The sequence below is a fragment of the Streptomyces sp. NPDC048825 genome (assembly GCF_043198355.1).
GTDB classification, from domain to species: domain Bacteria; phylum Actinomycetota; class Actinomycetes; order Streptomycetales; family Streptomycetaceae; genus Streptomyces; species Streptomyces xiangluensis.
Map to the genome: position 1 here is coordinate 228775 of NZ_JBICUR010000004.1, position 57252 is coordinate 286026.

53 protein-coding genes, 1 tRNA gene and 1 pseudogene (2 of these 55 cut by a window edge) are annotated in these 57252 nt (G+C 68.9%); 34 read left to right on the forward strand and 21 right to left on the reverse strand.

Features of this window, described 5'->3' with window-relative positions:
• Together ACGFNK_RS12430 and ACGFNK_RS12435 are read left to right on the forward strand one after the other, a co-directional pair.
• Positions 1 to 1219, forward strand: partial view of a pyridoxal phosphate-dependent decarboxylase family protein gene (locus ACGFNK_RS12430; RefSeq protein ID WP_393414901.1) — the 3' portion only. The gene continues 161 nt to the left of window position 1, outside the view; 1219 of the gene's 1380 nt are visible here — the last part of the coding sequence; the start codon falls outside the window, past its left edge; the stop codon is at positions 1217 to 1219.
• Positions 1216 to 2604, forward strand: a pseudogene (locus tag ACGFNK_RS12435) (lysine N(6)-hydroxylase/L-ornithine N(5)-oxygenase family protein); the annotation flags it as partial. The gene ACGFNK_RS12430 and the pseudogene ACGFNK_RS12435, both read left to right, overlap by 4 nt.
• A 22-nt stretch (positions 2605 to 2626) precedes the next feature.
• On the opposite strand, the gene ACGFNK_RS12440 reads toward ACGFNK_RS12435, so the two are convergent.
• Positions 2627 to 4444 carry a bifunctional metallophosphatase/5'-nucleotidase gene (locus tag ACGFNK_RS12440; RefSeq protein WP_393414904.1) on the reverse strand — a complete coding sequence of 606 codons (1818 nt, stop codon included), beginning with the start codon at positions 4442 to 4444 and terminating at the stop codon, positions 2627 to 2629.
• A 157-nt stretch (positions 4445 to 4601) separates the two neighbouring features.
• Between ACGFNK_RS12440 and ACGFNK_RS12445 the strand changes: the two genes are divergently transcribed.
• Positions 4602 to 5318 carry an SIMPL domain-containing protein gene (locus ACGFNK_RS12445; RefSeq protein ID WP_393414907.1) on the forward strand — a complete coding sequence of 239 codons (717 nt, stop codon included), beginning with the start codon at positions 4602 to 4604 and terminating at the stop codon, positions 5316 to 5318.
• A 133-nt stretch (positions 5319 to 5451) separates the two neighbouring features.
• Positions 5452 to 6888, forward strand: a complete 1437-nt coding sequence (pyk, locus tag ACGFNK_RS12450; RefSeq protein WP_393414910.1) for a pyruvate kinase — start codon at positions 5452 to 5454, stop codon at positions 6886 to 6888.
• A gap of 79 nt (positions 6889 to 6967) precedes the next feature.
• On the opposite strand, the gene ACGFNK_RS12455 is transcribed toward pyk, so the two are convergent.
• Positions 6968 to 7042 (reverse strand) — tRNA-Leu (locus ACGFNK_RS12455).
• 101 nt (positions 7043 to 7143) lie between these two features.
• Here ACGFNK_RS12455 and ACGFNK_RS12460 point away from each other — a divergent pair.
• A complete protein-coding gene (locus ACGFNK_RS12460; protein WP_386345795.1) occupies positions 7144 to 7800 on the forward strand; it encodes an ANTAR domain-containing response regulator in 657 nt (218 codons plus the stop codon).
• Between the two features lie 84 nt (positions 7801 to 7884).
• Here the strand turns inward: ACGFNK_RS12460 and ACGFNK_RS12465 are convergent, their stop codons facing one another.
• The 9 genes from ACGFNK_RS12465 to ACGFNK_RS12505 form a co-directional block, all read right to left on the reverse strand.
• Positions 7885 to 8601, reverse strand: coding sequence for an ABC transporter ATP-binding protein (locus tag ACGFNK_RS12465; RefSeq protein ID WP_393414913.1), 717 nt, complete (start codon positions 8599 to 8601; stop codon positions 7885 to 7887).
• Entirely contained in the window at positions 8598 to 9509 is a 912-nt protein-coding gene (locus ACGFNK_RS12470; protein WP_393414916.1) for an ABC transporter ATP-binding protein, read from the reverse strand. The genes ACGFNK_RS12465 and ACGFNK_RS12470 overlap by 4 nt, the downstream gene beginning before the upstream one ends.
• A gap of 5 nt (positions 9510 to 9514) precedes the next feature.
• Positions 9515 to 11341 (reverse strand): branched-chain amino acid ABC transporter permease, encoded by a 1827-nt coding sequence (locus tag ACGFNK_RS12475; protein WP_393414919.1) that lies wholly within the window; start codon positions 11339 to 11341, stop codon positions 9515 to 9517.
• Positions 11342 to 11346: 5 nt separating this feature from the next.
• Positions 11347 to 12279, reverse strand: a complete 933-nt coding sequence (locus tag ACGFNK_RS12480) for a branched-chain amino acid ABC transporter permease (RefSeq protein ID WP_386345791.1) — start codon at positions 12277 to 12279, stop codon at positions 11347 to 11349.
• Between the two features lie 112 nt (positions 12280 to 12391).
• Positions 12392 to 13624 carry a branched-chain amino acid ABC transporter substrate-binding protein gene (locus ACGFNK_RS12485; RefSeq protein WP_393414922.1) on the reverse strand — a complete coding sequence of 411 codons (1233 nt, stop codon included), beginning with the start codon at positions 13622 to 13624 and terminating at the stop codon, positions 12392 to 12394.
• Positions 13625 to 13901: 277 nt separating this feature from the next.
• Complete coding sequence (locus ACGFNK_RS12490; RefSeq protein WP_393414925.1) at positions 13902 to 14546, reverse strand: Tat pathway signal sequence domain protein; 645 nt, start codon at positions 14544 to 14546, stop codon at positions 13902 to 13904.
• On the reverse strand, positions 14543 to 14959 hold the full coding sequence (locus tag ACGFNK_RS12495; protein ID WP_393414928.1) for a hypothetical protein: 417 nt from the start codon (positions 14957 to 14959) through the stop codon (positions 14543 to 14545). Before ACGFNK_RS12495 ends, ACGFNK_RS12490 begins: the two co-directional genes overlap by 4 nt.
• A gap of 128 nt (positions 14960 to 15087) precedes the next feature.
• Positions 15088 to 15576 carry a PaaI family thioesterase gene (locus ACGFNK_RS12500; RefSeq protein ID WP_393414931.1) on the reverse strand — a complete coding sequence of 163 codons (489 nt, stop codon included), beginning with the start codon at positions 15574 to 15576 and terminating at the stop codon, positions 15088 to 15090.
• A 50-nt stretch (positions 15577 to 15626) separates the two neighbouring features.
• Complete coding sequence (locus ACGFNK_RS12505) at positions 15627 to 17906, reverse strand: FdhF/YdeP family oxidoreductase (protein ID WP_393414934.1); 2280 nt, start codon at positions 17904 to 17906, stop codon at positions 15627 to 15629.
• Positions 17907 to 18029: 123 nt separating this feature from the next.
• Here ACGFNK_RS12505 and polA point away from each other — a divergent pair, with 123 nt between their 5' ends.
• Positions 18030 to 20756 carry a DNA polymerase I gene (gene polA, locus ACGFNK_RS12510; RefSeq protein WP_393414937.1) on the forward strand — a complete coding sequence of 909 codons (2727 nt, stop codon included), beginning with the start codon at positions 18030 to 18032 and terminating at the stop codon, positions 20754 to 20756.
• A 342-nt stretch (positions 20757 to 21098) separates the two neighbouring features.
• The gene (locus tag ACGFNK_RS12515; protein ID WP_393414940.1) at positions 21099 to 21323 is read left to right on the forward strand and encodes a hypothetical protein; all 225 of its coding nucleotides are present in this window, start codon (positions 21099 to 21101) and stop codon (positions 21321 to 21323) included.
• Between the two features lie 5 nt (positions 21324 to 21328).
• Here the strand turns inward: ACGFNK_RS12515 and ACGFNK_RS12520 are convergent, their stop codons facing one another.
• Entirely contained in the window at positions 21329 to 22183 is an 855-nt protein-coding gene (locus ACGFNK_RS12520; protein WP_393414943.1) for a DUF4184 family protein, read from the reverse strand.
• A 272-nt stretch (positions 22184 to 22455) separates the two neighbouring features.
• Between ACGFNK_RS12520 and ACGFNK_RS12525 the strand changes: the two genes are divergently transcribed.
• The 3 genes from ACGFNK_RS12525 to ACGFNK_RS12535 all read left to right on the forward strand — a co-directional run bounded on the left by ACGFNK_RS12525 (position 22456) and on the right by ACGFNK_RS12535 (position 25502).
• A complete protein-coding gene (locus ACGFNK_RS12525; RefSeq protein WP_393414946.1) occupies positions 22456 to 24210 on the forward strand; it encodes a lytic transglycosylase domain-containing protein in 1755 nt (584 codons plus the stop codon).
• 143 nt (positions 24211 to 24353) lie between these two features.
• Complete coding sequence (locus ACGFNK_RS12530) at positions 24354 to 24488, forward strand: SPW_0924 family protein (RefSeq protein ID WP_106972263.1); 135 nt, start codon at positions 24354 to 24356, stop codon at positions 24486 to 24488.
• A gap of 21 nt (positions 24489 to 24509) precedes the next feature.
• Complete coding sequence (locus ACGFNK_RS12535; protein WP_393414949.1) at positions 24510 to 25502, forward strand: DUF3068 domain-containing protein; 993 nt, start codon at positions 24510 to 24512, stop codon at positions 25500 to 25502.
• Here ACGFNK_RS12535 and hrpB read toward each other — a convergent pair.
• Positions 25492 to 28032, reverse strand: a complete 2541-nt coding sequence (gene hrpB / locus ACGFNK_RS12540; protein WP_393414951.1) for an ATP-dependent helicase HrpB — start codon at positions 28030 to 28032, stop codon at positions 25492 to 25494. The genes ACGFNK_RS12535 and hrpB overlap by 11 nt on opposite strands.
• A gap of 111 nt (positions 28033 to 28143) precedes the next feature.
• Positions 28144 to 29037 carry a class I SAM-dependent methyltransferase gene (locus ACGFNK_RS12545; RefSeq protein WP_393414954.1) on the reverse strand — a complete coding sequence of 298 codons (894 nt, stop codon included), beginning with the start codon at positions 29035 to 29037 and terminating at the stop codon, positions 28144 to 28146.
• A gap of 343 nt (positions 29038 to 29380) precedes the next feature.
• Between ACGFNK_RS12545 and rpsA the strand changes: the two genes are divergently transcribed.
• The 4 genes from rpsA (at position 29381) to ACGFNK_RS12565 (ending at position 33135) form a co-directional block, all read left to right on the forward strand.
• A complete protein-coding gene (gene rpsA / locus ACGFNK_RS12550; RefSeq protein WP_344392165.1) occupies positions 29381 to 30895 on the forward strand; it encodes a 30S ribosomal protein S1 in 1515 nt (504 codons plus the stop codon).
• A gap of 178 nt (positions 30896 to 31073) precedes the next feature.
• Positions 31074 to 32012, forward strand: a complete 939-nt coding sequence (locus ACGFNK_RS12555; RefSeq protein WP_386345770.1) for a PAC2 family protein — start codon at positions 31074 to 31076, stop codon at positions 32010 to 32012.
• A gap of 77 nt (positions 32013 to 32089) precedes the next feature.
• Positions 32090 to 32704 carry a dephospho-CoA kinase gene (coaE, locus tag ACGFNK_RS12560; protein WP_393414959.1) on the forward strand — a complete coding sequence of 205 codons (615 nt, stop codon included), beginning with the start codon at positions 32090 to 32092 and terminating at the stop codon, positions 32702 to 32704.
• Positions 32705 to 32754: 50 nt separating this feature from the next.
• Positions 32755 to 33135 (forward strand): tetratricopeptide repeat protein, encoded by a 381-nt coding sequence (locus ACGFNK_RS12565; RefSeq protein ID WP_344392161.1) that lies wholly within the window; start codon positions 32755 to 32757, stop codon positions 33133 to 33135.
• A gap of 84 nt (positions 33136 to 33219) precedes the next feature.
• On the opposite strand, the gene ACGFNK_RS12570 is transcribed toward ACGFNK_RS12565, so the two are convergent.
• On the reverse strand, positions 33220 to 33483 hold the full coding sequence (locus ACGFNK_RS12570) for a DUF6343 family protein (RefSeq protein WP_393414963.1): 264 nt from the start codon (positions 33481 to 33483) through the stop codon (positions 33220 to 33222).
• Positions 33484 to 33645: 162 nt separating this feature from the next.
• Between ACGFNK_RS12570 and ACGFNK_RS12575 the strand changes: the two genes are divergently transcribed.
• The 3 genes from ACGFNK_RS12575 to ACGFNK_RS12585 all read left to right on the forward strand — a co-directional run bounded on the left by ACGFNK_RS12575 (position 33646) and on the right by ACGFNK_RS12585 (position 35932).
• Positions 33646 to 34545: an acyltransferase domain-containing protein gene (locus tag ACGFNK_RS12575; RefSeq protein ID WP_393415556.1), complete on the forward strand. Its 900-nt coding sequence runs from the start codon at positions 33646 to 33648 to the stop codon at positions 34543 to 34545.
• A 62-nt stretch (positions 34546 to 34607) separates the two neighbouring features.
• Positions 34608 to 35303: a class I SAM-dependent methyltransferase gene (locus tag ACGFNK_RS12580; protein WP_393414966.1), complete on the forward strand. Its 696-nt coding sequence runs from the start codon at positions 34608 to 34610 to the stop codon at positions 35301 to 35303.
• A gap of 173 nt (positions 35304 to 35476) precedes the next feature.
• A complete protein-coding gene (locus ACGFNK_RS12585; RefSeq protein ID WP_393414969.1) occupies positions 35477 to 35932 on the forward strand; it encodes a DoxX family protein in 456 nt (151 codons plus the stop codon).
• Positions 35933 to 36106: 174 nt separating this feature from the next.
• Here ACGFNK_RS12585 and ACGFNK_RS12590 read toward each other — a convergent pair whose 3' ends face one another.
• The gene (locus ACGFNK_RS12590) at positions 36107 to 36625 is read right to left on the reverse strand and encodes an RNA-binding S4 domain-containing protein (RefSeq protein ID WP_393414972.1); all 519 of its coding nucleotides are present in this window, start codon (positions 36623 to 36625) and stop codon (positions 36107 to 36109) included.
• A 100-nt stretch (positions 36626 to 36725) separates the two neighbouring features.
• Here ACGFNK_RS12590 and ACGFNK_RS12595 point away from each other — a divergent pair, with 100 nt between their 5' ends.
• Entirely contained in the window at positions 36726 to 37448 is a 723-nt protein-coding gene (locus tag ACGFNK_RS12595; RefSeq protein WP_393414975.1) for a uracil-DNA glycosylase, read from the forward strand.
• A gap of 9 nt (positions 37449 to 37457) precedes the next feature.
• Positions 37458 to 38423 (forward strand): prolyl aminopeptidase, encoded by a 966-nt coding sequence (pip, locus tag ACGFNK_RS12600; RefSeq protein WP_393414978.1) that lies wholly within the window; start codon positions 37458 to 37460, stop codon positions 38421 to 38423.
• A gap of 21 nt (positions 38424 to 38444) precedes the next feature.
• On the opposite strand, the gene ACGFNK_RS12605 is transcribed toward pip, so the two are convergent.
• On the reverse strand, positions 38445 to 39140 hold the full coding sequence (locus ACGFNK_RS12605; protein ID WP_393414981.1) for a GntR family transcriptional regulator: 696 nt from the start codon (positions 39138 to 39140) through the stop codon (positions 38445 to 38447).
• 239 nt (positions 39141 to 39379) lie between these two features.
• On the opposite strand from ACGFNK_RS12605, the gene ACGFNK_RS12610 reads away from it, so the two are divergent.
• Both ACGFNK_RS12610 and ACGFNK_RS12615 read left to right on the forward strand, forming a co-directional pair.
• Positions 39380 to 40861, forward strand: coding sequence for an NCS1 family nucleobase:cation symporter-1 (locus ACGFNK_RS12610; protein WP_386345754.1), 1482 nt, complete (start codon positions 39380 to 39382; stop codon positions 40859 to 40861).
• 2 nt (positions 40862 to 40863) lie between these two features.
• The gene (locus ACGFNK_RS12615) at positions 40864 to 41583 is read left to right on the forward strand and encodes an aspartate/glutamate racemase family protein (protein ID WP_393414985.1); all 720 of its coding nucleotides are present in this window, start codon (positions 40864 to 40866) and stop codon (positions 41581 to 41583) included.
• On the opposite strand, the gene ACGFNK_RS12620 is transcribed toward ACGFNK_RS12615, so the two are convergent.
• Positions 41580 to 42002: a RidA family protein gene (locus ACGFNK_RS12620; protein WP_393414987.1), complete on the reverse strand. Its 423-nt coding sequence runs from the start codon at positions 42000 to 42002 to the stop codon at positions 41580 to 41582. The two genes, ACGFNK_RS12615 and ACGFNK_RS12620, sit on opposite strands and share 4 nt — an antisense overlap.
• Positions 42003 to 42371: 369 nt before the next feature.
• Here ACGFNK_RS12620 and ACGFNK_RS12625 point away from each other — a divergent pair, with 369 nt between their 5' ends.
• The 10 genes from ACGFNK_RS12625 to ACGFNK_RS12670 all read left to right on the forward strand — a co-directional run bounded on the left by ACGFNK_RS12625 (position 42372) and on the right by ACGFNK_RS12670 (position 52494).
• On the forward strand, positions 42372 to 43520 hold the full coding sequence (locus ACGFNK_RS12625; protein WP_393414990.1) for a peptidoglycan recognition family protein: 1149 nt from the start codon (positions 42372 to 42374) through the stop codon (positions 43518 to 43520).
• A gap of 194 nt (positions 43521 to 43714) precedes the next feature.
• Positions 43715 to 44146 (forward strand): hypothetical protein, encoded by a 432-nt coding sequence (locus tag ACGFNK_RS12630; RefSeq protein WP_393414993.1) that lies wholly within the window; start codon positions 43715 to 43717, stop codon positions 44144 to 44146.
• A gap of 35 nt (positions 44147 to 44181) precedes the next feature.
• A complete protein-coding gene (locus tag ACGFNK_RS12635; RefSeq protein ID WP_393414996.1) occupies positions 44182 to 44940 on the forward strand; it encodes a nucleotidyltransferase domain-containing protein in 759 nt (252 codons plus the stop codon).
• 531 nt (positions 44941 to 45471) lie between these two features.
• On the forward strand, positions 45472 to 45714 hold the full coding sequence (locus ACGFNK_RS12640) for a hypothetical protein (RefSeq protein WP_393414999.1): 243 nt from the start codon (positions 45472 to 45474) through the stop codon (positions 45712 to 45714).
• Positions 45715 to 45720: 6 nt separating this feature from the next.
• Positions 45721 to 47058: a putative T7SS-secreted protein gene (locus ACGFNK_RS12645; RefSeq protein ID WP_393415001.1), complete on the forward strand. Its 1338-nt coding sequence runs from the start codon at positions 45721 to 45723 to the stop codon at positions 47056 to 47058.
• Positions 47055 to 47402: a hypothetical protein gene (locus tag ACGFNK_RS12650; RefSeq protein WP_393415004.1), complete on the forward strand. Its 348-nt coding sequence runs from the start codon at positions 47055 to 47057 to the stop codon at positions 47400 to 47402. The genes ACGFNK_RS12645 and ACGFNK_RS12650 overlap by 4 nt, the downstream gene beginning before the upstream one ends.
• Positions 47403 to 47413: 11 nt before the next feature.
• Positions 47414 to 47662, forward strand: coding sequence for a hypothetical protein (locus ACGFNK_RS12655; RefSeq protein WP_393415007.1), 249 nt, complete (start codon positions 47414 to 47416; stop codon positions 47660 to 47662).
• 293 nt (positions 47663 to 47955) lie between these two features.
• Complete coding sequence (locus ACGFNK_RS12660; RefSeq protein WP_393415010.1) at positions 47956 to 49200, forward strand: hypothetical protein; 1245 nt, start codon at positions 47956 to 47958, stop codon at positions 49198 to 49200.
• Between the two features lie 61 nt (positions 49201 to 49261).
• Positions 49262 to 49993 carry a hypothetical protein gene (locus tag ACGFNK_RS12665; RefSeq protein ID WP_386345739.1) on the forward strand — a complete coding sequence of 244 codons (732 nt, stop codon included), beginning with the start codon at positions 49262 to 49264 and terminating at the stop codon, positions 49991 to 49993.
• Positions 49994 to 50583: 590 nt separating this feature from the next.
• Positions 50584 to 52494 (forward strand): FUSC family protein, encoded by a 1911-nt coding sequence (locus ACGFNK_RS12670; RefSeq protein WP_393415013.1) that lies wholly within the window; start codon positions 50584 to 50586, stop codon positions 52492 to 52494.
• 117 nt (positions 52495 to 52611) lie between these two features.
• On the opposite strand, the gene ACGFNK_RS12675 is transcribed toward ACGFNK_RS12670, so the two are convergent.
• A complete protein-coding gene (locus ACGFNK_RS12675) occupies positions 52612 to 53565 on the reverse strand; it encodes an endonuclease/exonuclease/phosphatase family protein (protein ID WP_393415016.1) in 954 nt (317 codons plus the stop codon).
• 162 nt (positions 53566 to 53727) lie between these two features.
• Between ACGFNK_RS12675 and ACGFNK_RS12680 the strand changes: the two genes are divergently transcribed.
• Both ACGFNK_RS12680 and ACGFNK_RS12685 read left to right on the forward strand, forming a co-directional pair.
• Complete coding sequence (locus tag ACGFNK_RS12680) at positions 53728 to 55089, forward strand: amidohydrolase (RefSeq protein ID WP_393415020.1); 1362 nt, start codon at positions 53728 to 53730, stop codon at positions 55087 to 55089.
• A gap of 244 nt (positions 55090 to 55333) precedes the next feature.
• Complete coding sequence (locus ACGFNK_RS12685; RefSeq protein WP_386345732.1) at positions 55334 to 55498, forward strand: hypothetical protein; 165 nt, start codon at positions 55334 to 55336, stop codon at positions 55496 to 55498.
• An 82-nt stretch (positions 55499 to 55580) separates the two neighbouring features.
• On the opposite strand, the gene ACGFNK_RS12690 is transcribed toward ACGFNK_RS12685, so the two are convergent.
• Positions 55581 to 56042 carry a hypothetical protein gene (locus tag ACGFNK_RS12690; protein ID WP_393415023.1) on the reverse strand — a complete coding sequence of 154 codons (462 nt, stop codon included), beginning with the start codon at positions 56040 to 56042 and terminating at the stop codon, positions 55581 to 55583.
• Positions 56043 to 56086: 44 nt separating this feature from the next.
• Positions 56087 to 56692: an ATP-binding protein gene (locus ACGFNK_RS12695; protein WP_393415026.1), complete on the reverse strand. Its 606-nt coding sequence runs from the start codon at positions 56690 to 56692 to the stop codon at positions 56087 to 56089.
• Positions 56693 to 56871: 179 nt separating this feature from the next.
• Here ACGFNK_RS12695 and ACGFNK_RS12700 point away from each other — a divergent pair, with 179 nt between their 5' ends.
• Positions 56872 to 57252, forward strand: the 5' end (the start) of a protein-coding gene (locus ACGFNK_RS12700) for a helix-turn-helix domain-containing protein (RefSeq protein WP_393415028.1). The gene runs 480 nt beyond the window's last position; 381 of the gene's 861 nt are visible here — the first part of the coding sequence; the start codon lies at positions 56872 to 56874; its stop codon lies beyond the right edge, outside the window.

The window sequence follows — 57252 nt, forward strand, 5'->3', positions numbered from 1 at the left end:
ACGCATACGCACCGTCCTGGGCGACCCCCTGCCCCAACACGGCGACCCGGACGCATTCCGCACCCTCGTCCACGCCTTCGCCGCAGGCGCCGCCGACCCCGCCGACCCCCTGTGTACCGCGCACCTCCACTGCCCGCCCCTCGCCGTGGCCACCGCCGCCGACCTCGCCGCCTCGGCCCTCAACCCATCCCTCGACTCCTGGGACCAGGCCCCCGCCGCCTCCGCGCTGGAAGCCCTGGTCACGGCAGCGCTCGCCAAGGAGGTGTACGGCAGACCGGCCGACGCCCTCGTCACCACCGGCGGCACCGAGTCCAACCAGCTCGCCCTCCTCCTCGCCCGTGAACTGGACGGCACCGTCCAACTCGTCTGCGCGGAGAACGCCCACCACTCCCTGCGCCGCGCCACCTGGCTCCTGGGCCTCCCCGAACCCATCACCGTCCCGGCGCCCGGAGGCACGCTCGACCCCACCACCCTCGACGAAACCCTCACCAGGCTGCCGGGTCCACTGATCGTCGCCGCCACCGCCGGCACCACCGACGCCGGACTCATCGACCCGCTGCCCGCCATCGCCGACGTCTGCCACACCCACGCGGCCCGCCTGCACATCGATGCCGCCTACGGCGGGGGCCTCCTCTTCAGCGACCGCCACCGCAGCAGACTCGACGGACTCGCCCGCGCCCACACCGTCGCCCTCGACCTGCACAAACTCGGCTGGCAGCCCATCGCCGCAGGCCTGATCGCCGTCAAGGACCCGGACGACCTCCGCGTACTGGAACACCACGCCGACTACCTCAACGCCGACGACGACACCGAGGCCGGCCTCCCCGACCTCCTCGGCCGCTCCCTGCGTACGACCCGACGCCCCGACGTCCTCAAGATCGCCGTCACCCTCAAATCCCTCGGCCGCGAAGGACTCGGCGCACTCGTCGACCAAGTCTGCGCCCGCGCCCGCGAGTTCGCCCACCTCGTCGCGGCACACCCCGGCTTCGAGCTCTACGCACCGCCCAGCATCAGCACCGTCCTCTTCCGGCCCACCCATTGGTCGGACGACGCCGTCGCCGACGTACGCCGCACCCTCCTCACCCAGGGCCACGCCGTCCTCGGCCGCGCCCGCCCCGACGGCCGCCTCTGGCTCAAGGCCACCCTGCTCAACCCGCACACCACAGCCGGCGACCTTGCCGCACTCCTGAAACTGGTGGAAGGACACACCCCCCGATGATCCCGACGCCCCGCCGCGCACCCCGCGAACCCGAAGCACCCCGCGACCTGGTCGGCATCGGCATCGGCCCCTTCAACCTCTCCCTGGCCGCCCTCGCCCACCCCCTCACGGAACTCGACACCGCCTTCTACGACCAACGCCCCGCCTTCGACTGGCACCCCGGCCTCCTCATCGACGGCGCCACCCTCCAAGTCCCCTTCCTCGCCGACCTGGTCACCCTCGCCGACCCCGTGAGCCCCTGGTCCTTCCTCAACTACCTCCGCAGCCGCGACCGCCTCTTCCCCTTCTACTTCGCCGAGCGTTTCCACATCCACCGCGCCGAATACGCCGCGTACTGCCGCTGGGTCAGCGACCACCTGCCCGGACTCCACTTCGGCCACCAGATCGACGCCGTCCGCTGGAACCCCGGGCGCGATCTCTTCGAAATCGACTTCACCCGACGGCTCGACCCCGACGGCGAAGGCGGCGAAGGCGGGGCAGCACACGGCCGTACGTACGCCAAGAACCTCGTCCTCGGCATCGGCACCGCCCCCCACGTCCCCGAACCGCTCCGCCCCCTCGTCGAAGCCCCCGGCGTCCCCGTCATCCACGCCGCCGACTACCTCGAACACCGCGAGCGGCTCCTCACCGCGGAACACATCACCGTCATCGGCTCAGGACAGTCCGGCGCCGAGGTCTACCTCGACCTCCTCCGCCACCGCCCAGCCGGCCGCGAAAAGATCCACTGGCTCGCCCGAACCGAGGCGTTCGCCCCCATGGAGTACTCCAAACTCGGCCTCGAACACTTCACCCCCGACTACACGCGCTACTTCCACGCCCTGCCCGAACCGGTACGCGACCGGCTCGTCCCCGCCCAATGGCAGCTCCACAAAGGCATCGACTCCGACACCATCGCGGCCATCCACGACGAGCTCTACCAGCGCACCCTCCACGGCGGCTGGCCCGACACCGTCCTCACCCCCGGCGTCCACGTCCGCACCGCAGGGCGTATCGCCAGGACGGCCATCGAGCTCCACCTCGAACACGTCCAGCAGGGCACCCGCACCCGCCTCACCACCGACGCCGTCGTCCTCGCCACCGGCTACCGCGAACGACCCCTCGACCCACTCCTCGCCGGACTCGACCCCTACGTGAGCCGCGACGGCGCCGGACGCCCCCACATCGACGACCAGTACCGCCTCACCCTCGACCCCGCCGTCACGGGCGCCCTCTACGTCCAGAACGCCGAACTCCACACCCACGGCGTCGGCACCCCCGACCTCGGCCTCGCCGCCTGGCGCAGCGCCACCATCCTCAAATCCCTCACCGGCAAGGACCCTTATCCACTGCCGCGGCGCACGGCCTTCACCACCTTCGGCCTCCAAGGCAGGCGTGAAGAGAGGCCTGGCGAGAGGATTGAAGGCGGGATCACGGGAAAACGGGGGCACCGTCCCGCGTCAGCTTCCAGCCCACCGAAGCGAACTCCTTCGGGTCCAGCGTGCCCTTCTGAGTCACCCACTCCGCGATCCGCGTACGGATCTCCGTCGACTCGGACCACACTTCCGTAGCCGCTGCCACATGCGGGAACGCGCCACCGCCGTTGGCCCGGTAGTTGTTCACCGCGAACACGAACTCTTGCGCGTCATCCAGCGCCGCACCCTCGTAGGAGAGGTTCTTGATCCGCGAGCCGGCCGCCTGCGCGACATCGATCTCGTAGGTCAGCCCCGATACGTAGTCGTAGTTGTAGTCCGGGCGGCCACCCGCATTGGTCAGCTTCTCCACATCGGCGGGTGCGCCCGCCGCCGTCTGCACGAAATACTCCGCCGAATACTCCAGATACGCCCGCACCTGCGCACCCGTCATCACCTTCGCGACCAGCGTGTTGTCGTACACATACAGACTCGACAGGCCCCGGATGGTCACATCGCCGGCCGGGATCGCAGAGGTACGGGAGAAGGGCGACGCCTGCGCGATCACCGGCAGCGAGGCGTACTCCGAGCCCGCCAGCGCCGCCTTGACCACGTCCTCCTGGACCTTCGTGATCAAGTCGATGATCGGCGCGTCCTTGTAACGGGCCTCGACCGTCGTCAGCGTCTCGGTCGCCGTCCCGACCACCTGATTCACATACGCCACCACGACGTCATGGTCGTCCTTCAGCAGCCTCGTGATCTCCGGATCGTCGGCGACCGAATTCGAGTTCATCACCGAGGCCGTCACGGACTCGACCACCCATCGCCCCCGCTTGAAGACCAGCTCGAAATCGAAGAGAGACAACCGCTCCGCATACGCCAACGGCTCCGACAGCACCACGGTTTTCCCGGTCTTCTCGTTGGTGACCTTCAGCTCGGGAATCTCCACATGCGCATGCCCCACGAGAATCGCGTCGATACCGGGCACCTGCTGCGCCACCAACGCCGCCGAGTTCTCGACATACGGCAACTGATCACCGTACGAAGACGTCCCCGACGACCCACTGTGCGCCGAAACGACCACCACGTCGGCACCCATCGACCGCAGCTTCGGAACCCACTTCGCCGCCTGCTCTTCAAGACCCGGGAACGTCAGCCTCCCCTGCACATACGCCTTGTCCCAGATCGCGATCCCCGGATTCGTCAGCCCCAGCACCGCCACCTTCACCGGCGGCAGACCCGGCACACGGAACGTCTTGAAGAAGTACGGCGGGAAAGCCGGCCGCAGCGTCTTCGCATCCAGCGCATTCGCACCCAGCAGCGGAAAGTCGCACTGCTCCTCGAACTTCCGCAATGTCTCGATGCCGTAATTGAACTCATGATTGCCGAGCGCCACCGCGTCGTACCCGATCGCGTTCATCGCCTGCGCCATCGGATGCACGGGCCCGCCCTCGGCCGTGATCGGATCGACCTTCGCGTAGTAGTACGTCAGCGGAGTGCCCTGGATCGTGTCGCCCGCGTCCAGAAGCAGGGTGTTGCGGCGGCCCTTCTCCGCACGGATCTGGTTCACCAGGGTCGAAATACGGGCCAGGCCCTGCGCGTTGCCCGCCGAGTCGGTGTACTCCGCGTCCTTGAAGTAGTCCCAGTTGAAGACATGGCCGTGCAGATCCGTCGTGCCCATGACCGTCAACGCATACCGCTTCACCGGCTTCCCGCCCTTCTTCGTCGCCGCAGCCTCCGCAGCCCGTGCGGCCGGAGCCGCGACCGCACCGGTGAGCGCCACCCCCGCCCCGGTCACGGCGGACTTCTTCAGGAACTTCCGGCGGTTCAACGGCATGTCTCGTAACTCCTAGGGGGAACTGGCCACCTGTACGCGTGGTCAACAACGCGCGTAGATTCTGACCCGGTCATGACCAGCAGCAACAGACCCCTCAGGTTTCGATCTGATGACCGGCCAGTCCCAGAACCGGGCCACCGATGACAGAGTGGGACGTATGACCACAGCCGCAGAGGAACCCCGACCCGCAACCCCTTACGGCACACCGGAGGCACCCCGCATCGCCGTCCGAGGCGAAGCCCACCTCGAAGTCGACCCCGAAATCGCCCGCATCGGCGTCACCGTGATGGCCCGCGGCACCGACCGCCGCTCCGCCCTCGACGACCTCACCCGCCGCAACGCCACCGCACTCGACCTGATCAAGACATATGGTCAGGCCGTCGAGCACCTGGAAACCGGCGCCTTCTCCATCAGCCCCGAACTCACCAAACACGGACGCGGGGAACGCATCCGCGCCTACCACGGCCGCGTCCACACCACCGCCGAGCTCACCGACTTCACCGCTCTCGGCGAACTGACAACACGGTTGGCGGACCTGGACCTCACCCGCGTCGACGGGCCCTTCTGGGCGCTGCGCCCCAATTCACCCGCCCACCGCCAGGCCCGTCAGCAAGCGGTACGCGAAGCCGTCCAACGCGCCCGCGAATACGCCGAAGCACTCGGTACGACACTCGCGGCGCTGGTCGAACTCGCCGACATCGGCGCGGAAAACGGCGAGCGTTACGCAACGGTGGCCTCGGGCCGCGCACGCAGCGCCGCCTTCGTCGCAGCCGCCGAAGACTCCACCGCCGCACCCCTCGACCTCGAACCCCAACGCCAACATGTCTACGCCCATGTCAATGCCCGCTTTACGATGGCGCCGCCGGAGCTCTGATAACCGGCTCAAATGCTCATCGGAGCGCCCCGGCGCACAATTCAACACTTGTCAATAGTCCTTCACGCAAAGGTCGTTGAGTAGTCATGCACGGCCAATTCCCTACCCACCGGTAAGCCCTAGGCTCGAAACCATGCGCCGAGCAAAGATCGTCTGCACACTGGGCCCCGCCACAGACTCGTACGACCAGATCAAAGCACTGGTTGAAGCCGGAATGGACGTAGCCCGCTTCAACCTCAGTCACGGCACCTACGCCGACCACGAGGAGCGCTACCAGCGCGTGCGAAAGGCCTCCGACGAGACCGGCCGCAGCGTCGGAATCCTCGCCGACCTTCAAGGCCCGAAGATCCGACTCGGCCGCTTCAGCGAAGGCCCCGTACTCCTTGAACGCGGAGACACCTTCACCATCACCGTCGAAGACGGCGTCCAGGGCGACCGCCAGACCTGCGGCACCACGTACGACGGACTCGCCACCGACGTCACCACCGGCGAACGCATCCTCGTCGACGACGGGAAGGTCTGCCTCGAAGTCACCGCCGTCGACGGTCCCCGCGTCCACACCACCGTCGTCGAAGGCGGCATGGTCTCCGACAACAAGGGGCTGAACCTCCCCGGCGTCGCCGTCTCCGTCCCCGCTCTCTCCAAGAAGGACGAGGCCGACCTCCGCTGGGCCCTGCGCACCGGCTTCGACGTCATCGCCCTGTCCTTCGTCCGCAGCGGACGCGACATCCAGGACGTCCACCGGATCATGGACGAGGAGGGGCGCCGCCTCCCCGTCATCGCCAAGGTCGAAAAGCCCCAAGCCGTCGACAACATTGACGACATCGTCGCCGCCTTCGACGCGATCATGGTCGCCCGAGGCGACCTGGGCGTGGAAATGCCGCTGGAGCAGGTCCCGATCGTCCAGAAGCGCGCGATCAAGCTGGCCAAGCGGAACGCCAAGCCGGTCATCGTCGCCACCCAGATGCTCGACTCGATGATCGACAACTCCCGACCGACCCGCGCGGAGGCTTCCGACGTCGCCAACGCCGTCATCGACGGCACGGACGCGGTGATGCTCTCGGGCGAGACAAGCGTCGGCAAGTACCCGATCGAGACGGTCAGCACGATGTCCCGCATCGTCGAAGCGGCCGAGGAGGACATCCTCGCGAAGGGCCTGCCACCCCTGACCGAACGCAGCAAGCCCCGCACCCAGGGCGGTGCCGTCGCCCGCGCGGCAGCCGAAATGGGCGACTTCCTGGGCGCAAAGTTCCTGGTCGCCTTCACGCAGAGCGGAGACACGGTCCGCCGCTTGTCCCGCTACCGTTCCCCGATCCCCCTCCTGGCCTTCACCCCCGACCCCGCCACCCGCTCCCAGTTGAACCTCACCTGGGGCGTCGAAACCTTCCTCGGCCCCCACGTCGACTCCACCGACGCAATGGTCGACCAGGTCGACGAACAGCTCCTGAAGATCGGCCGCTGCCAGAAGGGCGACATCGTCGTGATCACGGCCGGGTCACCGCCAGGCGTCTCGGGCTCGACGAACCTGGTCCGGGTGCATCACATTGGCGAGGACGACGCGCCCAAGTAGTGGGGTGCAGCAAAAAGCGGATGTTCACGACAACGTGAGCATCCGCTTCATGATTGTGACCTTGGAATCTAAGGAAAAGTGCCCCGGGTCGGACTCGAACCGACACTGTATGGGTTTTGAATCCATTGCCTGCTGCCAATTGGGCTACCGGGGCCCAGTGAATCGAAGGTTTACCCCGACCCGCTGCCCGTCCACCATACCGCAGCTGGGTACCCTCTTGGAAAGCAGTACCTCTGCCCTGAACAAGGAGCCCCCGTGACCGCCCCCGAGTCGCCCCAGCCCGTAGACGCGCCCGACGACGACAAGTCGCACGTGCCTCCGCTGACGACCCGTGTCGTCATCGCTGAGGACGAGGCGCTGATTCGTCTCGACCTCAAGGAGATGCTCGAGGAGGAGGGCTACTCCGTGGTGGGGGAGGCGGGCGATGGCGAGCAGGCCGTCGAGCTGGCGCGCGAGCACCGTCCGGATCTGGTGATCCTCGATGTGAAGATGCCGAAGCTGGATGGGATCTCCGCCGCCGAGAAGATCGCTGAGGAATCCATCGCCCCCGTGCTGATGCTGACCGCCTTCTCGCAGCGCGATCTCGTCGAGCGGGCCCGTGACGCCGGTGCGATGGCGTATCTCGTGAAGCCGTTCAGTAAGAGTGATGTGGTTCCGGCGATTGAGATGGCTGTCTCGCGCTTCACGGAGTTGAAGCAGTTGGAGAAGGAGATCGCCGATCTGACGCAGCGTCTGGAGACGCGTAAGTTGGTGGATCGTGCGAAGTCGGTTTTGCAGACGGAGTATGGGCTGACCGAGCCGGCGGCCTTCCGGTGGATTCAGAAGACGTCGATGGATCGTCGGATGTCGATGCAGCAGGTTGCTGAGGCGGTTATTCAGGACGCGGAGGAGAAGAAGGCCGCGAAGGACTGAGGCTCGCGCACGCATATACGTGCATACGAAGAGGCCCGCGCCCCCTGCGAGGGGGTGCGGGCCTCTTCGTACGAGGTGAGGAGCTCAGTCCTCGCCGAGGTATGCCTTGCGTACGGATTCGTCGTGCAGGAGGTTCTGTCCGGTGCCGGAAAGGACGATGTTGCCGACTTCCATGACGTGTCCGTGGTCAGCCAGTGACAGTGCCGCCTGGGCGTTCTGTTCGACCAGGAGGATGGTCGTGCCCTGGGATTTGAGTTCGGCGATGGTGGCCATGATCTTCTGCATCATGATCGGCGAGAGGCCCATGGAGGGTTCGTCGAGCATGAGGAGTTTGGGCTGTGACATCAGGGCGCGGCCCATGGCGAGCATCTGCTGTTCGCCGCCGGAGAGGGTTCCGGCGGCTTGCTTACGGCGTTCTCCGAGGATGGGGAAGAGGTCGTAGGCGCGCTGGATGTCCTTTTCGACGCCTGCTTTGTCGTCGCGGAGGAAGGCGCCGAGCCGCAGATTGTCCTCGATGGTCATGCGCGGGAAGATGTGCCGCCCCTCGGGGGAGTGGGCGAGTCCCAGCGAGACGATCTGGTGGGCCGGGGTCTTCTTCAGCGATTTGCCGCCGAATTTGATCTGGCCGCTCAGCGGCTTCAGCAGTCCCGACAGGGTGCGCAGTGTCGTGGTCTTGCCGGCTCCGTTGGTGCCGATGAGGGTGACGACTTCGCCGGCTTCGACCTTGAAGGAGATGCCTTTGACGGCTTCGATTTTGCCGTAGGCGACTCGGAGTTCGTCGACTTCGAGGAGGGCGGTCATCGGTCGTTCTCCTTGCGGGGCGCGGCGTCCGTCTGGGTGGCGGCGTTGGCCTCGGCGGCTTCGACTTCCGCTACTTCTTTGGCGCCGGGGGCGTCTTCGAAGGGTTCTCCGAGGTAGGCGGCGATGACGCGTTCGTCGCCTTGGACGACTTCGCTGCTGCCTTCGACGAGTTTTTCACCCTGTACGAGGACTGCGACGCGGTCGCAGAGATTGAAGATGAAGCGCATGTCGTGCTCGATGACGAGTACGGCGATGCCCATGTCCCGGATGGCGAAGACGAGTTCTTCGGTCGCCCGGGTCTCCTGCGGGTTCATGCCGGCAGTCGGCTCGTCGAGCAGCAGCAGGCCGGGCTCGCTGGCCAGCGCCCGCGCGATCTCCAGCTTGCGCTGTTCGCCGTACGGGAGGTTGCGGGCGAGGTGTTCCGCCTTCTTGTCGAGGCCGATGAACTTGAGCAGTTCCATGGCCCGTTCGCGGGAGGCGGCTTCGGCTTTGTGGAAGCCGGGGCCGCGGAGCAGCGCGGACCACAGCCCTTCCTTCGTACGGGTGTGGCGGCCGACGAGTACGTTTTCCAGAACTGTCATGTTGGCGAAGAGCCGGATGTTCTGGAATGTACGGGCGATTCCGGCGGCGGTGACCTTGAAGGATTTGGCCGGCAGGACGGTGCCTTTGTAGCGGACCTCTCCCTCGGTGGGGATGTAGAGGCCGGTGAGGCAGTTGAAGAAAGTGGTTTTGCCGGCGCCGTTGGGGCCGATGAGGCCGACGATTTCGCCGCTGTTGACGGTGAGGTCGACGTTGCGTACGGCGGTGAGGCCGCCGAAGCGCATGGTGACGCCGCGTGCGTCGAGGACGGTCTGGCCGGGCGTGGGTGCGGCCGGTGTGGTGTCCTTGGTGGTGGTGTCGGTTGTCATGGTGGTCAGGCCCCTGCCTTGCTGAGGACTGTGGGCGCTTCCGCTTCTTCGTGGAATTCGAGCTGACGGCGCCGGTTCGGGATGAGGCCTTCCGGACGGAAGCGCATCAGCAGGACGAGCGCGAGGCCGAAGGCGAAGAGCTGGTAGTCGCCGAGGAATTGGAGCTTGGCGGGGATCAGGTAGAGGAGTGCGGCGCCGACGAGGGGTCCGCTGATGGTGCCCATTCCGCCGAGGACGACTGCGGCGAGGAGGAATGCCGAGTTCGGTGGTACGACGTGGGCGAATTGGTATTGCTCGGGTGTCACGGTGTAGGTGACGTGGGCCTGGACGGTGCCGGCGAGGCCGGCGAGTGCGGCGCCGAGGGCGAAGGCGATGAGTTTGACGCGGAAGCCGTTGATGCCCATGGCGAGGGCGGCGGTTTCGTCTTCGCGGATGGCGATCCAGGCGCGGCCGATGCGGGAGTCGCCGCTGCGTCGGAAGACGATGACGACGATGAGGGTGATGAGGAGCATCAGCAGGAAGTAGTTGGCGAAGCGGGCGATGGTGAACCCGGCGATGCTGTGTTCCTGGCCGAAGTCGAAGCCGAAGATGTTGAGGTTCGGGATCGACGAGATGCCGTTGGAGCCGTTGGTGATGTCCGGGCCCGAGGTGCCGTCGGCGTTGAGGACGGCGATGCGGAAGATCTCACCGAAGCCGAGGGTGACGATGGCGAGGTAGTCGCCGCGCAGGCGCAGGGTGGGGGCGCCGATGAGGACGCCGAAGACCATGGCGACTGCCGCGCCGAGGAGGGCGGAGGCCCAGAACGGCAGGTGGATGTCGAAGGGCGAGGAGGGCGAGCCGGAGACCATGGCCCCGGTGTAGGCGCCGACGCCGAGGAAGGCGACGTATCCGAGGTCGAGGAGCCCTGCCATGCCGACGACGATGTTCAGGCCGAGGGCGACGGTCGCGAAGATCAGGATGTAGACACCGATGGTCGCGTACTGGTCGTCGGACTGGGTGAAGGGGAAGGCCGCGGCGGCGACGAAGGCGCCGATCATCGTGACGTTGCGGTGCTTGGCGGTGATCGCGGAGACCCTGGCGACCAGTCCTGCCTTGGTGACGGCGGCGAAGCCGAAGCCGACGGTGATCATGAAGCCGACGAAGAGTTCGTCGTATTCGGTGCCGATGCCGTAGGTGAAGACGGTCAGGCCGAGGGCGAGCGCCGCGACGATGATGAGGATTTCGGCGTACGCGGGGAGCTTGCGGGCCGGGGTCACCTCGCTGGAGGCGAAGGCCGATTTGAAGACCGTCAGCTTGTTGCGGGTGTCGTGGCGGAACTGCTCCCAGTCGGTGTCATCGGGGTCGGCCGGTTCGGTTACGGGCCGTTCGAAGGGCAGGGAGAGGGCGCCGAGGAGGGTCGCGAGGGTCACGATGGCGACGACCCAGCCGCCGGGTTCGAGGTTGGCGAGGCCGCCGAGGTTGACGCTGATCGCGATGATCGTGAACCAGGCGGTCGCGAAGGCGGCGAGTGCGGCCAGTTTGATCGCGCTGTCGGCTGATCCGGGGGTGAGCCAGCGCAGGCCCTTCACTCCGTAGGAGGCGAGGCCGAAGAGTGCGGTGAGGGCGCCGGCGATGAGGACGAGGACCTGGAGGCCGCCGGGGTAGCCATAGACGGTGAGGTCACCGGGGAACGCGTCGGTCCAGGTCCAGGCGAGGAACGTGGACACGACGGTGAGGATGCCGCCGCCGGTGGCGAGGGCGCGGCCCAGGTTTTCGGGGATGCCGATGAGGCCGCTGGGCTTGCCCTTGGCCGGGGTGCTCGGCGTCTGGGGTGCAGTGGTCTGTGTGGTCATCGGTGTCACGCCCTGTCCGCCACGCGCTCACCCATCAGGCCTTGTGGCCTGAAGAGGAGAACGAGGATGAGAAGTACGAAGGCCCAGACGTTGGCCCAGGACTGGCCGCCGAGTTGCGACATGCCGGGGACGTCGGCGATGTAGGCGGTGGCCATGGTTTCGGCGATGCCGAGGACGAGGCCGCCGATCATGGCTCCGTAGATGTTGCCGATGCCGCCGAGGACGGCGGCGGTGAAGGCCTTGAGGCCGAGGATGAAGCCCATGCGGAACTGGACCTGGCCGTACTTGAGGCCGTACGCGACGGCTCCGACGGCGGCGAACACGGCGCCGAGGGCGAAGGCGACCACGATGATGCGGTCGGTGTTGATGCCCATGAGTTTGGCGGTGTCGGGGTCCTGGGCGGTGGCCTGCATGCCGCGTCCGGTGCGGGTCTTCATGACGAAGTAGGCGAGGATCGCCATGCTGATGGGGGCGACCACGAGCAGGAAGACGTCGCCCGTCTGCACGGTGACGCTGCCGATCTCGAAGGGTCCGCCGGCGATCTCCGGGAAGTTGATGGATTCCTTGGCGCCGGGGTACCAGGCCCATACGGCCTGCTGGAGGGCGAGGGAGAGGCCGATGGCGGTGATGAGGGGGGCGAGGCGTGGTGCGCCTCGCAGCGGGCGGTAGGCGAACCGTTCCGCCCCTACGGCGACGATGACCGCGGCGATGACGGCGCCGAGGAGCATCAGTGGCAGTGCGATCCACATGGTGGTGCCGTCGGGCAGGACGTACAGGTAGACCGTGAGGGCGCCGAACCCTCCGATCATGAAGATCTCGCCGTGGGCGAAGTTGATGAGCTGGACGATGCCGTAGACCATCGTGTAGCCGATGGCGACGAGCCCGTACATGGATCCCAGTAGCAGGCCGTTGACCAGCTGCTGCGGCAGTTCGTTCACCGCATGTCCTCCGAGACTTCGGATATGTCGAGGGATGTGACCGGATGCGAGTCCGCGCGGGGCGCCAGTGGTGCAGCGCCCCGCGCGGCTCGTTCAGTGATGCGGGTGTGGATCAGCCTTCGTACGTGCCGGACTTCACCGGGCTCCAGTCGGTGCCCTCGACGGAGTAGACGGTGAGCTGCTTGTTGGTGGCGTCACCGAATTCGTCGAAGGAGACCTTGCCGGTCACACCGTCGAAGGAGACGTTCTGCATGGCCTCGGTGACCTTGGCGCGGGCGTCGTCGGGAAGTTCGCCGTTGTTGTCCTCGACGACCTTCTTCACGGCCTGGATGATCGCCCAGGCGGAGTCGTAGGAGTAGCCGCCGTACGCCTCGTAGGCGTCCTTGTATCCGGCGGCCTTGTAGTTGGCGACGAACTCCTTGGCAGAGGGGAGCTCTTCGACGGGTGCGCCGACGGAGGTGGCGAGGTCGCCGGCTCCGCTGGCGCCGGCCAGGCTGATGAAGTCGGCGCTGTATATGCCGTCGCCGCCGACGAGCGGGATCTTGGCACCTGAGGCCTTGATCTGCTTGCTGAGCGGGCCGGCCTGCGGGTATTCGCCGCCGTAGTAGACGACGTCGGCCCCGGAGTTCTTCACCTTGGTGGCGACCGCGGAGAAGTCCTTGGTCTCGGGGTCGATGTGCTCGGTGCCGACGATCTTGCCGCCGAGCTTCTTGTACTCGTCCGAGAAGGTCGCGGCAAGACCGGCGCCGTAGGTCTTCTTGTCGTCGATGACGAAGGCCTTGGTCTTCTTGGCGTCGTTGAAGACGTACTGCGCGGCGTACGGGCCCTGGATGGCGTCCGTGGTCGCGGTGCGGAAGTACGACTTGTACGGGCGGAGCTTCTCGCCGCCGTTCCAGTCCTGGCCCTGGGTGAGGGCGGGGTTGGTGTTGGCGGGGGAGACCTGGACGAGCTTGGCGTCGTCGAAGACCTTCTGCATGGACTCGGCGACGGAGGAGTTCAGCGGGCCGACGGCGCCGAGGACGTCCTTGTTGGCGACCAGCTTGGTGGCGTTCTGCTGCCCGGAGGAGGGCTGCGCCTGGTCGTCGAGGGCTTCGATCTTGAAGGTGACGCCTTCGACGACCTTCTGCTTGTTGGCCTGCTTGGTGGCGAGGTCGACGGAGTTCTTGATGCCGAGACCCAGGGCCGACAGGTCGCCGGTAAGCGGGGCATCGACGCCTATGACCACGGTGGTGCCACCGTCGCCGGAGGAGCCGCCGCCGTCGTCGTCGCGCGAGCCGCAGGCGGTGAGTGTGAGTGCTCCCGCCGCCAGCGCGGCGGTGATGGCGATGAGCGAACGTTGGCGCACGATCAGTCCTTTCCCATGCGCGGCCCTTCCCCGTAGAAGCGGCCGAGTCGAGCGCTGGTCCGAAGACGATTCGGATCCCGATGGCGCGGTGACTGGGCGTGACTCTAAGCGTGTGTGGGGAACGTGGAGGAGGGTCTGGCCAATGCTGTGACGCTCTTGTTATGACACGAGGTAATGCAGAGCGGTACTCGGTGGGCGGAAGAGTGGAATTAAGGCCGATTCGCCCGGTCCGCATAGTGAGAACGTGCAGGCCTCACCGGGTTTGGTCAGGAGTGTTCTACGGTTTTGGTGATGACGCGGAGTTGGTGCTGCAGGCGACTTGAACGGCTTCCGAGAGGTCGTGTGCATAGCGTTCACCAAGGATGAAACTGTGCACTTGTATTGCGCGCGTATTACGCAGAGTTACGTCCAGGAAAGGCAGCCCGGCGTTCCTCGGTACACGTGCGCATTCCGTCACCTGCATGGTGATGCTGATCTTGTGGGGAAAGCCGGTCCTTGTCCGGAAAGGGAGGCGCGGAACCGAGGCCAGGGAAAGACCGGCATAGGGCTGCGTTATCCCCAGCACGGTGACCTGGGGGCCGGACCGGACGGTCAATTCCACGCCGATGCTGAAGCTCTCGGGCGGAGCGTTGTCAGGTGCGGGCTCCTGGCCGAGGTAGGTGATGCCGACCACCTGTGAGGGGTAGGGCGGCGGTTCCGGCGGGGCTTGTTCGGGCCGGGTGGCGTAGAGGTAGCCGGCGCCCGCGAGGAGTGCGACGGCTGCCGCGATCGGCAGGATGGCGCGGCGGTGCCGCGTATACGTCTGCCCGAGGCGTCCGCGCGGCGGTTCGGGCGGGATGCCAGGCAGGGGCGGGGCGTCCGGGCCCGGGATGTCCCGCGCGCGCGTTCCTTCTCCCGGCTCGACGGGGCCGACGCCGCTCACTGCCACGGCCCTCCGCTTGGGGCGCCGTCGCGGTACAGGTCCTCGCAGCCCGCGCGCGCTTCGCGGTCGATCAGCCGGTCCGCGGCCGGTGTGCCCTTGCTCTTCTTCTCGGCCCGGGCGGCGTCGACCACCTTCATCAGGATCTCGTACTGGCCGTTCGACAGGCCCATCGACTGGTAGTCCCCGTACGAGTCCTGGTCCAGGACCTCCCGCGACCAGTATGTGACGATCCGTGTGCACAGGTCCTCGCGGGGAGTGGCCGATGGCGACGGCGAGTCGGCGCCGGTCCGCGCGGCATCCCGCGTACCCGCCCCGTCCTGCCCGCACCCGGTGATCAGGCCGCCGGTCAACAGCGCAAGCCCGAGCCCCAATCCGAGTGCTGCCCCCGGCCAGGGGGCTTCTCCCGATTTCATGCCTTGACGCTAAGCCGCCGGGTGCCGGGGAGCAACGGCTCTGTGGACAACCACGGTGCTGTGGACAACGCCGGTACCCGCCACGGTGATTGGCGTCCGGCGGACCTGGCGCCCCGAAGGGACGAGGGTCAGTCCGCGGCACGTACGCGTTCCTCGTCGCTCGCCATCACATCGCGCAGAAGACAGGTGAGCCGCGCGGTGCATACGCGCTTGCCCGCCTCGTCACTGATCGCGATCTCGTACGAGGCGGTGGACCGGCCGCGGTGCAGGGGGGTCGCGACACCGGTGACGAGGCCGGAGCGGGCTCCCCGGTGGTGGGTGCAGTTGAGGTCGATACCGAGGGCGATCTTGGAGCTGCCGGCGTGCAGCATCGCGCCGATCGAGCCCAGCGTCTCCGCGAGCACAGCGGAGGCGCCGCCGTGCAGGAGTCCGTACGGCTGCGTGTTGCCCTCGACCGGCATGGTGCCCACGACGCGGTCCGGGGAGGCCTCGGTGATCTGGACGCCCATGCGCGTGCCCAGGTGCCCGGCGGAGAACATGGCCACGAGGTCGACGCCCAGGGCTGTGTACTCGTCGATGACCTCTTGCGGGAAGTTCACGTGCTGGTGCTCGCCCATGGGCCGGCTCCTTCGTCTTTCGGCTTTCGGCGCGCTCGCTAAGCGAACGCTCAGTTGGCGGCCGATTGTTCCAGACGGACGACGACGGACTTGCTGGCGGGTGTGTTGCTGGTATCCGCGGTGGCGTCCAGGGGGACCAGGACGTTGGTCTCCGGGTAGTACGCCGCTGCGCAGCCCCGGGCCGTCGGATAGTGCACGACCCGGAAGCCGGGCGCACGCCGCTCCACACCGTCCTGCCACTCGCTGACGAGATCGGTGTACGAGCCGTCGGCCAGGCCCAGCTCACGGGCGTCCTCGGGGTTCACGAGCACGACCCGCCGGCCGTTCTTGATGCCGCGGTAGCGATCGTCCAGGCCGTAGATCGTGGTGTTGTACTGGTCGTGCGAGCGCAGCGTCTGCAGCAGGAGACGGCCCGCGGGGAGCTTCGGGTACTCGACGGGCGCGGCCGTGAAGTTGGCCTTGCCGGTGGCGGTGGGGAACCGGCGCTCGTCGCGGGGGGCGTGCGGCAGCGCGAAGCCTCCGGGCTCGGCCACGCGCGCGTTGAAGTCCTCGAAGCCCGGGACGACCTTCGCGATGCGGTCGCGGATCGTCGCGTAGTCCTTCTCGAACTCCTCCCAGGGCGTGCGGGATCCCTCGCCGAGGACGCGCCGCGCGAGACGGCACACGATGGCCGTCTCGGACAGCAGGTGTTCGCTCGCGGGCTCCAGACGTCCGTGCGAGGCGTGCACCATGCCCATGGAGTCCTCGACGGTGACGACCTGCTCGCCGCTGCCCTGGAGATCACGCTCGGTGCGGCCGAGGGTCGGCAGGATCAGGGCACGCGCGCCCGTGACGGCGTGCGAGCGGTTGAGCTTCGTCGACACGTGCACGGTGAGGCGGGCGCGGCGCATGGCCGCCTCGGTGACCTCGGTGTCGGGGGACGCCGACACGAAGTTGCCGCCCATCGCGAAGAAGACCTTCGCCTTGTCGTCGCGCATCGCGCGGATGGCCCGTACGACGTCGTAGCCGTGCTCGCGCGGCGGTGCGAAGCCGAACTCCCTCTCCAAGGCGTCCAGGAAGGCCGGTGCGGGGCGCTCGAAGATGCCCATGGTGCGGTCGCCCTGCACGTTCGAGTGGCCGCGCACCGGGCACACGCCCGCGCCCGGGCGGCCGATGTTGCCGCGCAGCAGAAGGAAATTGACCACCTCTCGGATGGTCGGCACGGAGTGCTTGTGCTGGGTCAGGCCCATCGCCCAGCACACAATGGTGCGCTTCGAGGCGAGAACCATGCGCAGCGCTTCGTCGATCTGCGCGCGCGTGAGGCCCGTCGCGGTGAGCGTCTCGTCCCAGTCGGCGGCGCAGGCCGATTGTGCGAACTCCTCGTAGCCGTGGGTGTGTTCGCTGACGAAGGCCTCGTCGACCGCGCCTTCCGTCTCGAGAATCAGCTTGTTCAGAAGGCGGAAGAGGGCCTGGTCGCCGCCGATGCGGATCTGCAGGAACAGATCGGTCAGGGCGGCGCCCTTGAGCATGCCCTGGGGGGTCTGCGGGTTCTTGAAGCGCTCCATGCCCGCTTCGGGCAGCGGGTTCACCGTGATGATCCGCGCGCCGTTCGTCTTCGCCTTCTCCAGGGCCGAGAGCATGCGCGGATGGTTCGTGCCCGGGTTCTGCCCGGCGACGATGATCAGATCCGCCTTGTAGAGGTCCTCCAGGAGGACGCTGCCCTTGCCGATGCCGATCGTCTCGCTGAGTGCGGATCCCGACGACTCGTGGCACATGTTGGAGCAGTCCGGCAGATTGTTCGTCCCGAACTCGCGGGCGAACAGCTGATACAGGAACGCCGCTTCGTTGCTGGTGCGGCCCGAGGTGTAGAAGAGGGCCTCGTCCGGTGAGCCGAGGGCGGTGAGCTCCTCCGCGATGATGTCGAAGGCCCTCTCCCAGGACACCGGCGCGTAGTACTCGGCGCCCTCCGCCAGATACATGGGGTGCGTGAGGCGGCCCTGCTGCCCCAGCCAGTAGCCGCTGCGGGTCGCGAGGTCCGCCACCGAATGCGCGGCGAAGAAGTCCGGTGTGACCCGGCGCAGTGTGGCCTCCTCGGCGACCGCCTTCGCGCCGTTCTCACAGAACTCCGCCTTGTGCCGGTGCTCCGGCTCGGGCCAGGCACAGCCCGGGCAGTCGAAACCGTCCTTCTGATTGACGCGCAGCAGCGTCAGCGCCGTACGCCGCACGCCCATCTGCTGCTGGGCGGCGCGCAGCGTATGGCCGATGGCGGGCAGACCGGCCGCCGCGTGCTTCGGCGCGGCGACCTGCGGCGCGTCCTGAACCGGATCACCCTGGGGTGGCTTGCCGGCCATCTCGGCCTCCTCATTCGAGCGCATGTGTGAGGTACGTCTTTGATCCTGCCACGCGCCGGTGAGAAGAACTGTGGCCGGGCAGCGGGGACCGCGTTGTCAGTGGCTCGTGGCAGGATCGGGGTCGTGGCAGAAACAGCATCGAAGAAGACCGAGAAGACCTCCGCCGACGGGCGCCCGCGACTGATGCTCATGGATGGGCACTCCCTGGCGTACCGAGCGTTCTTCGCGCTGCCCGCGGAGAATTTCACGACGGCGACGGGACAGCCGACGAACGCGATCTACGGCTTCGCGTCGATGCTCGCCAACACCCTGCGCGACGAGGAGCCCACGCACTTCGCGGTGGCGTTCGACGTCTCCCGCAAGACCTGGCGTTCCGAGGAGTTCACGGACTACAAGGCGAACCGTTCCAAGACCCCCGACGAGTTCAAGGGCCAGGTCGAGCTCATCTGCGAGCTGCTCGACGCCATGAACGCCGAGCGGTTCGCGGTCGACGGCTTCGAGGCGGACGACGTCATCGCCACACTCGCCACCCAGGCCGAGGCCGAGGGCTTCGAGGTGCTGATCGTCACCGGCGACCGCGACTCCTTCCAGCTGGTCTCCGAGCACACGACGGTGCTGTATCCGACGAAGGGCGTCTCCGAGCTGACGCGGTTCACCCCGGAGAAGGTCTTCGAGAAGTACGGGCTGACGCCGGCCCAGTACCCCGACTTCGCGGCCCTGCGCGGAGACCCGTCCGACAACCTTCCGGGCATCCCCGGCGTCGGCGAGAAGACAGCCGCGAAGTGGATCAACCAGTTCGGGTCTTTCGCCGAGCTGGTCGAGCGCGTCGAGGAGGTAAAGGGCAAGGCGGGACAAAACCTCCGCGACCACCTCGACGCCGTCAAGCTCAACCGCCGGCTCACCGAGCTGGAGCGGCAAATGGAGCTGCCCAGGACGGTGACCGACCTGCAGCGCGCCGCGTACGACCGCAAGGCCGTCGCGATGGTCCTGGACACCCTGGAGATCCGTAACCCCTCGCTGCGTGAGCGGCTGCTGGCCGTCGACCCCGGAGCCGACGAGGCCGACACCTCACCGGTGATCGCCGAGGGCGTGCCACTGGACGGCGCGGTGCTCGGCGCGGGCGAGCTGAAGCCATGGCTGGACGAGCACGGCAAGGCGGTCCTGGGTGTCGCCACCGTCGACACCTGGTCGCTCGGTACGGGCGCGGTGGCCGAGGTCGCACTCGCCGCGGCGGCAGGAGCAGCCGCCTGGTTCGACCCGGCGCAGCTGGACGAGGCCGACGAGAACGCGTTCGCGCAGTGGCTCGCCGACCCGGAGAAGCCCAAGGTGTTCCACAACGCCAAGGGCGCCATGCGCGTCTTCGCCGAGCACGGCTGGAGCATCGCAGGCGTCTCCATGGACACCGCGCTCGCCGCCTACCTCGTCAAGCCCGGACGCCGTTCCTTCGACCTGGACGCGCTGTCCCTGGAGTACCTCCACAGGGAGCTGGCGCCCGCCGCCGCTGCCGACGGGCAGCTCGCCTTCGGCGCCGACGAGAGCGCCGAGGCCGAGGCACTGATGGTGCAGGCCCGTGCCGTGCTCGACCTTGGCGAAGCCTTCGGTGACCGGCTGAAGGAGGTCGGCGCGGCCGATCTGCTGCGCGACATGGAGCTGCCGACCTCGACGCTGCTCGCCCGCATGGAGCGGCACGGCATCGCCGCGGACCGCACCCACCTCGAAGCCATGGAGCAGTTGTTCGCGGGCGCCGTGCAGCAGGCCATAAAGGAGGCGCACGCGGCAGCCGGGCACGAGTTCAACCTGGGCTCGCCCAAGCAGCTCCAGGAAGTCCTCTTCGGTGAGCTGGCCCTGCCCAAGACCAAGCGCACGAAGACGGGTTACACCACGGACGCCGACGCCCTCGCCTGGCTGGCCACCCAGACCGACAACGAACTGCCGGTCATCATGCTCCGCCACCGCGAGCAGGCCAAGCTGCGGGTGACCGTCGAAGGCCTCATCAAGTCGATCGCCACGGACGGCCGTATCCACACCACGTTCAACCAGACCGTCGCCGCCACCGGCCGCCTCTCCTCCACGGACCCCAACCTCCAGAACATCCCGGTGCGCACCGACGAGGGCCGCGCGATCCGCCGCGGCTTCGTGGTCGGCGAGGGCTTCGAGTCCCTCATGACCGCCGACTACAGCCAGATCGAGCTGCGCGTGATGGCCCACCTCTCGGAGGACGAGGGCCTCATCGAGGCATTCACCACGGGCGAGGACCTGCACACGACGGTCGCCTCACAGGTGTTCTCCGTGGAGCGCTCCGCGGTCGACGCGGAGATGCGGCGCAAGATCAAGGCGATGTCGTACGGCCTGGCGTACGGCCTGTCGGCCTTCGGCCTGTCGCAGCAGCTGAACATCGACGCGGGGGAGGCGCGGGTGCTGATGGACACGTACTTCGAGCGCTTCGGCGGCGTCCGCGACTATCTGCGCCGGGCCGTGGACGAAGCGCGGGCCACGGGCTACACGGCGACGCTGTTCGGGCGCCGCCGCTACCTCCCCGACCTCAACAGCGACAACCGCCAGCGCCGCGAGGCGGCCGAGCGGATGGCTCTGAACGCGCCCATCCAGGGCACCGCCGCCGACATCGTCAAGATCGCCATGCTGAACGTCGACCGCGCCCTCACCGAAGCGAAGCTCAAGTCCCGCCTTCTCCTCCAGGTCCACGACGAAATCGTCCTCGAAATCGCCCCCGGAGAGCGGGAGCAGACCGAGGCACTCATCCGCCACGAAATGGCCAACGCGGTCCACCTGCGAGCCCCACTGGACGTCTCAGTCGGCTCGGGCAACGACTGGGAGTCGGCGGCGCATTAGCCTCCGGAGGGTTGGGGTTGGGCGCCCTCAGGGGGTGCGTAGCTGTCGGTGGCCGCGCACATCTGATGCGCGAACGGTTCGTGCCGCGCCCCGTAGGGGCGCCGGGCTGTGTCAATTTGCGGCTCCGCCGCGATGGGGGTCCCCCCGCTCATGGGGGTCCTCCCCCCGCTCGAGCGAAGCCGAGAGTGGGGGAGCAGCCGAGAGTGGGGGAGCGCCCAGCCACTGACTACCCGCAGCGTTCCTACCGGCCTCGCCGCAATTCGCGCGCAGCGCGACACGCGTGTCACTCGCGTGGCTCTCCAGCAGGGGCCCCGGTCCCGGCATGCCCGGAGGATGCGGGGCATGGGCCCTCACATACGGCACTGCCGCACCGCACTCGCGTCCGCGCTGCGCACACCGGTACCCGCCCTCGCAGCCGACGCCAGCACCGCCCGCATCCCCACCGGCGCAGAGAGCCTGGCTGCACCCACCCGATGCGTCCACTGCCACTCTTCCCACACCTCCACCACCGTGACCGTGGCCGAAGAAACCGCCCTGACCTGCGCGTTCGCGAACGCGCGGCGGTAAACGGCTCAGCGAGGAGCCGGACGGCTCGGCTCCGTACGATCCGCTGCCGGGCTGGGAGCAACCCGCGCCGGACGCCACACCCTGACACCGAATCCGTACAGGAGCAGGCCGACGGCCAGCCCTGCCCCCGCCCCGAAGCACACGGTGGGAATCAGCTCCCAGGGCTCCGCACGCGACCCCCAGTAAGCCCACCACCGAGACGCCCGCTGCACCGCGGCCACCACCGCGCAGCCACCGATCACCAGCCCGGCAAGCCACCGGTCCCGTACGGACAGCACCGGCACTCCCACGGGTTGCGCGGCGGGCCGTTGCCGCAGAGCGACCGCCACGAAGACCGCGATCACCACCGCCAGGACGGCCGAACCCCCGTACTGCAGGTACCAGTACAGCGGCGAACCCGCGATCTCCCTCCCGAGTGCGGGAAAGACCCGCATCCCCCACCGGTCGAGATGGGTGAACGCGTCCAGTACGACATGCGTCAGCGCGCCGAGTGCCGCGGACACGTACCACCACAGCGCACGCGCCGGCCGGAACGGCGCGCGGGGCGCGCCGCATCGCAGCAGAGCCGCCGTACGCCCCTGCCGGCTCGGCGGCAGCAGTGCCACCAGCGGTTCGCGGAGCAGCAGCCAAACGCCCACAAGTACCCAGGCGATGAGGACGTCGATCGTGAACACACCGGTGAAGGAGTGCGTGAACTCGCCGAACTCCATCGCCTCAGGCAGCACACTCGCCACGTAATAGGTCAAGTCGGGCGCGAACGAACCCGAAACGAGCACCGCGGGGACCAGCGGGCCGCGGCCGGTTCCGTCCATGCGTACGACGGGCAGAACAGCCGCGGCATGGCTGAGAGTGAACGGCAACTGGGCTCCCCGCTGACGACGTTGACCGAACTCGCCGGCCCGGAACGCTTCCTTGATCCAGGACGCCAGTATGCGGGACGAGCACCGCATGCTTCGGGGGCAACGGGGGCAGCGGAAAACGGATCTGGCCAACGGGTGAATTCCGGGCGCGAACAGGTGTATGCGCGGCACAAGTTGTCGTAGGGTCACCTGAGTTGCCGCGCTGGGAGCGTGGCCGGCCGGCAGGACAACGCGCACGGCGCGGGCAGTCGACGACGGGAGGGGTTCACGCGATGGCGGCGCAATTCGGCAGGAGGCTGGCCAAAGGGGCGGTGACGACCGCTGTGGCCGCGGCCGCGGTCGCGGCCCTGTCCGCGTCCCAGGCCCCGGGCGTGACCGATAGCCCGCAAGGCAGCCAGAACACCGGTTCGCAGCCCTCGACCGACGTCAGCCCCGAAGACAGCGCGACCGGCAACTCGCCGTACTACACGGACCTCCCGCCGCTCAACAGCCCGACCCCGAGCCCGAGCACGACTCCCGGCGCCGAGGGCCCCATCGCCGCGGGTGCCGCCGAGGCCGGCATTCCCGCGACAGTTCTTGACGCCTACAAGAAGGCCGAGGCGGCGCTGCGGGAGTCCAAGCCCGGCTGCAACCTGCCCTGGGAACTCCTCGCCGCCATCGGCAAGGTCGAGTCCGGCCAGGCCCGCGGCGGTCGTGTCGATGCCGACGGCACCACGATCACCCCGATCCTCGGCCCTGTTCTCAACGGCAACGGCTTTGCGAACATCTCCGACACGGACGGCGGTTCCTTCGACGGGGACACGACGCACGACCGCGCCGTCGGCCCCATGCAGTTCATCCCCTCCACCTGGGCCTGGGCGGGCCGGGACGGCAACGGCGACGGCACGAAGAACCCCAACAACATCTACGACGCGGCCCTCGCCGCCGGCCACTACCTCTGCCGGCTGGACCGCGACATGAACGTCCAGAAGGAACTGAACCGCGCGATCCTCAGCTACAACCCATCGACGGAATACCTGAACCTGGTCCTGTCGTGGCTCGAGTACTACCGCAAGGGCACCCACGAGGTGCCGGACGGCACAGGCACACTCCCCTCCGGCCGCAGCGACGACAACAACAGCGGTGCGGGCCGCAACCCGTCGCCGACCCCTCCGGCCACGTCGAGGCCGTCGAGCCCCAACTCCACGCCTGGCCGTGGCGCCTCCACCAGCCCCTCGCCTGGTAGCGGCGGCTCCAACACTCCGACGCCTCCCGGGTCCGGCAGCCCGAACCCGCCCACCTCGTCGCCCCCGGCCTCCCCGTCTCCCTCGCCCACGGACACGGTGACCCGCCTTGAGAACGCGGGCACCGGAAGGCTCACCGCGACCGCCGGTGACGCCTTCACGGGGAAGGTCGCCGCGCGTACCGAGACCAAGGACGGCAAGGCCGTGCCGAAGGTCCGGGTCCGCTTCACGATCGTCGGTGACACGGACGCCACCTTCAGCGGCGGCGAGAGCGTCGCCACCGTGGTCACCAACAGCTCGGGCGTGGCCACCGCCCCCGCGCTCAAGGCCGGTGAGAGGACGGGCGGGTTCACAGTCCGCGCGACCGTCGTCGGCCGCATCGTGCCTCCCCTCAGCATCGCGGCGACGGTCACCGCCCGCCAGGCCGACGCCCTCGCTCGCACCAGCGACACCGCGCTGACCTGCGCCCCGGGTGGCGAGTTCGCGGACCAGGTCGAGGTGAAGGCCACGTACAAGGGCGCCGCCGCCGATGGTGTCGCGGCCACCGCCACGCTCGTCACCTCGGCGGACGACGCGACCGTGAACGACAAGGGCCCCTACTTCAAGGACGCCGACGGCAAGACCGTACGCACCCTGAAGGGCCTCGAGACGGATGCGAACGGCCTGCTCAAGCTGCCGAAGCTGTACGCGGACGACACGACCGGCACGTTCCTGCTGCGCATCGCCACCACCGGTGGCGCGACGCTGACGGTCGAACTGAAGGTGGCGGCGGAGAGCGCCTCGCCGAGCCCTTCCGCTTCGTAGATTCCCTGGATGAGCGGCGCCCCCTCCGTCCGGCCGACGGAGGGGGCGCCGCTGTCTGTGTGTGCAACGTGTTCTCATCTTGGCCTGCCGTTGCTACGGTGCCCCAGCCCTGACGCTCCATCAGCTGAATGGGGAGGCCCTGAATGCGCGCCCTGATCGCCGCCGCGACCGGTCTCGCCGTCGCGCTCGCACTGGTCCTCACGATCACGGCCATCGGCTCGCCGGCCGGCAAGACCTCACCGAAACCGCTGCTGACCACCATCCCCGAGCACCCGTAACCCCTAGGGAGGGCCGCCCAGATGCGCCGCAAGGCCAGCCTGATCCTCCTCGCCTTCGCCGTGTTCTGCACGGCGCTGTCCCCGCTGCTGCGCTGGTACGCCTTCCCCCGCCTCGCCAAGATCCCGGCCCACCAGTACCAGGACATGGTCCTCGAGGCGAAGGACGCCACCCTCCTCGACTACGGAACCATGCAGTCCAGAAAAGTCGACAAGGTCAGCATCGTGCAGACCCTCAAAGGCAACGTCGAGGCCTCCGAGAAGATCGAGAAGACAGCGGGCCGCGACGTCGTGGTCTGGGACGGCCTGTCCTATGTCCAGGGCCCCGACGGCAAGATGGTCTCCAAGATCCCCGAGCGCTACATCTTCGACGCGCACACCCAGGAACCCGTCCACGCCACCGGTGAGATGGTCGACGGCGACCCCGTCAGGCGCGACGGCATCGAGTTCAAGTGGCCCTTCCTGACCGAGAAACGGAACTACGAGTACTTCGACGCGCAGGCCCGCGTCACCGCCCCCATTCACTACAAAGGCACGCAGAACTTCCGGGGCGTGAACGTCTACTACTTCGAGCAGACCATCCCCTGGACCAAAGTGCCCTTCCCCAAGGCCATGCCCGTCAAGGGCATCACTCCCGAGTCGGTCGCCAAGACGGGCACCACCCGCTGGTACACGACGGTCCGCAAGTTCTGGGTCGAACCCGCCACCGGAGCGCCCGTCTACGGCGAGGAGATCCACAAGGAGGAACTGCGGGGCGGCACGCTCCTGGGGGGTCGCGACAAGGTGACCGCGTTCTCCGGGCACGTCAAAATGCGCGAGGACTACATCGAGTCGACGGTCGACCTGGTCAAGTCCCAGCGCGTACTCATCATGTTGCTGACCTCGTACCTGCCGTGGGGCTTCCTCATCCTGGGCGCCGGACTGCTGTCGCTGTCTCTGTATCTGGAGGCCCGCAGCCGCCGTCCCGCGGATCCTTCGCCCACTCAGACGCACGAACCGGAGCCCGTCAGCGCCTGAGTCGCGCGTTCGTGTGCCGGGTCGGCGCGGCCTGCGCGGGATCCTCGGGCCACGGATGCTTCGGATACCTCCCGCGCAACTCGGCCCGCACGCCCCGGTACCCGTCCCTCCAGAACGAGGCGAGGTCGGCGGTGACGGCGGCCGGCCGTCCAGCGGGCGACAGCAGATGCACGAGGACGGGCACGCCGGCGACGGTCGGCGACTCCTCCAGACCGAACATCTCCTGCAACTTCACAGCGAGTACGGGCTGCTCGGGATCCGCGTAGTCAATTCGGATTCTGGACCCACTCGGCACCTCGATCCGCTCAGGCGCCAACTCCTCCAACCGCGCCGCCTCCCCGGAGGCCCACGGCAACAGCCGCCCGAGGGCCTGCCCGGCGTCGATCCGTTCCAGATCGGCCCGCCGCCGAGCGCGGCTCAGCTCGGGCTCCAGCCAGTCGTCCACGCGCGCGTGCAGGGCGTCGTCCGACACGTCCGGCCAGGGAGCCCCCAGACGGTGACGCAGAAACGCGAGCCGCTGCCGCATCACCTCGGCATCCCGCGACCACCGCAACAGCCCGAGCCCCTCCTCCCGCAACCCGTCAAGCAGGGCCTGTCGTACGAGCCCGGAGCCGGCGTCCTTGATCGGCCGCACCGCCAACTCCACGGCCCCCAGCCGCTCGACACGCCGAGCGACGACGTCCCCGTCCGCCCAGCGCACCTCCTCGCCCTCGCCATGCAGCGCCCCGGCGGCCCGCCGCGCGGTCTCCTCGTCCACCACGGCCCCGAGCCGCACGCGCGCGTGCCCCGCCCCCACAGGCCGATCCGCGACGGCGACCGCGAGCCAGGGCGCTCCCCGCAACCCCGTCCCTCCGCCGAGCTCGGCCCTCGTGCCGGACACCATGAGATACGACCCGCCCTGCGCCCGAGCAACCCGCTCGGGGAAGGCGAGAGCGGCGACGAGGCCTACGACGTGGTCGTCGCCCGGGCTTTCCCGGGCGCCCGTGCCGGACTCGGCGGGCCCGGGCGCCGTCGCGGCACGGAGCCGTCGCGCCTCCGCCCTCCAGCGGAGCGCATACGCGTCGCCGCCGCGCCGGGCGGTACGCCAAGCCGCGGCGAGGTCGTCGCCGTACTCGCGTGGTGGTTCCTCGCTCAGCAGGGCGACCACCTCGGCTGCCCGGTCGGCGCCGACCTCGGGGGCCGCGTCCAGCAGGGCGCGGGCGAGCCGGGGATGCAACCCCAGCCGGGACATGCGCACGCCCCGCTCCGTGGCCCGCCCCACGGAGTCCACCGCCCCGATGGCCCTCAAGACCGTGCGTGCAGCACCGAGCGCGCCACTCGGCGGCGGGTCCAGCAGCGAGAGCCCGGACGCGTCCGGATCGCCCCAGCACGCTGTCTGCAGGGCGAACGCCGTCAGATCGGCCACCTTGATCTCAGGCGCGGGGAAACGCGGCAGACGGGCGTCCTCCGCCTCCGCCCAGCACCGGTACACCGCCCCGGGCGCCTCACGCCCGGCCCGCCCCGCACGCTGCCGTCCGGCCGCCTGTGACGCCCGTACGGTCGTCAGCGCGCTCAGCCCCCGCGCATGGTCGACGCGCGGCTCCCGAGCCAGCCCGGCGTCCACGACGACCCTTACGCCGGGCACGGTGAGGGACGACTCTGCGACGGACGTCGCGAGCACCACGCGGCGCCGGGCACCGGGCGAGAGCACCGCGTCCTGGACGGCCGCGGGCGCCCGTCCGTGCACCTGAAGCACCTCGACCCCGCCCGGTTCCCCCAACTGCCCGGCGACACGGGCGATTTCCCCGACGCCGGGCAGAAAGCACAGCACGTCCCCCTCGCGCTCGGACAGCGCCCGCCGCACCACCGAAGCCACATGCGCAAGCAGCGCCGGATCCACCCGCATCCCGTGCGGCGGCCGCACCGGCCGCGCGGGCGGCGCCCACACCACCTCGACGGGGTACGAGGCATCCTCCGAGGTGATCACGGGGGCATCGCCCAGCAGCCGCGCCCACCCCTGCGCATCCGTCGTCGCGGAGGCGGCCACCAGCCGCAGCTCGGGGCGGAGAGCGGACCGTACGTCCCACAGGAAGGCCGCCACCGTATCGGCGTCGAGATGCCGCTCATGGCACTCGTCGAGCACGACCACATCGACGCCGGCGAGCTCCTGGTCCCGCTGCAAGCGCTGCAACAGGACACCGGTCGTCACGACCTCCACGCGCGCGTGCCGGCCCACCACCCGCTCACCGCGCACCGTGTAGCCGACGCGCTCGCCGACCTTCTCACCGAGCAGCCACGCCATCCGCCGCGCGGCGGCCCGGGCGGCGATCCGCCGCGGCTCGGCGACCACGACACGACGTACGACCGGACGATCCGCATCCGCGCCCGCGGGCCGGTCCAGCAGCCCGGCCAGCTCCAGTGGAACCAGCGTGGTCTTGCCCGTCCCCGGCGGCGCACACAGCACAGCCGTGCCATGCCCCTCGAGGGCGTCCCACAACGCGGGCACGACGGAACGAACAGGCAGCCGGTCCAGAGCGTCGGTACGGATCACGCCCCCAGTGTCGTACGACGGTCAAAACGCCCCGCACGCGCGCGTGCCCGCAGCTACCGCACGCGCGCATGCCCCGCATCACGCGCGGGCGCGCGCCCGTTCCGTAATCCGTTATCCGTCCCGCTCGTCCCGCACGCACACGAAAATCGCCGACCCCGGGATGAGATTTCCGCGCAGCGGTGACCAGCCGCCCCACTCCTGGCTGTTCCAGGAGGGCCATTCCGGTTCGACCAGGTCCACCAGCCGGAAGCCCGCCGCCACCACGTCCCGGACCCGGTCGCCGACCGTCCTGTGGTGCTCGACGTACACCGCGCGACCGTCTTCGTCCTGCTCCACATACGGCGTGCGGTCGAAGTACGAGGCGGACACGCTCAGGCCCTCGGGACCCGGCTCGTCGGGAAAGGCCCAGCGGATCGGGTGCGTGACGGAGAAGACGAACCGGCCGCCGGGCCGCAGCACGCGGCGTACCTCCCGAAGGACCCGCACCGGATCGGCGACGAACGGCAGCGCCCCGTACGCGGAGCACGCCAGGTCGAACGTGCCGTCACCGAAGGGCAGTGCCCCGGCGTCCGCCTCGACCAGAGTCACGCCCTTGGTGCCGATCCGCAGAGCGTGCTGAAGCTGCCGGTGCGAGAGGTCCAGAGCGACCGGGCGGGCCCCCTGAGCGGCCAGCCAGCGCGAACACTGTGCCGCACCCGCGCCGATCTCCAGGACGTCCTTGCCCGTCAGCTCCTCGGCCGGCCCCAGCAGCTCGGCCTCCACCTCGTCGAGCCCCTCGGGCCCCCACACGAAGCGGTCGTCACCGAGGAACGTGCCGTGCTCGACCTGGTAGTCGTCCGCGTTCCGGTCCCACCAGCCACGGCTGGCGCGGGAGCTCTCCGTGACCCCCGCGGGGCGTCGCGTCGCCTCCGGCTCCAGGGGCTGGGGCTCTTCGGGCTCTTGGATGATCGGCTCCCTCGTATTAGTCTGCGGCCTCGACCTGCCGACCCGTCCCGGTGGTGTCACGGAAGGGGCTCCTTGAGTCTGCGTGACTCCAGACGGCGTCTGGTATGCGGCTCGGCCGCGAGTCGTCTTCTGCCGGGTATGCGGCGATCCGCCCCGGGTGTGCGCCTTCGCGCATTGACCCTGCCTGGCTGCCCCCGTATGCTACAAGTTGCGCTGCGGGCCTGCGCACCTCAGACGTAGCAGGCTGCGCTCGCATCTGTATGTATGTCCCCTCGGTTGTCGAGGCGCCCCCGTTCATCGGATTCTGGCGCTTCCTTGGCTGTCCGGCTTCTGCAGAGCGAAACGGGCTCCCGGCGTGAGCAGTACCTACGACTTCAATGTCCGTACCGGAGCCCTTTCCCACATGACGAGCAGCACCGAGACCACCGCCACCACCCCGCAGGTTGCGGTCAACGACATCGGTAACGAGGAAGCCTTCCTCGCCGCGATCGACGAGACGATCAAGTACTTCAACGACGGCGACATCGTCGACGGCGTCATCGTGAAGGTCGACCGGGACGAGGTCCTGCTCGACATCGGTTACAAGACCGAAGGTGTCATCCCGAGCCGCGAGCTCTCGATCAAGCACGACGTCGACCCCAATGAGGTCGTCGCCGTCGGTGACGAGATCGAGGCCCTGGTCCTCCAGAAGGAGGACAAAGAAGGCCGCCTGATCCTCTCGAAGAAGCGCGCCCAGTACGAGCGTGCTTGGGGCACCATCGAGAAGATCAAGGAAGAGGACGGCATCGTCACCGGTACCGTCATCGAGGTCGTCAAGGGTGGTCTCATCCTTGACATCGGCCTCCGTGGCTTCCTTCCCGCCTCTCTCGTCGAGATGCGCCGCGTCCGCGACCTCCAGCCCTACGTGGGCAAGGAGCTCGAGGCGAAGATCATCGAGCTGGACAAGAACCGCAACAACGTGGTCCTGTCCCGCCGTGCCTGGCTGGAGCAGACCCAGTCCGAGGTCCGCCAGACGTTCCTCACGACCCTCCAGAAGGGTCAGGTCCGTTCCGGTGTGGTCTCCTCGATCGTCAACTTCGGTGCCTTCGTGGACCTGGGTGGCGTCGACGGTCTGGTCCACGTCTCCGAGCTGTCCTGGAAGCACATCGACCACCCCTCCGAGGTCGTCGAGGTCGGCCAGGAGGTCACGGTCGAGGTCCTGGACGTCGACATGGACCGCGAGCGCGTCTCCCTGTCGCTGAAGGCGACCCAGGAAGACCCGTGGCAGCAGTTCGCCCGCACCCACCAGATCGGCCAGGTCGTGCCCGGCAAGGTCACGAAGCTGGTTCCGTTCGGTGCGTTCGTCCGCGTGGACGAGGGCATCGAGGGTCTGGTTCACATCTCCGAGCTGGCCGAGCGCCACGTGGAGATCCCGGAGCAGGTCGTCCAGGTCAACGACGAGATCTTCGTCAAGGTCATCGACATCGACCTCGAGCGCCGTCGCATCAGCCTCTCGCTGAAGCAGGCCAACGAGTCCTTCGGTGCCGACCCGGCCTCGGTCGAGTTCGACCCGACGCTGTACGGCATGGCCGCGTCGTACGACGACCAGGGCAACTACATCTACCCCGAGGGCTTCGACCCCGAGACCAACGACTGGCTCGAGGGTTACGAGAAGCAGCGCGAGGAGTGGGAGCGCCAGTACGCCGAGGCGCAGCAGCGCTTCGAGCAGCACCAGGCGCAGGTCATCAAGTCCCGCGAGGCGGACGCCCAGGCCGAGGCCGAGGGCGCTGCCGGCGGCGGCACCCCGGGTGCGGCTCCGGCAGCCTCCGGCGGTGGCGGCGGTTCGTACTCCTCGGAGTCGGACGACAATTCCGGCGCCCTGGCGTCGGACGAGGCCCTGGCCGCTCTCCGCGAGAAGCTGGCCGGCGGCCAGAGCTGATCGCTGGCAAAGGCCTGAGCAGGTAACCAGGTAACTGGGCCCGCACCCCTGATATGGGGGTGCGGGCCCAGTGCTTTTGCGTGAGAAGCCGGTAAGAGGGTGAGGAAGGGGGCGTGCTCGGGAATGCCCGCGTTCCAGGGCTCGTTGTGCAGTATGAACACGAGGAGGAGCGGTCACAGTGCTTGATCCGCAGGGTTTGTACGCATGGGAGCCGAAGGGCCTGGCCGTCGTCGACATGGCGCTCGCCCAGGAGTCGGCGGGCCTTGTCATGCTCTACCACTTCGACGGATACATCGACGCAGGCGAGACCGGCGACCAGATCGTCGACCGGCTCCTCAGCTCGCTGCCCCACCAGGTCGTCGCCCGGTTCGACCACGACCGGCTCGTGGACTACCGCGCCCGTCGCCCGTTGCTGACGTTCAAGCGCGACCGCTGGACCGACTTCGAGGAGCCCACGCTCGACGTCCGGCTCGTCCAGGACGCGACAGGTGCCCCTTTCCTGCTCCTCTCCGGTCCGGAGCCGGACGTCGAGTGGGAGCGCTTCGCCGCGGCCGTCCAGCAGATCGTGGAGCGGCTCGGTGTCCGCCTGGCCGTGAACTTCCACGGCATCCCCATGGGCGTCCCGCACACCCGTCCCGTGGGCCTCACCCCGCACGGCAACCGCAACGAACTGGTGCCCGGCCACACCAGCCCCTTCGACGAGGCCCAGGTTCCCGGCAGCGCCGAGTCGCTTGTCGAGTACCGCCTCATGGAGGCCGGACATGACGTCCTGGGTGTGGCCGCGCACGTGCCGCACTACATCGCACGTTCCCCGTACCCGGACGCCTCGCTGACCGTACTGGAGGCGATCACCGCCGCGACCGGTTTGGTCCTGCCGGGTATCGCACACGCCCTGCGCACCGACGCGCACCGCACCCAGACCGAGATCGACCGGCAGATCCAGGAGGGCGACGAGGAACTCGTCGCGCTCGTCCAGGGCCTTGAGCACCAGTTCGACGCCGCCGCGGGCGCCGAGACACGGGGCAACATGCTCGCCGAGCCCTTGGACATCCCGTCGGCGGACGAGATCGGGCTCGAGTTCGAGCGGTTCCTGGCGGAGCGGGAAGGCGACGCGTAGCGCAGCGGAGGCGGGGCCCGCCGAGGCCTGTCGATGGCGTTGTCGCGTTGTCAGAGGCAGGTCCTAAGCTTTCGAGCATGCTGACAGTGGGCCTGACCGGCGGGATCGGCGCCGGCAAGAGCGAGGTGTCGCGGCTGCTCGTGGAGTGCGGCGCCGTGCTGATCGATGCCGACAAGATCGCGCGGGAGGTCGTCGACCGCGGAACTCCCGGTCTCGCAGCGGTCGTCGACGCCTTCGGAGAGGACATACTCACCCCGGACGGCAGCCTCGACCGGCCCAAGCTGGGCTCGATCGTCTTCACGGACCAGGACAAGCTCGCCCTGCTGAACTCGATCGTGCACCCCCTCGTGGGCGCCCGCTCCCGCGAGCTCGAGGCCGCCGCCGCCCAGGACGCCGTCATCGTGCACGACGTGCCTCTGCTCGCCGAGAATGGTCTCGCGCCGCTGTACGACGTCGTGGTGGTCGTCGACGCCGCCGCCGAGACCCAGCTCGACCGGCTCATACGGCTGCGCGGCATGACCGAGGAGGACGCCCGCGCCCGCATGGCCGCCCAGGCCACCCGCGAGAAGCGGCTGCAGACAGCGGACATCGTCATCGACAACGACGTACCGCTGGAGCAGCTGGAGCGGCGCGTACGGGAGGTGTGGGCGGATCTTGTGCGGCGGGCACAGCAGAAAACGACCTTGGAATAGCGGGCCCCCTCCGGGGCGTTGACGCGGGGCAGCGAGGGAAGGAGTGAGGCGTGCCTGAGTTCAGTGGTTCCACCGGACCTACTCCGGAGACGCATGTCATCGACTTCCGCGCCGCCGAGCAGCTGCTGGCCGCGCGTGACCCGCGGGGGGCGGTGAAGCTGCTCGACAACGTCATCGCCGCGCATCCGGAGAACACGGCGGCGCGGCTGCTGCGCGCGCGTGCTTTCTTCGCGGCAGCTCAACTGCGGCCCGCCGAGCTGGAGTTCACGGTCGTGCTGGAGCGCGAGCCGGACAACGCGTTCGCGCACTTCGCGCTGGCCCGTACGTACGAGCGCTCGGGTCGGCCCGAGCAGGCCATACGCCACTTCCGGCTCGCGGCGGCGCTGGATCCGCAGCCGGAGTATGTGGCGGCGGCCCGGTTCGACTCCTGACGGAGCGCTCCGCTGGGTAAGGCTGTTTCGAAGCTGCGGTTCGTTTTAAGGGGCGCGGTACCGCACCGGAGTTCGTCAAGTCGCTCAGCTTCGTTGGTTCGGCGGTCGGTAGGGCGGGATGTCGGGGCCCGGCTGGTAGTGGGGGCCCTGGCGGATGTGGCGGAGGATCATCGCCAGGTCGGCGGTGATGATCAGCCATAGCACCCCGCAGGCGATTGCCCAGCCGGGCCGCCCGGCCAGGGCGAAGGCCGTGGTTCCCGCGACCGCCCAGACCAGACCCCACACGCTGAGCCACATGCGCGCTCGCAGCGCACTGCGCGCACTCCTCGGTTCACTGCCCGTACGCATCCGGATCACTGCTCCTACTCGAAAACGTACTCTTCGTGGTGCACGTTCACCAAAGGGCGGACGAACGGGGGAGCGGCTGTGCTGGAGGAGCTGCGGGTCGACGAGAGGCTCGCGGAATGGCTGAGGGATCTCGAGAGCGAGGCCGTCCCGCGCGTGGAGGCCGTGCTTCCGGACGCGGTGGAGCTGCCGGATGTACTTCTCGATCTGTCCGTGCCGCACGAGTGCGTCAATGAACTTGTCGCGCAGCGGGATCGGTTGGCGGCGGATCCGGAGGCGATGACGCTGCTGCGCCGGTGCGTCGGCCGGTTCGTACGTGACATGGGGGAGATCGGCAAAGGGTGGGAACCGCCGGCTTTCCCGGAGTCCACGGGGCCGCTCGGCCGCAGCTTCCATGTGTTCGTGTTCGTCGCCGCATTGCCGTACGTACGCGCGTACCACCGGGATCGGGGCATTCCGGAGGCCGTGTCCCGGCGCAGCCTCGCCGATCTGGGGCGGCATATGGCCGTGCACCGGCGGCGGTTCGGTACCTGCGGGCTCCCGGTGCCGTGGTGGCTCGCCCTGCACTTCCACGGGGAGCTGTACCAGCTGGGGCGGCTCCAGTTCCAGCGCGCGCGGCTCGGCGGGCGCACGGGGCAGGCGGCTGCCGCCGCGGGTCTCGACACCGGCCCCGGCGACCTCTGCCTCAGCCTGCACATCGCAGACTTCCGTGGGCCCCTGTCACCGCGCGCGTGCGACCAATCGCTGGACCTGGCACGGGAGTTCTTCGCCCGCCACTACCCGGAGGAGCGGTATGCAGTGGCAGTGTGCCACTCCTGGCTGCTCGACGCGCAGTTGAAGCGGTATCTGCCGGCGGACTCCAACATCGTCCGCTTCCAGGAGCGGTTTCAGCTCGCGTACGAGGAGACGAAAGCGGACGACAAGAGCGCGGTGGGCTTCGTCTTCGGTGATCCGGAACTGCCGGTGGAGGGACTGCCCCGGCGTACGAGTGTGGAGCGGGCGGTCGGGGATCATCTGCGGGCGGGCGGTCACTGGTACGGCGGGCATGGCTGGTTCGCGCTGTAACTCGAACGGGTGAATCGGTGGGGAGGGGGAACGGGGCGGCGGGCACGGGCCGTTCGACGGGTATGACGATCGAGATGCGTGCGGGATACGAGGGGACAGGGCCCGGAGCGATTACGCCGGACGGCTGCGCGGTGGAGCTGTATGCGCGGCTGCCCGTCCGGGACGAGCCGGACATCATCAGCGCGGCCGTGCCCGCGGAGGCGCACATCCTCGAACTGGGCTGCGGGGTGGGGCGGATGACGCATCCGCTTCTGGAGCGGGGGTTCACGGTCACGGCGGTGGACGAGTCGGCGGAGATGCTGGAGCGGGTGCGTGGGGCGCGCACGATATGCAGTCCCATCGAGACGCTCTCCATGGGAGAGAAGTTCGACGTGGTGATGCTCGCGTCGTTCCTGGTGCACACCGGCGACATAGAGGTGCGGCGCGGGATGCTGGACGTGTGCCGGAGCCATCTCGCGGACGACGGGTGCGTGTTGATTCAGCGCGAGGGGGAGGACTACCACACGAATCTGCCGCGCGAGCGTCATGATCCCAGTGGGTTCACGGTGCGGATGCTGTCTGCGGAGCCAGTGGGGGACGGGGTGAACTCGGTGCGCGTGGAGTATGTCTTCCCGGACGCGATATGGACCCAGACGTTTCTTGCACGGCCGCTCACGAAGAAGCAGTTCGAGGAGGCGCTGGCGGAGGCGGGGCTGAAGGTCGACCGGTATCTGACGGAGGACGGGATATGGGTGCGAGCCGTTCCGGTGGGGGCGTGAGCTTGCGGCGACCGTCAGCGGCCAGCGGCCAGCGGCCAGCGTGAGCTTGGGGGCGGCGGGCGGTGAGTTTCGCGGAGAGGCGGAGAACTCTGTTTGTTGAGCGATGAGTTTCGGGAGGCGGGTCGGTCTACCTCTCCGACAGCGACGCGAACCGCCTCACACAGGAGAACCTCATGTCCGAGACCGCCGCTTCTGCCGCCTCCGTAGCGTCCGGCACTGTCGTCGCCGAATCGGCGACCGCTCGTGGCCGCCGCGCCCGTATCGCCCTGCGTGGCCTGCAAGTTGCGCTCGCCCTCATGTTCGGCTTCGCGAGCGCGCTGCCCAAGCTGATCGGACACGAGTCGGCCGTCGAGTCCTTCGACAAGATCGGCTGGGGTGGGGCGGGCATGTACAGCATCGGCGTGCTCGAACTGCTCGGTGCCATCGCCCTGTTGATCCCGCTGTTGTCGTCGGTGGCGGCGGTTGCGCTGAGCGCGCTGATGGTGGGCGCCTTCATCACGCAACTCGCCGTCTTCGACGGCCAGTACGCCGCGACTCCGCTCATCCTGATAGTCCCGCTCGCCCTGATCGCCTACGCACGCCGGAGTCACAACGCCGAGCTGCTGCAGCTCATACGACGACGGTCGTGACCCCCAGTCGGACGGCTCCCGGCGCAGGGGGAGGGGGACCGCGCCGGGAGCCGTCGCTTGTTCGAGTGGGGTCGGGGTGAGCTGGTGCCAAGCTTTGGGGGGCTTGTCGCCGCGCGGAGCCGGGAGTGGGGGAGCGACCAGCCACGACGGACCCGCAGCTTCGAACCGTCAAGATCAACGTGGGGCAGCTCCGGGGCTTGGCCCAGGGCCGGATCCGGGGCCAGGCTCCGCCAACCCTCGCAGGCGCTCCAGTTCGCGGCGGTCGCGTTTGGTGGGGCGGCCGGTGCCTCGGTCGCGGATGCCTGCGGGGGCGACCGCCTCGCGGGGCGGGGGTGGTGGGGAGTTGTCGATGTAGCACTCGGTGGCTACCGGGGCCCCGACTCGTTTGCGGATCAGGCGCTTGACGACGACGATCCGTTCGCGGTTGCCGTGGCGCAGGCGGACCTCGTCGCCGACACGGAGAGCGTGCGCGGGCTTGACGCGATCGCCGTTCACGCGGACGTGGCCGCCGCGACAGGCGGTGGCGCCCATCGAGCGAGTTTTGACGAGACGTACGGACCAGATCCAGCTGTCGACGCGGACGGTCTCACCGCTCGCCGGGGCGGCGGCCTTCGCGGCGGCCACCGCCTCGGCCGAGCCGGCCGCGTGCTCGCCCGCGCCGTCCGTGCCGTTCCTCTGAGTCCCTGAAGCCATGCTTCGACCTTAGTCCTCGGGAAGCGGGTAGTCGGAGCCGTTTTCCACGCCGCCTCACACCGGCATCCCGGGCATGCATTCCAGGCATACCGTTGTGGGCATGGACAACAGCCTGGCCGAGCTGGACGCGCGGGTCTCCGGCTGCCGGGCCTGCCCGCGGCTGGTCGACTGGCGCGAGGAGGTGGCCCGTACAAAACGCGCCGCCTTCGCGGACTGGACGTACTGGGGCCGCCCGGTGCCGGGCTTCGGACCACCGGACGCCTCGCTGCTCGTCATCGGGCTCGCTCCCGCGGCGCACGGCGGGAACCGGACCGGGCGGATGTTCACCGGGGACCGTTCCGGGGACGTGCTGTATGCGGCGTTGCACGAGGTGGGGCTGGCGTCGCAGCCCACGTCCCTGAGCGTGGACGACGGGCTGACCCTGTACGGCGTGCGTGTCACCTCACCCGTGCACTGCGCGCCGCCCGACAACAAGCCAACGCCCTGGGAGCGCGACACCTGCCGCCCCTGGCTGGTGACCGAGCTGAAGCTGCTGAGGCCCACCCTCCGGGCGGTCGTCGTGCTCGGGGCGTTCGGGTGGCAGGCCGCGCTGCCCGCGTTCGCTGAGGCGAGCTGGACGGTGCCCCGACCGCGGCCGGCCTTCTCCCATGGCGCGCGGATCGCACTGGAGAGCCCGACGAACAACCCGCTGGAACTCTTCGGCTGCTTCCACGTCAGCCAGCGCAACACCTTCACCAGGCGCCTCACCCCCGAAATGTTGCGGGATGTACTGCGCACCGCAGCGGAGGCGGCAGAGCTTCCGACCAGCCCGTATGCGGGCTAGGGTCGCCCGATGCCCCTTTATCCGGAGATCGAACCGTACGACCACGGCATGCTCGACGTCGGCGACGGCAACCACGTCTACTGGGAGGTCTGCGGCAATCCGCGCGGGAAGCCCGCGGTGGTGCTGCACGGTGGGCCCGGTTCCGGGAGCGGCCCCTTCTTCCGTCGGTACTTCGACCCGGCCGCCTACCGCATCGTCCTCCTCGACCAGCGCGGCTGCGGACGCTCGACGCCGCACGCGAGCGCGTACGACACCGACATGAGCGTCAACACGACGGCGCACATCATCGCCGACCTGGAGCGGCTGCGGCGGCACCTGGGGATCGAGCAATGGCTGGTCTGGGGCGTGTCGTGGGGGTCGGTGCTCGGGTTGCGGTACGCGCAGACGCACCCCGGCGCCGTCTCCGAGCTGGTGCTGACGGCCGTCGCGACCGGGGCCAACCGTGAAACGGCCCTGTTGACCAGGGGGCTCGGGCAGTTCTTCCCCGATGCCTTCGAGCGGTTCCTCGCTGAGCTGCCCGAGGACGAGCGCGAGGGGAATCTGGCGGCGGCGTACAACCGGTTGATCGAATCGCCCGACCCGGAGGTTCGGGCGCGGGCGGCACGGGCCTGGACCGACTGGGAGACAGCCATGGCGCCCGCCCCGCCTCGTTCGATCCCCCGCTACGAGGATCCGGTGTTCCGCATGGGCTTCGCCCGCACGGTCACGCACTACTGGGGCAACGACTGCTTCCTCGGCGAGGGCAACGAGGAGGGAGCGGCCCTCCGGGACGCCCCCCTCCTCAAGGACATCCCCGGCATCCTCGTCCAGGGCAGCCTCGATCCCGGCAACCTCCTCGGCACCGTCTGGCGCCTCCATCACGCCTGGCCCGGAAGCGAACTGATCCTGATCGACGACGTCGGCCACAACGCGGGAGCGGCGGACGTCGCAGACGCGCTGGTCGCGGCGACGGACCGGTACGCGGCAGCCCGCTGAGGCCACCGCGCACCGCCCCGTTCACCCACGTCCTCCCGCATGTCCCTCTACATGGCCTCCAGAGTCGGCCTCGGCGTCGCCGAAGAGTTGCCGCACCGTCGACCGGTAGTTGGCCTGGACGTGTGCGAGGGCGTGGGCGCGGGCGCGTTCGGGGTCGCCGGAGGCGATGGCGGCGTACAACTCGCGGTGTTCCAGGAGGAGTTGGGGCCACTCCTCGTTCTGGTGGGTGAGCCAGCGTACGCGGCCGGCGACCGGTTCCATGACGGAGATGAGCAGGCCGTTGCCGGCCATCGACAGGATGCGGTCGTGGAAGCGGGTGTTGATCTCGGGGATCGCCTCCGCGTCCTCGGCCCGGGTCGCGGTGGCCGCGTGGTCGAGGAGTTCCTCCAGTTCGGCGAGGTCGGCCCGGGTTGCGCGCTGGGCCGCGAGCCCGGTGGCGTACACCTCCAGGGCCTCGCGGAGCTCGAAGAGTTCCTTGACGTCCGTCGGGGTCAGCGGGCGTACGACGGTGCGGCGCGGGGTCTCGAAGTGGACGAAGCCCTCGGCGACCAGGGCGCGGATCGCCTCGCGGACCGGGACGCGGGAGACCCCGAAGCGGTCGGCCAGCTCGCGCTCGACCAGCCGGTCGCGGGGCCGCAGCCGCCCGGTGATGATCTCCTGCCGCAGCGTGGCGAGGACTCGCTCGCGCACCGCCCCCAGCGGTTCCACCGTCGTCATGGCTCCATCTTCTCCGAACCGGGGGCTGTTTTACCGAGCTGTAACCGTACGGACATTGCCGAGTGCCGTTGGCGGCGGGACCATAACGCAAGTTTGGTATACCAAAAGAGCCGAAGTGGCCACCTTCCGCTCACGAACGCGAGCGACCACCCCCGCTCACGCTCGTCCCCATCCCGCTCCCGAACCCCGCTCCTACCCCCCCGGCTCCCCGTCCTCCGTCCCTCACCCCTGGAGGTCCCGTGTCCCTCGCCGATCCGGCCGCCGCCCAGAGCGCCACCGAGTTCGTCCCCGATCCAAGGCTCACCAACGAAGACCTCGCGCCCGCGAAGAAGCGCAACTGGAAGGTCTTCGACCTCTTCGCCATGTGGATGTCCGACGTCCACAACCTCGGCAACTACACGTTCGCGGCGGGCCTGCTGGTCCTCGGTATGAACGTGTGGCAGGTCTTCACGTCTCTGCTCGTCGGCTTCGTGATCATCTACATCGGCATGAACTGGATGGGGAAGATCGGGCAGCGCCACGGCGTACCCTTCCCGGTCGTCAGCCGCATCAGTTTCGGCGTCTGGGGCGCCAACATCCCCGCCCTGATCAGGGCCGTCATCGCGATCATGTGGTACGGAATCCAGACCTACCTGGCCTCAGTCGCCGTCAACGTCATGCTGCTCGCGGCCTGGCCCGGACTGGAGTCCTGGACCCACAGTGACTTCCTGGGCCTGCACGCGCTCGGCTGGATCTCCTTCCTCGCCCTCTGGATCCTCCAGGCGCTGATCATCAGCCAGGGCATGGAGTCGGTGCGCAAGTTCCAGGACTTCTGCGGTCCGGCGATCTGGGTCGTGATGATCGCGCTCGCGGTGTGGATCCTCGCCAAGGCCGGCTGGACCATCTCACTCACCGACACCCCGCACCCGGTCTCCGCGGGTGAGCAGTGGCGACAGTGGTTCGGCGCGATCGGGCTCATCCTCGCCACGTACGGCACGCTGATGCTCAACTTCTGCGACTTCTCGCGCTTTTCGCCGGACTACAAGACGGTCAGGCGCGGCAACTTCTGGGGCCTGCCCATCAACTCGACGGCCTTCGTCGTCGTGTCGGTCATCGTCACGGCCGGTTCGCTCGAGGTGTTCGGCGAGGCCATCACCGACCCGGCGGAACTCGTCGCCAAGGTCGGCAACACCTGGGTGCTGGTGCTGGCGGCGCTCACCTTCGCCATCGCCACCATGGGCGTCAACATCGTCGCCAACTTCGTCTCGCCGGCGTACGACCTGGCGAACGTCTGGCCGCAGAAGATCACCTTCAAGGTCGGCGGCATGATCAGCACGGTGGCCGCGCTGGTCGTGACCCCGTGGAACCTCTTCTCCAACCCCACGGTCGTCCAGTACTTCCTCGGCGGCCTCGGCGCCTTCCTGGGCCCGCTGTTCGGTGTGATCATGCTCGACTACTTCTGGGTCAAGCGCGGCCGTATCGACGTCGAAGCGCTCTTCAACGCCACACCCGGGTCCCGTTACTACTACCGCAAGGGCGTCAACCCCAAGGCTCTGTGGGCGTTCCTGCCCGCGGCGGCGGTGTCGGCGGTGCTCGCGCTGGTGAAGGACTTCGGCGCGGTTGCTCCGTACTCGTGGTTCATCGGGACGGCGATGGCCGCCGGGCTGTACGCCCTGCTCTGCCGCCCCGAGCGCGCCGCCGGCGAAGCCGCTGCCTCCGAGCCCGCCACGGTGGAGGGCTGAACGTGCGAATCGTCGTCACCAACTGCAATACGACGCAGGAGATGACCGCGGAGATCGTACGAGGTGCCCGGGCCGCCGCAGGCCCGGGCACCACCGTGACCGGTCTGACCCCCGCGTGGGGGCCCGAGTCCGTGGAGGGCTGGCTCGACAGCTACCTCTCGGCGGCTGCCGTTCTCGACACCCTGCGGACGTACGACGAGCCGTACGACGCCGTCGTCATGGCGGGGTTCGGGGAGCACGGGCGTGAGGGCGTACGGGAACTCGTGGACGTACCCGTCGTCGACATCACCGAGGCCGCGGCACATCTGGCCTGCCTGCTCGGCCGACGGTACGGCGTCGTCACCACGCTGGAGCGCTCGCGCGGGCAGATCGAGGACAGCCTGTACGCGGCCGGGGTCGCCCAGAACTGCGCCGCTGTCGTGGGCACGGGCCTCGGCGTCCTCGACCTCGGCGACTCCCTCCGCACACAGGAGGCCTTCGTGACCGCCGCCGAACGGGCCCGCGACGCCGGCGCGGAGGTACTGGTGCTCGGCTGCGCCGGAATGACGGGACTCCAACGGGTGGTCGGCGACAAGCTGGGCCTGCCGGTCGTCGACGGAGTCGCCGCAGCCGTGAAACTAGCCGAGTCCCTGGTAAGCCTGGGCCTGACGACGAGCCGCGCCGGGAGCTACGCGAAACCGCTGCCGAAGAGGCGGAGTTGGGGGCCGACAGACGTTCCCTAGAGGGTGGCGCCGGACTCTGGCTCGGGTACGACGGCCGTCGCCGTGATCTCCACGAGTTGGCCCGGGTAGCCGAGGCAGGCGACCCCGAGGAGAGTCGACGCATGCGGGCCGGCGCTGAGCCCGGAGGCCTCGACGACGTCCCAGACCTCCGAGAGCACGGCGGGGTCGTTCGTCACGACGTACACGTCGGTGCACGCGACATGCGCCAAGTCGCTGCCGGTAGCGTGCAGTTGCTCGCCAAGATTGGCGATGACCTGCTCGGCCTGCCGTACGGGGTCGCCCTCGCCGACGAGCTTTCCGCCGGCGTCGAGGGGGACGGCCCCGGCGAGGAATGCGAGGCGCGTGCCCGCTTCGACCACGGAGGCGTGGGAGTAAGTAGGGGGCGGGAAGAGGGTGGGGACGGTGATGCGCTGGAGCATGGGTCTCCCGGGTTCGGCGGGGTCTCGTCAAGCGGTGATTTCCGGTGGCTTGGCTTGGCTTCCGGCGACTTGACGAGAGATGACCTGCCGATCGTGCGGGCGGCGGTGGCGGTCGCGCATCCGATTATTCGGGCGGGAGCGGGACGGGGGTGGACAGCGCCCGTCCAGCCCCGCCTCACCCCGTCTCGCGAGACGAGCCGGACCTACCGAGAAGTAGGTCAACTCCGGCCAATTTTCCGGGGGGTGGCGGCCGAAACGTCATCCGGGAACCGTATGATCCCTTGCGTCTTCAAGCACGGCTGGCGCGCGGGGCCCGTATGCCCCTGTAGCCGTCAGGAACGACCACGGAACCCTGTAAGGATCCCCCCGATGACTGTTCCCCCCACTTCTCATCGCCCCAAATCCCGCGTCACCCGGCGTGGGCTCATCGGCGCCGCCGGTGCGGTCGCGGCAGGCGCGGCGATCACCCCCGCCGTGATGGCGACCACCAACTCCGAGTCCACCGACGCGGACGCCACGACCAACGCCGACACCACCGCCGTCGAACCCGGTACGACATCGGAGAACTTCCCCAAGACCCGCACCAAGGCGGCCACCGGCGAAGCCCACGTCGAGGCCGCCTTTCCCATCGCCTACGTGGGCCTGACCTGGGCAGGCACGCGCGAAGCCGCCGGCGGTGGCATCCGGCTGACCGACGCCGACGGCAGCCAGGGTGCGTGGAAGGACCTGAGCGCGAACGGCTGCTCGGACAGCAACGGCGGTGTCCTGCTCGTCTCCGCAGGCCAGGCCTCCGCTTACGAGCTGAAGGCCCCGGACGGCGCCACCGACCTGCGGTCCCTGGCCATCGACACCAAGCAGGGCCCGGCGCGCAAGGTGGCCGTCCCGCAGGACACGACCCGGGTGCGCGGCATCGCCTATCTGACGCGCGCGGCCTGGGGCGCGGACGAATCGCTGCGCTTCAAGCCGGACGGCACGGAGAACACGCCGACCGCGTACTACCCGTTCCAGACCCTCACGGTCCACCACACCGCCACGGTCAACGCCGACCCTGACCCGGCCGCCACGGTGCGAGCGATCTACGAGCTCCACGCCGTCACCAACGACTGGGGCGACATCGGCTACCACTTCCTCATCGACGAGGAGGGCACCATCTATGAGGGCCGTTTCTCGGGCGACGACGGCATCCCCGCCCACGACGGCGACGGCAACCTCGTCACCGCCTTCCACGCCGCCGGCTTCAACTCCGGCAACCTCGGCATCGCCCTCCTCGGCACCCTGACCACCCAGGGCCCGACCGAAGCCGCCCGCGAGGCGCTCACCCGCCTGACCCGTGTCCTCGTCCGCTTCCACGGAGTCGACCCCAAGGCCCAGGTCACGTACACCAACCCGATCAACGGCACCACCAGGGACGTACCGGAAATCAGCGGTCACCGCGACTGGATGGAGACCGAGTGTCCCGGCCAGGTGATGTACGACGAACTGGCCGCCCTGCGCGACGCGGTGGCCGCCGTTCGCTGACCCCTCCGGGAACTCCGGGGGACGGTGGACCCTGAAGCCCAGCCCGACGAGCCGCCGGGGGATGCCAGGCCGTACGTGCCGGGCATCCCCTGCCGGCTGACGGAGAGCTGCCAGTCCGCGAGAGCTGTCAGTCGGAGGGATTACGGTGGAGGCTCCGCATCACACGCATTGCGTACGGCGATGAAGGGGGCCCCATGGACGCGGAGTTGACGGCACTGGCGACGGCCGGAGCGACGGCGCTCGTCCAGCAGATGGTGACCGACGGCTGGGGGAACGTCCGGGATCGCGTCGTCGCCTTCTTCTCCCGAGGGAGGGACGAGGAGGTCGTCGAGGGGGAGTTGGAGGAGTCGCGAGCGGAGCTGGTGGCTGCGCGGGACACCGAGGACGAGGACGCCGCGGCGGACGTACAGGCCTCATGGCGCAGCCGCCTGAGGCGTACGTTGCGACAGGACCCTGCAGCGGCTGCGGAACTCCGCGCACTGCTCGACGAGTTGGCCCCTCAGTTGGCCGCCCCCCAGCACAGCACCACTGTCCACAACACGCACAACACCATCAACGGCGGCGTACACCACGGCATGGTGATCCAGGCGCATACGGTCGGTGAACCCCCGCGCCCCCGCCCGTAGCACGTACCCTCGTGACCTCCGAGGAGTGACCCCCAGTGAACGACTCCGCCTTCCTCGACCACGTCGCCGACCGCCTGGCAGCCCTCCCTGCCGTCCGGGCGGTGACCCTCGGCGGCTCCCGTGCCCAGGGCACCCACCGCCCGGACAGCGACTGGGATTTGGCGGTGTACTACCGCGGCGCCTTCAACCCCGGGGATCTGCGGGCCGTCGGCTGGGAGGGCGAGGTCTCGGAGATCGGCGGGTGGGGCGGCGGCGTCTTCAACGGTGGGGCGTGGCTGACGATCGAGGGCCGAGGTGTGGACGTCCACTATCGGGACCTGGATGTCGTAGAGCACGTGTACGCGGAGGCCGAGGAGGGCCGCTTCCGCATCGAACCCCTGATGTTCCACCTCGCGGGAATCCCCACATACCTGCTCGTCGCCGAACTCGCGATCAACCAGGTCCTACGGGGTGAGCTGCGCCGCCCTTCCGCCTACCCGCAGGCCTTGCGTAAGACCGCCCCCGAACGCTGGCACAGCATGGCCATCGCCACCCTCGCCTACGCGAAGGCAGGCCACGCCCCGAAGGGCGCCCTGACCCACGTCGCGGGCGCGATCGCCGTCGCGGCAACGCAGACGGCACATGCGGTGCTGGCGGCGCGGGGGGAGTGGGTCACCAATGAGAAGGGGTTGCTGGAGCGGGCGGGGCTGCGTGAAGGCGACGCGCTTCTGGGGAACTTGACCCCGGATCCGGACGCTCTGGCCCGAGCGGTCACGGAGGCCGAGACGCTCTTCAGCCAGGCAGTCTCTCAGTAGCCGCAAGGCCGATCGCGAGACAGAGATGCGTGCCGCAGACGCCTACTTCGAGGCCCAACTGAACAGCGCCAAGTGAACGACTGTGCCCCACACTGGAGTTGACCTGGCGCGGGGCACGGTGTTGTCCCCCGGCGCTTGAGCGCCACGCCACTCGGCGACCGCCTCGCCCGCGTGTCCTGATGTGCCCGCAATGTCAACGCAGTTGGCACGCGCGCACCCGTACAGTCTTGATCACTCTCGGCCTGTCCGTGGCAGACTTGGCTCGGGCGCGAACATGTGCTCGGGCAATGCCGCAGTCGAACGGGGGCGGTCTCAGTGTCATGGGACGAGGAGTGGGCTCAGCTCAAGGCTGATGCGCTGGCGCGTCAACAGCAGTCGACTCACATGCAGCTGAACCAGTTGCCTGCCGACGTCGGGGGATCCTCCAGCGGTCCGGGGGGCTACGGAAACGGATACTCCGTCAACGCGGCATCCGTCGACGGAAGTTCGCATCTGCTCATCGAGATTGCAGGAGTTCTGTATGAAGGGCGGATGGACGCAGAAAACGCGACGAACTGCCGTGTTCCCCGCTCCCACGCCGACGTGGCCGCGAAAGTCGACACCTTCGCCCGCTACGCCAAGGACCAGTACGACGACGCGGTCGTGCTGCTCGCGGCGCTGGCCGGCCATCTGAAGTCCGCGAACAACACGTACGCCCAGTACGACCAGCGCGTCCGCGATCAGTTGCGATCGGTCCTCGTGAGCGGGAGCTACATCGAAGCCAAGGACCGGTGATCCACCGTGGCCTACCGCGAGGACGTCGAGTTCCTCGAGGACTCGAACCCGGCGCTCATCGAGCGCAGCGCGGCGGAGTTCACCCGCCTGCGCAAGCTGATCGACACCACCGACGACGCCTTCCGCAAGGCGGGCAAGGTGGACTGGCAGAGCGAAGGCCGTGACCTGTACGTCAAACGTCTGGGCGAGGCCAAGGAACTCACCGACGCCCTGGCCGATGCCTTCCACACGGCGGGGAAGGCGCTCTCGTCGTACGCGGACGCCGTCACCACGGCCAAGAGCCACTTCGAGAGCGGACAACAGACCGAGAGCAAGCTCACCGAGGTGATGTCCCGGGAGGCCACCGCCATCACCCCCACCGCGCGAGCCGCGGAGCCTCTGCGCCAGTGGGAGGACCTGCGGGGCACCACGGGCGTATTGGACTGGTTCGCCGAGGTGAGCGTCGACCTGGACGCCATCCGTGAGGACGCTGAGCGCTACTACAACCAGACCAAGGGCCACTACAGCGATGCCCTGCGCGTGGAGTCCGAGGCACGCGAGAAGTGCATCGCCGACGTCCAGGCCGCGTACCGCTCCCTGCCCGACTTCCGCAGCCCGATCGGCGACCCCGGCCAGCTCCTGAAGGACCTGGGCCCGCTGCGCGCCGAGGCGCGGCAGGCCGGCGGCAACCCCTACGCCCAGCTTCCGGGCTCCGGCCCCAAGGTGGACGCCTTCCCCACGCTGGGCGACCACGTCGTGATCTCCGAGCCCCTGTACCGCATCAAGATGCGCGTCGACGGCCTGCCCGAGGGCCAGGGGAACAACTACTGGCTGCCGTCGACCTCGGACGAGGACCGCCGCGCGTACATATCGGCCAACAAGGAACTCATCAATGCCGCAGCCCGGGACTCCGGGCTGCCGCCCGAGATGGTCGCCGGCATCGCCTGGCAGGAGGTCGCGGGCGACCCCAGCGTCATGGATGACTTGGCGTACGAGGGCCGCCAAGTGCTCCCCGGTGCGGAGGACCCCGACCGGACCTCGGTGGGCCCCATGTCGATCCAGATCCGCCGTGCTGCTGAGGTCCTCGGGTACGACCCGCACAACCTCACCGACATGCAGCGGGACGCCGTCGTGGAAGCGACGAAGGACCCGGCCCAGAACGTCTTCATCGCATCCGAGTACCTGGCTCAGCTCAAGGCGGAGAGCGGCTTCGCGGATGTACCACCCGACCAGATGACCCGCGCCCAGATGCAGGAGTTGGCCGCCCGCTACAACGGCGGCCCGTACTACGAGAGCGACGCAGCCCAAGCGTATGGTCGGGGCTTCGATCAGAAACTGGACAACGCCAAGGAGGCCATGCGGTGAGCAGCCCCGCCCACCACACGACACCCCAGGCAGCCACAGGCCGGGGCCCGGGCGCCCGCATGGGCTCCGCTGTCTGCGGGATCGTCCTCGCTCTGCCGCATCTGGTGGCGGTCTACTTCATGCTTCTCGCTTACCTGGCCGACCCCGCCGGCCCTTGGGACAGCGAGACCGTCGCCCACTCCGACTTCGCTTCCGGTCTCGTCCTGGTCGTCTCGGCCATCACGGCCCTGCTGACCTGGCTGTTCGTCAAGGCCACGTGGCTACGCAAGTGGTGGTACGCCATCCCCGCGGTCCTGCTCATCGCCGCGCTGCTGCGGCTGACGGTGCTCGCGCCGGAGATCTGATTGGGCCTTCTGTGGCGAACGCGGGCACCCACGGCCGCGTACCGGGCCGCGACTTCGGAGTGTCCCTCTCCCTGATCCCCGGCAGCCTCCGCATCGAGGTAACCGACACCCGCACCGAACTCCGCCCACAGGGCCCCGCCGAAGTGAAGCCTCCAGAGCCCCTCGCCGACTCCGGCCGCGGCCTCCTCCGCGACGAAGCCCCGGCATATGGCCGGGACTTCGACCGGAAACTGAACGATGCGAGGGAGGCCCTGAGTTGAGCTCCACCCCGGCGTGCCGCCCCCGATGACTGGGTCGGCGCGGCCGCGCCCAGCACGGCATTCGCCTGCTGAAGAGCAGATGCGCAGAGGCAGCGGTGCAGAAAAGGTGAAGGCAGGCAACCTTGCGGCTGCCCGACTGATCTAGACGCACATGCACAAGGTCATGTCTCGTCGCACCAGGATGCCCATCCGGCAAAAGCACGATTCGGGTGGCTCCGGACCAGGAGCCGGAACGTATGCTCTGCGGCCTCCGGCCGGGGACTGGGGGTGAGTATGAGGTGGGGAACACGTACGTGAACACGCGCGCGGTCAAGATCAACGTGGCGATCGCTGTGGTCCTGCTTCTGGTCGTTGCCGTGGTGGCCTTACGTGCCACAAGCGACTCTGGCGTGACCCGGAACAGCGACTCCGACATGACCTGGAACTACGACGAGGCATTCGACCAGAGGGCCAACGGCTCGACCGTGCTGTCCGACGTGATGGCGACCGCCGCCGACGACATCTGGGCGGCGGGCCAGTCCACCCCCAACATCGGCAGACCAGGAGACGAGTCGGCCGACGACGGCTTCCTCATGCACTACGACGGCACCGACTGGGAGCGCCGCCCCATGCCGGCGTCGTTCGGTACCAGCGTCTACGACGCGCGCTTCGACGCTGTGGACTCCGGTGGACTCCTGCTGACGGCGGGCCTGGACCTGAACTCCCTGCGGATGGCTCACTGGGACGGCACCCGCTGGACGGCGCTGCCCAAGCTCCCCGGCGACCCCAGGGCCGCCGACATAAAGGCCCTCGCTCCGGACGACATCTGGGTCCTCGACGGCCGGACCGTGGCGTACCACTGGGACGGCACCCGATGGACTGGCATGGACCTGCCCACCGACGTCACCGGACTCGACGGTGTCGCGTCCGACGACCTGTGGGCGGTCGGCAGCCGCTACGGGAAGGGGGACGCGGGCCCGGGGTTGCCGGGTGGCCAGCCCGCCGCCGTGCACTGGGACGGCCGTGCCTGGAAGCTCGTACCGACACCGGAGTACCACTACAAGGTCTCGGCCCCCGAGCAAACGGCGCTCCTCACCGAGGTCGTCCTCGCTGACGGCGACGTACACGCCTACGGAGAGCTCACCTCCGTCAGCGAGGACGACGAACCCGACCCACCGACGGAGAACATCCACCTGCGCTGGAACGGCACCCGCTGGACCAAGCTGCCGAACACCAAGGGAGCATGCGCCGATCGCGGCCAGGCGGTCCGCGACGGTGACCGCGGGGAGGTCATCAGCGCCCGCTGGTACCGCACCGCGGACGGCAGTTGCGAACGAATCATGGATCCAAAGCCACCGAGCAGCTACGGCATCAAGGGAAAGGCATGGTTTCAGCTGAACGCCATCACAGCGGTCCCGGGTACCGACAAGATCCTCGGAGTCGGCTCCGTGGCATCGGCGAGCAGCGATCCCGCGTACAAGGTCATCATCGTCAGCTTGAAGCGCTCAGTCCTTCACCTCACGTCCATCGCCGACCAGACGCGCGAGCCAGACCGCTGACCTGGCCGCGGACCGAATAACCCTTCGGAAAACCCCGGTTGCCACTGCTACCGTCTCCGACGTGGCGAAACTCAATCAGATCATCGCAGTCGAGAAGGGCGTCAAGGCCAAGTCGCACCAGGACCTGACGGCTGCTCACCATGGGCTGCAGAAGCCTGCCCTGCTGGCCGGTATCTCGCGTACGTATCAGCCGAAGGACGAGGAGGGTGAGCAGTTGCCGCCCGAGTCGACTCGGGTGCAGGTGCAGGCCGAGGACGTGCTGCGGGACACCGCGGCCACCCTTACGCGGCTGTTCGATGTGACCGCCACCAAGGACTGGGCCAACTGCACGGCCAGGGCGGACATCACCGTTGAGGGGCGGGTGCTCATCGCCGAGGTGCCGGTGTCCTATCTGCTGTTTCTGGAGAAGCAGCTCACCGATCTCAACGCCTTTGTGCGGAAGCTGCCGGTGCTCGACGCCTCCGAGTCGTGGGTGCAGGACCCGTCCACCGACGCCTGGAAGACCGAGCCGGTCCGGACGCTTCGTACGAAGAAGGTGCCTCGGAACCATGTGAAGGCCGAAGCCACCGAGAAGCATCCTGCGCAGGTCGAGGTGTACTACGAGGACATACCGGTCGGGTACTGGACGACCGTCAAGTTCTCGGGTGCCCTTCCTGCCCGGCGTGTGAACGAACTGCTGGACCGGGTCGAGAAGTTGCAGCAGGCCGTCAAGTTCGCCCGGGAAGAGGCGAACGGCGTCGACGTCGTCGACCAGCGGGTCGGTGACGCCGTGTTCGGCTACCTGTTCGGGTAGCCTCGGAAACTCCCCGGCCACCAGCTACCTCGGCCGGGGTGCGCGAGGAGCGCAAAGCTGAAGCTGAGGCTTGTCGTGACTGCGCGGTTCCCGATGAGGAACCGCGATCAATCTCAGACTATTGCTCCAGACTCAGTATTCGCCGCCGATCGCCGGATCGACCGGGCCCAGGCCCCGGACGTCGAAATGCCGGTTCAAGTCCGGCCCGCACAGCTCGATGTGCGGTGGTCCAAAGGCAGGACGCGGCGACTTCACACTGACCTGGGTCCTCAAGCGTGCCGGCGTGCGACATGGGCGGCATCACAGGGCTCGGGGGCCGGCTACGCCCCCGGGTCCGCTCCTTTTTGCACGCGCACTGCGCCTACCCTCTGGTTCGCGCACGTCGCCTGCACCCCGGGGCCAGTGCCCGCTCCAACAGCCGTAGACCGGGATTGCGTTCATAAAGAACGCGGCCTGCCCGTCATCCGTCACCTCGCTGAAATGCGAGAGTTGCATTTGCTCCAGGTTCGCGACCTACCGTGGGCACCACACCACCGCCCGGCCGACGTCGCCCGAAGGCACACCCCCGCCCTCGTACTGACAGGAGCCCCGTGTCCCGCCCCGCCCTTGCTCTGCCTCCCTGGCTCGCCCACGCCCTGCGCGCCCAGCGAGGGCCCGTGCCGTGGAGCGCGGTCGTACGAGGGGCGCTGGCTGCCGGGCCGTTGCTGCTCGTGGCCGTTCTCGTCGATCGGCCCTCCATCGGAGTCGTGGCCGCCCTCGGTGCCATGCTCGCCGGGACCAATGACCGGCCCGGGAGTCGACGGGCCTCCATCAAGCGGCTCGGGGTGCCGGCGCTCGCCGGGGCCGCAGGGCTGTTCATCGGGGCGTATCTGGGGGAGCAGGCCGGAGCGGTGCTGCTGACCTTGGTGCTGACCGGGCTCGGGCTGGTGGGCGGGGCTGTCAGTGCCGTGGGGCCGGTGGCTTCCGGAGCCGGGACGCAGTTGCTGGTCGCGGCTGCCGTGGGGGCCGGGATGCCGTTGCCCGAAGCAGGGTGGCAGCGCGCCCTGTTCTTCCTCGCGGGCGCGCTCTGGCTCCTTGTGCTGCGGCTTGTGCTGCCGACGCCCCAGGCCCTGGTCAGTGACTTCCGCTTCGACGGGGAGCGGGAAGCCGTCGCCTCCGTGTACGAGGCCGTCGCCGCGCTGCTCGCTGCCGTGGGTGGTGAGCAGGCCATGGCCCGGCGTGCCGCGCTGACCGCCGCGCTCGATCACGCGCAGGACGCCCTCGCGGGGCCGCGGCTGCGGCGGTACGCCAGTTCCGCAGCCGAGCGGCGGTTGCGGGCGCAGTACGCCGCCGCGCTGCCCCTCGCCGAGGCTGCGACCGCGCTCGCCTGGTCCGGGGACGCCCTGCCCGCGCGCGCCGCGGACGGTCCGCGACGGCTCGCCGTGGCCGTACGGACGGGAGAGGCCTGTGGGCCGCTGCCCGCACCCGCCCGTTCCGTACCGGGGCTGCGGGCCCTCGACGACGCTCTGCTGCACGCGGCCGAGGCCTTCGACCGGGGCGGCAGGAAGAGTGCACCCAAGGGTTCCAGCGGCCCCATCGACCTCGGCGCCCAGCAGACCGCGCGCCATGGTCTGCATCTACGTCCCGTCCGCGCCAAGGCCCTCCTGCGCACGGTCACCGGCGCCGGAGGCCGCGAGTACGGGCTCCGGGTGGCGCTGAGCTTCGGCGCGAGTGCCGCCGTCGCGCAGGCGCTGCACCATGTGCACTGGTACTGGCTCCCGGCCACCGCAGTCTTCCTCGTCAAGCCCGATCTCGGGCCGCTCGTCTCACGTGTGCTGTGCCGGGCCGCGGGGACTGTGCTCGGCGCCGTCCTGTTCGCCGGATTCGCGGCGGTGCTTCCCGCGCCGGAAGGGCTCGTGGTGCTCGTGGCCGTCAGCGGGGCGCTGATCCCGGTCGCCATTCGGCACTTCGCCGCCCAGACCGCCGTCATCACCGTGCTGGTGCTCTCGCTCGTCATGGTCGGCGGCGAACCGCAGGCCTCCTGGAGCCGGATCGGCGAGACGCTGCTGGCCTGCGCGATCGTGCTGCTCGTCGGGCATCTGCCGGCGCCGGGGCAGCGCGGCGGGAACGTACGTGCCCGCCTTGGGCGGGCGACCGACGCGGCGCACGCGTATCTGGCGCAGGTGCTGAGCGGGGCCGACGACCGGGCGGCACGCTGGGCCCTGCGCCGCGAGGCCTACCGGACGCTGGCCGAGGCCCGTGCCGCGATCGACCGCGCCTCCGCCGAACTCCCCACCCTGGCACGGCACACGGAAGGCACCGACGAGGTGGCGGCCACGCTCGAACGCCTCGTGGACACGACCACCGCATGCGCCGTCCACCTCGACGACACGGGACAGCTCACCCCTCAGCACACCGAACGTCTCGCCACCCTGCTCGACGAACTCGTCGAGCAGCGGGAGCGTGCGGGGCTCACTTCGGAGGACGACCGGTCGGCGAACGCTCTGAATCTGAGCGCCTGATCAGTTCGTACGACCCGACTCATCTCGTACGGGCCTGACCGACTGCCTGCTGATTCCGGTACGGAGGGAACGCCACGTGATCCGAGGAAGCGCGAGGAAGCCTTCACACCCGTGGCCTCACACCCGTATTCGCGCCCACACCGGAGCATGATCCGACCCCGCCTCGTCCCGGCGCGCACTCGGATCATCGCCCACCGACGCCAGCGTGGTGACCTCCTGGGCCGGAGCCCCGGTCCCCGCACCGGTCACATGGTCGAGGAGGAGGCGGCTGACCAGTATGTGGTCGATCAGCTCAGGGCGGCCGGCGTGCACTCGGGAGAATCGTTGCTTCTCGTCGATGAGAGGGGCGATGTTCCACAGGCGGGACGCGTCGCCCTTGTCGGGGCGTTCGAAGCCGGGGGTCTTGATCTCGGAACCCGGCGGGCCCTGGAGGATCTGGGTCGTGGCGGCGGCGACCTCGTCGTTCAGGTCGCCGACAACGGCCACGTTGCGCTCTCTGCCCTTGCCGTCGAGGAACTCGTCGGCGAGCGCGCGCAGCGTCGTGGCCTCGGCGGCCCGCCGATAGAGGGCGTACGCGCCATAGCGCGCCCGCTCGCCCTCGTCCCGCGGCTGGAACCGTCCGCCCGGATACGTCAGCAGCTTCGACTTCAAGTGGCACACCGCCACCGTCAGGGTCATCGCCCCCATGGCAACCTCCACCGCCAGGAAACCGCGGCCCGCACGATCCACCGGCTCGCCGTCGTCGTCACCCTGCACGGGCCGCAGCGGAGTGGGGAAGGCGTTCGTGTCGGCCCGTACCCGCAGTGCGGGGCGGCTGAGGAAGCCGACCCTGATGCCGCGGCCGTCCGGGTGCTCCGAGAGCGCGATGTGCCAGTCGCCCTCCAGCATGTCGGCCAGATCCCGCAGCGCCGCCGGGTCGCCGACCTCCTGCACACCGAGCAGTGTGGGGTCCAGGTCCGTGATCATCGAGGACAGAGCGGTGAGCTTCGCCTTGTACGCGGCCTCGTTCCTCGGTCCGAACCGGCCGCCGGGCCGATACAGATTCTCCAGATTCCAGGTGCCGAGAAGCATGCGGGCTCCTTCCGGGGAGCACTGCCGGTCGAGACGTGACGGGGTTCGACGACGGGGCTTCGGTGACGCCAGAGTGCGCGCCGAACCCTTGCGGCGACAGGGCGAGGACCGGATGCACGGTTCACGTCACCCGGTCGTACGACCCCGTCGTACCGTGGCGTGATGACATCGCCCGACGCGAAGAACGCCGCCGATCTCATCATCACCGGATGCACCGCCCTCGTGCACGACGATCATGAACAGATCGACTTCGTCGAGGACGCCACCATCGTCGTACGGGACGGGCTCATCGAGACCGTGACGACCGACGACTTGGCTGACACCCCCGCGGCCGAACGCATCGACGCGCGCGGCCAGATCGCTATGCCCGGCCTGGTCAACTGCCATACGCACGCACCGATGGTCGCGCTGCGCGGCATCGCCGAGGACCTGCCTCTCGAGGAGTGGTTCAACGACGTCATCTGGCCCATCGAGTCCAACCTCACCGACAAGGACGTGGAGTTGGGCGCCGGGCTCGCCTGCGCCGAGATGATCCGGGGCGGTGTCACCTGCTTCGCCGACCACTACTTCTCCATGGACACCGTCGCCGCCGTGGTGGCCGGCTGCGGGATGCGCGCCAATCTCGGAGAGGCCTACTTCTCCTCGCAGGGGGCCGAAGGGCGCGAGCGGTCACTGGACTTCGCGCTACGACAGCGAGGCGGAGCCGACGGCCGCATCACCACCTCGCTCGCCCCACACGCCCCGTACACCGTGGACGACGCCGACCTCGCCGCCACCGCTCAACTCGCCGGCGAGCACGAACTGTTGGTGCACATCCACGCTGCCGAGAACCGCGACCAGACCGACACCAGCCTGGCCCGGCACGGCCGCACACCGATCGAGATCCTTCAGGGAGCCGGGCTCCTCGACGTCGGCCTGCTCATCGCTCACGGCACGGGCATCGTGGAGCGCGACCTGCCCGTCCTCGCCGGCGCCACGGGACGCGTGGCCGTGGCCAGCGCGCCGCGCGGCTACCTCAAGTTCGCCTGGCCCACCACCACGCCGGTACGCGCCCTGCGGCAACTCGGCATCCCCGTCGGGCTCGGCACGGACGGTGCCGCCTCGAACAGTTCCCTGGATGTATGGGACGCAATGGCCCTCACCGCGCTGGTGCAGAAGTCGACGGAGGGTGACCCGCGCTGGCTCACCGCGCGGCAGGCCCTGCATCACGCGACGCTGCAGAGTGCGCGGGCGGTCGGACTCGGGGAGTCCGTCGGCAGCCTTGCCCCGGGGCGAAAGGCCGACATCATCCTCGTCGACCTCTCCGGGCCGCACACCCAGCCTGTGCACGACCTTCCCGCCGCACTTGTGCACAGCGCCCGCTCCAGTGACGTACGCACGACGATCGTCGACGGGCGGGTCCTCATGCGCGACCGGGAGCTGCTGACGCTCGATGTGGCGGGGATCGTGGATCAGCTGGGGGAACGGGTGCCGTCGCTGATCGACCGGAGCCATGGCAGGAAGATCCAGGACTACGACGCCTGAGGGCGCCGGGCGGGCGTGAGGCGGGGAGCACGGGGCGGGTGTGAAAAGGATCCGATATCACTAGGAGTAGGAAGACTGACACGAAACGTCACGAAAGCTGAGAGATCACTCACACTGAGGCAGTAACCGAGTGTCAGCTACGTCTCAGTACGGTTACTCAGCGATCCGTTTCCCTCATCGTTGGCGTTTATTAACTCTAGGAGAACAGCGCTTCTACGGGAGCAGCGCTACATGGAGGTGCAAGGTGAACGGGCGAACGGTGCTTGGGCGCTTTCCGGCTGGTGGGCCTCGGGGTTCTTGGCCGGCGGAGGAGTTCGCGCAGGCTTGCCGCCTGGAGGGGCAGCAGGCCGAGGTCGTTATGGACCTGACCTCCGATGCCTTCCTGGTGGTCGTGGACCGCGCCGAGTGAGTGGGCGGGGGAGTCGCAAATTGATGCAGCCACTCGCCCCTGAAGGGCGCACCTGGCCCGGCGGTTGTCCGCCGGGCCATGATCAGGCTCGGACAGCCTTCGACCACACCGGCGTCGTCCCCGTGACCCGGCACAGCGCCAGGTACAGCGGGATCGGCGGTGTGTACGGAAGCTTGCCGTCCGGCTTGTGGATCAGGTCTGGGAGGGGGAGTGCGGGCGTGCCCGGGATTACCGCTCCCGTCGCGTAGTGCGCGGGTGAAGGCCACTCCAGGGAGACGTCGGAGTCGGCCGGGAGCAGCCACCACCACTGGGAAGCGTCGGCGTATACGCAGCCGACGCGAGGTAGCCGGGACATCAGCGGGGGGCCGAATCGCGCGGGCATCGCCACCGCGTCGCAGCCGAGTGGCGCCTGCATACCCTCCGGGACGGTGAGGCGGCGCAGCGCCCCCGCCCCGGACGGCGCCCGTAGCGAATGACGCAGACGAACCAGTGTGTCCAGGTGAAGCACCCCAGGCACACCGGCCGACGTAGCCCTCACACCCATTCAGCCCCGTCCGTTCTCAAGTTTTCGAACGTCTTCGAAACGATTCAGAACCAGTGCCCTGCCGAAGGGCCGTCCGCCCCGGTCAAGGCGGAGCCGGTTCGCGAGGAGCCGGCTGGGGCCGGCCGGCTCCTCGCACTCCAGCCCAGGTCCGACCGCGGCTCGGCGCCGTTGTTCGCCGAGCGCGGCAGGTCCGCCCAGACCAGCAGTCCGGGTCCGGAATCCTGGGCGCCCCAGGCGCTGCACACCGCAGCGACGAGAAGCAGTCCCCTCCCGTGCTCCTCCTCGGGGCGCTGTGGCGAAGGGTGGGGCTCACCCGTCGCGCACCCCTCGTCGCGTACGGCTATTCGCAACTGGTCGTCGCCGTCGTGCAGTTCGCACACCACCTGGCGGCTCGCCGTGTGCACGACCGCGTTGGTGACCAGCTCGGAGACGACCAACTCCGCCATGTCGCAGATGTCCTCGCAGACGGCCCACCCCGAAAGCCGGGCGCGCGTCAGGCGCCTGGCCTGCGAGGCGGAACCCGGATGCGCGGCCAGCTCGAAACGGAACCGGCGCTCGGCAGCCGCATCGGCGGCGCCGAGACCGAACCGGCTCCCGGCGGCATCTGCGGCGTCTGCTCTTAACGACGAAGGCGGAGTCACGCTTGCCACTATCTCCCCGCCGTGAACACTTGGCAAGAGTCACTCTGAAAATTGCAGAGTGCAGTGTTCTATGCGGAGAGGGCCATGGCACACTGCATCGCAACAGCACGTGACGCGGCGTCTGTTGGGTACTCGCCGGGTACCCACCGGGCGCCGCCCGGGCTGTTCAGGACTATGTGGAGGTGGACGTGAGCGAGCCGCGGTCCGCGCCGACGGTCGGTCAGGTCGTCCTCGGACGGCGACTGCTGGACCTGCGGGAGCGCGCGGGGCTCAAGCGCGAGGAGGCGGCACGCATACTGCGCGTCACGGCCGCCACCGTCCGCCGCATGGAGATGGCCGAGGTCGCCCTCAAGATCCCGTACCTTCAGCTCCTGTTGAAGGCGTACGGCGTCTCCGACGAAGAGGCCGACGCCTTCGTCATGCTCGCCGAGGAGGCCAACCAGCCAGGCTGGTGGCAGCGGTTCCACGACATCCTGCCGGGCTGGTTCTCCATGTACGTCAGCCTGGAGGGCGCGGCCAACCTCATCCGCAGTTACGAACCCCACTTCGTGCCCGGCCTGATGCAGACC

Bases quoted from the DNA above. Each gene is read 5' to 3' on its own strand.
- coaE (WP_393414959.1), top strand. From the start codon at position 32,090: ATGCTGACAGTGGGCCTGACCGGCGGGATCGGCGCCGGCAAGAGCGAG.
- ACGFNK_RS12495 (WP_393414928.1), bottom strand. From the start codon at position 14,959: ATGAAATCGGGAGAAGCCCCCTGGCCGGGGGCAGCACTCGGATTGGGG.
- ACGFNK_RS12475 (WP_393414919.1), bottom strand. From the start codon at position 11,341: ATGACCACACAGACCACTGCACCCCAGACGCCGAGCACCCCGGCCAAG.
- ACGFNK_RS12515 (WP_393414940.1), top strand. From the start codon at position 21,099: ATGGGCCCTCACATACGGCACTGCCGCACCGCACTCGCGTCCGCGCTG.
- ACGFNK_RS12605 (WP_393414981.1), bottom strand. From the start codon at position 39,140: ATGACGACGGTGGAACCGCTGGGGGCGGTGCGCGAGCGAGTCCTCGCC.
- ACGFNK_RS12465 (WP_393414913.1), bottom strand. From the start codon at position 8,601: ATGACCGCCCTCCTCGAAGTCGACGAACTCCGAGTCGCCTACGGCAAA.
- ACGFNK_RS12530 (WP_106972263.1), top strand. From the start codon at position 24,354: ATGCGCGCCCTGATCGCCGCCGCGACCGGTCTCGCCGTCGCGCTCGCA.
- ACGFNK_RS12680 (WP_393415020.1), top strand. From the start codon at position 53,728: ATGACATCGCCCGACGCGAAGAACGCCGCCGATCTCATCATCACCGGA.
- ACGFNK_RS12500 (WP_393414931.1), bottom strand. From the start codon at position 15,576: ATGGGCGAGCACCAGCACGTGAACTTCCCGCAAGAGGTCATCGACGAG.
- ACGFNK_RS12445 (WP_393414907.1), top strand. From the start codon at position 4,602: ATGACCACAGCCGCAGAGGAACCCCGACCCGCAACCCCTTACGGCACA.
- ACGFNK_RS12470 (WP_393414916.1), bottom strand. From the start codon at position 9,509: ATGACAACCGACACCACCACCAAGGACACCACACCGGCCGCACCCACG.
- ACGFNK_RS12535 (WP_393414949.1), top strand. From the start codon at position 24,510: ATGCGCCGCAAGGCCAGCCTGATCCTCCTCGCCTTCGCCGTGTTCTGC.
- ACGFNK_RS12640 (WP_393414999.1), top strand. From the start codon at position 45,472: ATGGACGCAGAAAACGCGACGAACTGCCGTGTTCCCCGCTCCCACGCC.
- rpsA (WP_344392165.1), top strand. From the start codon at position 29,381: ATGACGAGCAGCACCGAGACCACCGCCACCACCCCGCAGGTTGCGGTC.
- ACGFNK_RS12580 (WP_393414966.1), top strand. From the start codon at position 34,608: ATGACGATCGAGATGCGTGCGGGATACGAGGGGACAGGGCCCGGAGCG.
- ACGFNK_RS12630 (WP_393414993.1), top strand. From the start codon at position 43,715: ATGGACGCGGAGTTGACGGCACTGGCGACGGCCGGAGCGACGGCGCTC.
- ACGFNK_RS12505 (WP_393414934.1), bottom strand. From the start codon at position 17,906: ATGGCCGGCAAGCCACCCCAGGGTGATCCGGTTCAGGACGCGCCGCAG.
- ACGFNK_RS12625 (WP_393414990.1), top strand. From the start codon at position 42,372: ATGACTGTTCCCCCCACTTCTCATCGCCCCAAATCCCGCGTCACCCGG.
- ACGFNK_RS12585 (WP_393414969.1), top strand. From the start codon at position 35,477: ATGTCCGAGACCGCCGCTTCTGCCGCCTCCGTAGCGTCCGGCACTGTC.
- ACGFNK_RS12675 (WP_393415016.1), bottom strand. From the start codon at position 53,565: ATGCTTCTCGGCACCTGGAATCTGGAGAATCTGTATCGGCCCGGCGGC.
- pip (WP_393414978.1), top strand. From the start codon at position 37,458: ATGCCCCTTTATCCGGAGATCGAACCGTACGACCACGGCATGCTCGAC.
- ACGFNK_RS12440 (WP_393414904.1), bottom strand. From the start codon at position 4,444: ATGCCGTTGAACCGCCGGAAGTTCCTGAAGAAGTCCGCCGTGACCGGG.
- ACGFNK_RS12690 (WP_393415023.1), bottom strand. From the start codon at position 56,042: ATGGGTGTGAGGGCTACGTCGGCCGGTGTGCCTGGGGTGCTTCACCTG.
- ACGFNK_RS12525 (WP_393414946.1), top strand. From the start codon at position 22,456: ATGGCGGCGCAATTCGGCAGGAGGCTGGCCAAAGGGGCGGTGACGACC.
- ACGFNK_RS12595 (WP_393414975.1), top strand. From the start codon at position 36,726: ATGGACAACAGCCTGGCCGAGCTGGACGCGCGGGTCTCCGGCTGCCGG.
- ACGFNK_RS12570 (WP_393414963.1), bottom strand. From the start codon at position 33,483: ATGCGTACGGGCAGTGAACCGAGGAGTGCGCGCAGTGCGCTGCGAGCG.
- ACGFNK_RS12620 (WP_393414987.1), bottom strand. From the start codon at position 42,002: ATGCTCCAGCGCATCACCGTCCCCACCCTCTTCCCGCCCCCTACTTAC.
- ACGFNK_RS12590 (WP_393414972.1), bottom strand. From the start codon at position 36,625: ATGGCTTCAGGGACTCAGAGGAACGGCACGGACGGCGCGGGCGAGCAC.
- pyk (WP_393414910.1), top strand. From the start codon at position 5,452: ATGCGCCGAGCAAAGATCGTCTGCACACTGGGCCCCGCCACAGACTCG.